The 56,245-nt window shown below is 58.4% G+C and carries 55 protein-coding genes, 1 tRNA gene and 1 other RNA gene (1 of these 57 cut by a window edge); 28 read left to right on the top strand and 29 right to left on the bottom strand.

Translation table 11 applies throughout. The features are described from left to right. The 5 genes from PHI30_RS04345 to PHI30_RS04325 form a co-directional block, all read left to right on the top strand. Positions 1-775, top strand: the 3' portion of a protein-coding gene (locus PHI30_RS04345; protein ID WP_300024378.1) for a DUF1015 domain-containing protein. Its footprint begins 506 nt before the window's first position; 775 of the gene's 1,281 nt are visible here — the last part of the coding sequence; the start codon falls outside the window, past its left edge; its stop codon occupies positions 773-775. A gap of 142 nt (positions 776-917) precedes the next feature. Then, complete coding sequence (locus PHI30_RS04340) at positions 918-1,073, top strand: hypothetical protein (protein WP_300024376.1); 156 nt, start codon at positions 918-920, stop codon at positions 1,071-1,073. A 110-nt stretch (positions 1,074-1,183) separates the two neighbouring features. Continuing rightward, positions 1,184-2,044: a 4-(cytidine 5'-diphospho)-2-C-methyl-D-erythritol kinase gene (gene ispE / locus PHI30_RS04335; RefSeq protein WP_300024373.1), complete on the top strand. Its 861-nt coding sequence runs from the start codon at positions 1,184-1,186 to the stop codon at positions 2,042-2,044. An 83-nt stretch (positions 2,045-2,127) separates the two neighbouring features. Then, entirely contained in the window at positions 2,128-2,763 is a 636-nt protein-coding gene (spoIIR, locus tag PHI30_RS04330; protein ID WP_300024370.1) for a stage II sporulation protein R, read from the top strand. Positions 2,764-2,778: 15 nt separating this feature from the next. Beyond that, entirely contained in the window at positions 2,779-3,246 is a 468-nt protein-coding gene (locus PHI30_RS04325) for a VOC family protein (RefSeq protein WP_300024430.1), read from the top strand. 133 nt (positions 3,247-3,379) lie between these two features. Here the strand turns inward: PHI30_RS04325 and PHI30_RS04320 are convergent, their stop codons facing one another. The 4 genes from PHI30_RS04320 to PHI30_RS04305 form a co-directional block, all read right to left on the bottom strand. Next, a complete protein-coding gene (locus PHI30_RS04320) occupies positions 3,380-4,750 on the bottom strand; it encodes an MATE family efflux transporter (protein WP_300024367.1) in 1,371 nt (456 codons plus the stop codon). Between the two features lie 168 nt (positions 4,751-4,918). After that, a complete protein-coding gene (locus PHI30_RS04315) occupies positions 4,919-5,764 on the bottom strand; it encodes a MetQ/NlpA family ABC transporter substrate-binding protein (RefSeq protein WP_300024364.1) in 846 nt (281 codons plus the stop codon). Between the two features lie 29 nt (positions 5,765-5,793). Continuing rightward, positions 5,794-6,477 carry a methionine ABC transporter permease gene (locus tag PHI30_RS04310; protein ID WP_300024361.1) on the bottom strand — a complete coding sequence of 228 codons (684 nt, stop codon included), beginning with the start codon at positions 6,475-6,477 and terminating at the stop codon, positions 5,794-5,796. Continuing rightward, a complete protein-coding gene (locus tag PHI30_RS04305) occupies positions 6,470-7,474 on the bottom strand; it encodes a methionine ABC transporter ATP-binding protein (protein WP_300024428.1) in 1,005 nt (334 codons plus the stop codon). Before PHI30_RS04305 ends, PHI30_RS04310 begins: the two co-directional genes overlap by 8 nt. A 590-nt stretch (positions 7,475-8,064) precedes the next feature. Here PHI30_RS04305 and PHI30_RS04300 point away from each other — a divergent pair. Beyond that, positions 8,065-8,883, top strand: coding sequence for a DUF368 domain-containing protein (locus tag PHI30_RS04300; RefSeq protein ID WP_300024358.1), 819 nt, complete (start codon positions 8,065-8,067; stop codon positions 8,881-8,883). A 36-nt stretch (positions 8,884-8,919) separates the two neighbouring features. Here the strand turns inward: PHI30_RS04300 and PHI30_RS04295 are convergent, their stop codons facing one another. The 7 genes from PHI30_RS04295 to PHI30_RS04265 all read right to left on the bottom strand — a co-directional run bounded on the left by PHI30_RS04295 (position 8,920) and on the right by PHI30_RS04265 (position 16,370). Then, a complete protein-coding gene (locus PHI30_RS04295) occupies positions 8,920-10,206 on the bottom strand; it encodes a methionine gamma-lyase family protein (RefSeq protein ID WP_300024355.1) in 1,287 nt (428 codons plus the stop codon). Between the two features lie 128 nt (positions 10,207-10,334). Then, entirely contained in the window at positions 10,335-11,237 is a 903-nt protein-coding gene (locus PHI30_RS04290; RefSeq protein ID WP_300024352.1) for an SH3 domain-containing C40 family peptidase, read from the bottom strand. A gap of 42 nt (positions 11,238-11,279) precedes the next feature. Further along, positions 11,280-11,588 (bottom strand): hypothetical protein, encoded by a 309-nt coding sequence (locus PHI30_RS04285; RefSeq protein ID WP_300024349.1) that lies wholly within the window; start codon positions 11,586-11,588, stop codon positions 11,280-11,282. Between the two features lie 217 nt (positions 11,589-11,805). Next, positions 11,806-12,051, bottom strand: coding sequence for an IreB family regulatory phosphoprotein (locus PHI30_RS04280; protein ID WP_300024346.1), 246 nt, complete (start codon positions 12,049-12,051; stop codon positions 11,806-11,808). Between the two features lie 147 nt (positions 12,052-12,198). Beyond that, positions 12,199-14,892 (bottom strand): phenylalanine--tRNA ligase subunit beta, encoded by a 2,694-nt coding sequence (gene pheT, locus PHI30_RS04275; RefSeq protein ID WP_300024343.1) that lies wholly within the window; start codon positions 14,890-14,892, stop codon positions 12,199-12,201. Between the two features lie 16 nt (positions 14,893-14,908). Continuing rightward, the gene (gene pheS, locus PHI30_RS04270) at positions 14,909-15,934 is read right to left on the bottom strand and encodes a phenylalanine--tRNA ligase subunit alpha (RefSeq protein WP_300024340.1); all 1,026 of its coding nucleotides are present in this window, start codon (positions 15,932-15,934) and stop codon (positions 14,909-14,911) included. A gap of 13 nt (positions 15,935-15,947) precedes the next feature. Continuing rightward, on the bottom strand, positions 15,948-16,370 hold the full coding sequence (locus PHI30_RS04265) for a hypothetical protein (RefSeq protein WP_300024338.1): 423 nt from the start codon (positions 16,368-16,370) through the stop codon (positions 15,948-15,950). Positions 16,371-16,868: 498 nt separating this feature from the next. Between PHI30_RS04265 and PHI30_RS04260 the strand changes: the two genes are divergently transcribed. After that, positions 16,869-17,240 carry a metal-dependent transcriptional regulator gene (locus tag PHI30_RS04260; protein WP_300024335.1) on the top strand — a complete coding sequence of 124 codons (372 nt, stop codon included), beginning with the start codon at positions 16,869-16,871 and terminating at the stop codon, positions 17,238-17,240. 121 nt (positions 17,241-17,361) lie between these two features. Next, a tRNA-Arg gene (locus tag PHI30_RS04255) sits at positions 17,362-17,438 on the top strand. A gap of 74 nt (positions 17,439-17,512) precedes the next feature. On the opposite strand, the gene PHI30_RS04250 is transcribed toward PHI30_RS04255, so the two are convergent. Further along, complete coding sequence (locus tag PHI30_RS04250; protein WP_300024332.1) at positions 17,513-17,668, bottom strand: hypothetical protein; 156 nt, start codon at positions 17,666-17,668, stop codon at positions 17,513-17,515. Positions 17,669-17,672: 4 nt separating this feature from the next. Between PHI30_RS04250 and PHI30_RS04245 the strand changes: the two genes are divergently transcribed. The 3 genes from PHI30_RS04245 to PHI30_RS04235 all read left to right on the top strand — a co-directional run bounded on the left by PHI30_RS04245 (position 17,673) and on the right by PHI30_RS04235 (position 20,423). Continuing rightward, positions 17,673-18,359: a hypothetical protein gene (locus PHI30_RS04245; RefSeq protein WP_300024329.1), complete on the top strand. Its 687-nt coding sequence runs from the start codon at positions 17,673-17,675 to the stop codon at positions 18,357-18,359. Between the two features lie 200 nt (positions 18,360-18,559). Then, a complete protein-coding gene (locus PHI30_RS04240) occupies positions 18,560-19,090 on the top strand; it encodes a sigma-70 family RNA polymerase sigma factor (protein WP_300024326.1) in 531 nt (176 codons plus the stop codon). Further along, on the top strand, positions 19,083-20,423 hold the full coding sequence (locus PHI30_RS04235) for a DUF4367 domain-containing protein (protein ID WP_300024323.1): 1,341 nt from the start codon (positions 19,083-19,085) through the stop codon (positions 20,421-20,423). The genes PHI30_RS04240 and PHI30_RS04235 overlap by 8 nt, the downstream gene beginning before the upstream one ends. Positions 20,424-20,746: 323 nt before the next feature. Here PHI30_RS04235 and PHI30_RS04230 read toward each other — a convergent pair whose 3' ends face one another. From PHI30_RS04230 to PHI30_RS04215, 4 genes are all read right to left on the bottom strand, one after another. Next, positions 20,747-20,917, bottom strand: a complete 171-nt coding sequence (locus PHI30_RS04230) for a hypothetical protein (protein ID WP_300024320.1) — start codon at positions 20,915-20,917, stop codon at positions 20,747-20,749. A 112-nt stretch (positions 20,918-21,029) separates the two neighbouring features. Continuing rightward, positions 21,030-21,185 carry a hypothetical protein gene (locus PHI30_RS04225; protein ID WP_300024318.1) on the bottom strand — a complete coding sequence of 52 codons (156 nt, stop codon included), beginning with the start codon at positions 21,183-21,185 and terminating at the stop codon, positions 21,030-21,032. Positions 21,186-21,276: 91 nt separating this feature from the next. Then, positions 21,277-21,429 (bottom strand): hypothetical protein, encoded by a 153-nt coding sequence (locus tag PHI30_RS04220; protein ID WP_300024316.1) that lies wholly within the window; start codon positions 21,427-21,429, stop codon positions 21,277-21,279. A gap of 156 nt (positions 21,430-21,585) precedes the next feature. Then, complete coding sequence (locus PHI30_RS04215) at positions 21,586-21,951, bottom strand: hypothetical protein (RefSeq protein ID WP_300024314.1); 366 nt, start codon at positions 21,949-21,951, stop codon at positions 21,586-21,588. Positions 21,952-22,184: 233 nt separating this feature from the next. Here PHI30_RS04215 and PHI30_RS04210 point away from each other — a divergent pair, with 233 nt between their 5' ends. Both PHI30_RS04210 and PHI30_RS04205 read left to right on the top strand, forming a co-directional pair. Then, complete coding sequence (locus tag PHI30_RS04210; RefSeq protein WP_300024311.1) at positions 22,185-22,526, top strand: PadR family transcriptional regulator; 342 nt, start codon at positions 22,185-22,187, stop codon at positions 22,524-22,526. Beyond that, positions 22,519-23,913 (top strand): permease prefix domain 1-containing protein, encoded by a 1,395-nt coding sequence (locus PHI30_RS04205; RefSeq protein ID WP_300024308.1) that lies wholly within the window; start codon positions 22,519-22,521, stop codon positions 23,911-23,913. The genes PHI30_RS04210 and PHI30_RS04205 overlap by 8 nt, the downstream gene beginning before the upstream one ends. A gap of 201 nt (positions 23,914-24,114) precedes the next feature. Here PHI30_RS04205 and PHI30_RS04200 read toward each other — a convergent pair whose 3' ends face one another. Then, a complete protein-coding gene (locus PHI30_RS04200; protein ID WP_300024305.1) occupies positions 24,115-24,288 on the bottom strand; it encodes a hypothetical protein in 174 nt (57 codons plus the stop codon). Beyond that, the gene (locus tag PHI30_RS04195) at positions 24,285-24,542 is read right to left on the bottom strand and encodes a zinc-ribbon domain-containing protein (RefSeq protein WP_300024303.1); all 258 of its coding nucleotides are present in this window, start codon (positions 24,540-24,542) and stop codon (positions 24,285-24,287) included. The genes PHI30_RS04200 and PHI30_RS04195 overlap by 4 nt, the downstream gene beginning before the upstream one ends. Positions 24,543-24,647: 105 nt before the next feature. On the opposite strand from PHI30_RS04195, the gene PHI30_RS04190 reads away from it, so the two are divergent. Further along, positions 24,648-25,466: a MerR family transcriptional regulator gene (locus tag PHI30_RS04190; protein WP_300024300.1), complete on the top strand. Its 819-nt coding sequence runs from the start codon at positions 24,648-24,650 to the stop codon at positions 25,464-25,466. Between the two features lie 64 nt (positions 25,467-25,530). Here PHI30_RS04190 and PHI30_RS04185 read toward each other — a convergent pair whose 3' ends face one another. Continuing rightward, the gene (locus PHI30_RS04185; protein WP_300024298.1) at positions 25,531-25,944 is read right to left on the bottom strand and encodes a DMT family transporter; all 414 of its coding nucleotides are present in this window, start codon (positions 25,942-25,944) and stop codon (positions 25,531-25,533) included. Between the two features lie 335 nt (positions 25,945-26,279). Here PHI30_RS04185 and PHI30_RS04180 point away from each other — a divergent pair, with 335 nt between their 5' ends. After that, positions 26,280-29,507 carry a PAS domain-containing hybrid sensor histidine kinase/response regulator gene (locus PHI30_RS04180; protein ID WP_300024296.1) on the top strand — a complete coding sequence of 1,076 codons (3,228 nt, stop codon included), beginning with the start codon at positions 26,280-26,282 and terminating at the stop codon, positions 29,505-29,507. Between the two features lie 282 nt (positions 29,508-29,789). Here PHI30_RS04180 and PHI30_RS04175 read toward each other — a convergent pair whose 3' ends face one another. From PHI30_RS04175 to PHI30_RS04165, 3 genes are all read right to left on the bottom strand, one after another. Then, positions 29,790-30,521 (bottom strand): DUF554 domain-containing protein, encoded by a 732-nt coding sequence (locus tag PHI30_RS04175; RefSeq protein WP_300024427.1) that lies wholly within the window; start codon positions 30,519-30,521, stop codon positions 29,790-29,792. Continuing rightward, entirely contained in the window at positions 30,518-31,252 is a 735-nt protein-coding gene (locus tag PHI30_RS04170; protein WP_300024293.1) for a tRNA threonylcarbamoyladenosine dehydratase, read from the bottom strand. The genes PHI30_RS04175 and PHI30_RS04170 overlap by 4 nt, the downstream gene beginning before the upstream one ends. Before the next feature lie 79 nt (positions 31,253-31,331). Further along, complete coding sequence (locus PHI30_RS04165) at positions 31,332-32,894, bottom strand: peptidylprolyl isomerase (protein ID WP_300024291.1); 1,563 nt, start codon at positions 32,892-32,894, stop codon at positions 31,332-31,334. A 442-nt stretch (positions 32,895-33,336) separates the two neighbouring features. On the opposite strand from PHI30_RS04165, the gene PHI30_RS04160 reads away from it, so the two are divergent. Together PHI30_RS04160 and PHI30_RS04155 are read left to right on the top strand one after the other, a co-directional pair. Then, on the top strand, positions 33,337-33,555 hold the full coding sequence (locus PHI30_RS04160) for a hypothetical protein (protein ID WP_300024289.1): 219 nt from the start codon (positions 33,337-33,339) through the stop codon (positions 33,553-33,555). A 131-nt stretch (positions 33,556-33,686) separates the two neighbouring features. Beyond that, positions 33,687-34,010, top strand: coding sequence for an HNH endonuclease (locus PHI30_RS04155; protein WP_300024287.1), 324 nt, complete (start codon positions 33,687-33,689; stop codon positions 34,008-34,010). A gap of 587 nt (positions 34,011-34,597) precedes the next feature. On the opposite strand, the gene ssrS is transcribed toward PHI30_RS04155, so the two are convergent. Together ssrS and PHI30_RS04145 are read right to left on the bottom strand one after the other, a co-directional pair. Next, a non-coding RNA gene (gene ssrS / locus PHI30_RS04150) (6S RNA) lies at positions 34,598-34,797 on the bottom strand. A 24-nt stretch (positions 34,798-34,821) separates the two neighbouring features. Beyond that, complete coding sequence (locus PHI30_RS04145; RefSeq protein ID WP_300024284.1) at positions 34,822-35,118, bottom strand: DUF1292 domain-containing protein; 297 nt, start codon at positions 35,116-35,118, stop codon at positions 34,822-34,824. A gap of 292 nt (positions 35,119-35,410) precedes the next feature. Between PHI30_RS04145 and PHI30_RS04140 the strand changes: the two genes are divergently transcribed. Beyond that, entirely contained in the window at positions 35,411-38,035 is a 2,625-nt protein-coding gene (locus tag PHI30_RS04140) for a transglycosylase domain-containing protein (protein ID WP_300024281.1), read from the top strand. A 152-nt stretch (positions 38,036-38,187) separates the two neighbouring features. On the opposite strand, the gene PHI30_RS04135 is transcribed toward PHI30_RS04140, so the two are convergent. Together PHI30_RS04135 and PHI30_RS04130 are read right to left on the bottom strand one after the other, a co-directional pair. Further along, the gene (locus PHI30_RS04135) at positions 38,188-39,117 is read right to left on the bottom strand and encodes a ketopantoate reductase family protein (protein ID WP_300024278.1); all 930 of its coding nucleotides are present in this window, start codon (positions 39,115-39,117) and stop codon (positions 38,188-38,190) included. Positions 39,118-39,166: 49 nt separating this feature from the next. Beyond that, the gene (locus PHI30_RS04130; protein WP_300024276.1) at positions 39,167-40,048 is read right to left on the bottom strand and encodes a hypothetical protein; all 882 of its coding nucleotides are present in this window, start codon (positions 40,046-40,048) and stop codon (positions 39,167-39,169) included. A gap of 294 nt (positions 40,049-40,342) precedes the next feature. On the opposite strand from PHI30_RS04130, the gene PHI30_RS04125 reads away from it, so the two are divergent. Genes PHI30_RS04125 through PHI30_RS04115 form a run of 3 tightly spaced genes read left to right on the top strand, consistent with a single transcriptional unit; the run spans position 40,343 to position 43,821 of the window. After that, positions 40,343-42,160 (top strand): FtsW/RodA/SpoVE family cell cycle protein, encoded by a 1,818-nt coding sequence (locus tag PHI30_RS04125; protein WP_300024273.1) that lies wholly within the window; start codon positions 40,343-40,345, stop codon positions 42,158-42,160. Then, positions 42,147-43,514: a penicillin-binding transpeptidase domain-containing protein gene (locus tag PHI30_RS04120; protein WP_300024270.1), complete on the top strand. Its 1,368-nt coding sequence runs from the start codon at positions 42,147-42,149 to the stop codon at positions 43,512-43,514. The genes PHI30_RS04125 and PHI30_RS04120 overlap by 14 nt, the downstream gene beginning before the upstream one ends. 13 nt (positions 43,515-43,527) lie before the next feature. Beyond that, positions 43,528-43,821: a hypothetical protein gene (locus PHI30_RS04115; RefSeq protein ID WP_300024267.1), complete on the top strand. Its 294-nt coding sequence runs from the start codon at positions 43,528-43,530 to the stop codon at positions 43,819-43,821. 84 nt (positions 43,822-43,905) lie between these two features. Here PHI30_RS04115 and PHI30_RS04110 read toward each other — a convergent pair whose 3' ends face one another. Next, entirely contained in the window at positions 43,906-44,520 is a 615-nt protein-coding gene (locus PHI30_RS04110) for a DUF1643 domain-containing protein (RefSeq protein ID WP_300024264.1), read from the bottom strand. Between the two features lie 119 nt (positions 44,521-44,639). On the opposite strand from PHI30_RS04110, the gene PHI30_RS04105 reads away from it, so the two are divergent. The 7 genes from PHI30_RS04105 to PHI30_RS04075 all read left to right on the top strand — a co-directional run bounded on the left by PHI30_RS04105 (position 44,640) and on the right by PHI30_RS04075 (position 54,972). Further along, positions 44,640-47,951, top strand: coding sequence for a PD-(D/E)XK nuclease family protein (locus PHI30_RS04105; RefSeq protein WP_300024262.1), 3,312 nt, complete (start codon positions 44,640-44,642; stop codon positions 47,949-47,951). A 1-nt stretch (position 47,952) separates the two neighbouring features. Next, positions 47,953-51,513 carry a helicase-exonuclease AddAB subunit AddA gene (gene addA / locus PHI30_RS04100; protein ID WP_300024259.1) on the top strand — a complete coding sequence of 1,187 codons (3,561 nt, stop codon included), beginning with the start codon at positions 47,953-47,955 and terminating at the stop codon, positions 51,511-51,513. Between the two features lie 123 nt (positions 51,514-51,636). Then, positions 51,637-51,840, top strand: coding sequence for a 50S ribosomal protein L31 (gene rpmE, locus PHI30_RS04095; RefSeq protein WP_300024256.1), 204 nt, complete (start codon positions 51,637-51,639; stop codon positions 51,838-51,840). A gap of 118 nt (positions 51,841-51,958) precedes the next feature. Beyond that, positions 51,959-52,468, top strand: a complete 510-nt coding sequence (locus tag PHI30_RS04090) for a flavin reductase (protein WP_300024253.1) — start codon at positions 51,959-51,961, stop codon at positions 52,466-52,468. A 9-nt stretch (positions 52,469-52,477) separates the two neighbouring features. Then, entirely contained in the window at positions 52,478-53,749 is a 1,272-nt protein-coding gene (gene hflX, locus PHI30_RS04085) for a GTPase HflX (protein WP_300024250.1), read from the top strand. Positions 53,750-53,813: 64 nt separating this feature from the next. Continuing rightward, positions 53,814-54,365: a GNAT family N-acetyltransferase gene (locus PHI30_RS04080; RefSeq protein ID WP_300024247.1), complete on the top strand. Its 552-nt coding sequence runs from the start codon at positions 53,814-53,816 to the stop codon at positions 54,363-54,365. Continuing rightward, a complete protein-coding gene (locus tag PHI30_RS04075) occupies positions 54,340-54,972 on the top strand; it encodes a YigZ family protein (RefSeq protein ID WP_300024244.1) in 633 nt (210 codons plus the stop codon). Before PHI30_RS04080 ends, PHI30_RS04075 begins: the two co-directional genes overlap by 26 nt. Positions 54,973-55,016: 44 nt before the next feature. Here the strand turns inward: PHI30_RS04075 and PHI30_RS04070 are convergent, their stop codons facing one another. Together PHI30_RS04070 and PHI30_RS04065 are read right to left on the bottom strand one after the other, a co-directional pair. Further along, on the bottom strand, positions 55,017-55,235 hold the full coding sequence (locus PHI30_RS04070; RefSeq protein ID WP_300024241.1) for a heavy-metal-associated domain-containing protein: 219 nt from the start codon (positions 55,233-55,235) through the stop codon (positions 55,017-55,019). Positions 55,236-55,291: 56 nt separating this feature from the next. Next, positions 55,292-56,245, bottom strand: a 954-nt coding sequence (locus PHI30_RS04065; protein ID WP_300024239.1) for a DUF4397 domain-containing protein, incomplete at its 5' end; no start/stop codon positions are given.

Genomic DNA, 56,245 nt, shown 5'->3' with positions numbered 1-56,245 from the left:
GGTCATCGAGCCGCTTTCAGACCGCCGCAGCGACATGGAGCGGCTGTACGACTTTGATCTCCAGCAGGGCGGCGGACACCTGACGGGCTGGAAATTGACGGAGGCGCAAATGGACGCGGTGGCGTCCGCGCTTGGCGCGCTACGGAGCGCGGACGCCATGGAGAGCAAGTACGGCATGCAGGATGCCGCGCCGCTCCTCTTCGCCGTGGGTGACGGCAATCACTCCCTGGCCACGGCGAAGAGAAGCTATGAGGATTTGAAAAAGGGCACGCCGGAGAGCGAATGGGCCGCGCTGCCCGCCCGGTATGCGCTGGTGGAGGTGGTGAACAACCACGATGACGCCCTGCGCTTTGAACCGATCCACCGCGTGCTCTTCCATGTGGAGCCGGAGCGAGTGCTAAAGGCGTTTCGGGCCTTTTACCCGGATGCCCACGAGGGTATCGGCGAGGGGCATACCATCGCTTACGTCTATGCCGGTCACACCGGCTGCCTGACCGTGCCGCAGCCTCGCGTCCAGCTGGCGGTGGGGACGCTGCAAGCGTTCCTGGACGACTATCTGAAAACCAATCCGGGAGAGGTGGATTACATCCACGGGGACGATGTGGTGGACAAGCTGGGGGCCGCGCCCGGCAATCTGGGCTTCCGCCTGCCTGCCATGGAAAAAGAACAGCTCTTCAAGACCGTCATGGCAGACGGCGTTCTGCCCCGCAAGACCTTTTCCATGGGTCACGCGCAGGATAAGCGATATTATGTGGAGGCCCGAAAAATTAAATAAACGCCTGAAAGCCCCAGCTGAAAAAAAATTCAGTTGGGGTCTTTCCATTTCCAAAAGAATGTGGTATGATTTAACTAAAGAAAAAGGAGAGATGCAAACGGATATTAGCAAAAGTGAACAATGGCGGAGAAGGGAGCAGAGAATGATAGAATTTTTCCAGAACATTCTGTATATGAGCGGGAGCCTGCTGTTTTTTGGATTGCTGCTCCTGCCGATTTTGTTCCTGCTGTCCATCAGCGTTGCTTATATCGTAATGGAGACGATCTGGCGCTTTCGCAGAGGGCACGGGTCGTTTTGAGGAGCACTGAATGGTCCGGGACTGTGGAAATCCACGGTCCCGGCTTTTTTTTTGCCGAAGATTGTGGTAAAATCAGTTCCATCAAGCAGAAAAGCGGCGGGAGGTACGATATGGAGCGGATGGCCCCTTGCAAGGTGAATCTGGCGCTGGATATTCTGGGCCGACGGGCGGACGGCTACCACGAGCTGCGCATGGTGATGCAGACGGTTTCCCTGTGCGACACCGTGCGAATGACGGAGGCGGCAGACGGCTTTCGATTTTCTACCAGCGGAGACTTCGTGCCCGCGGGGCGGAAAACGCTGGAGCAGCGGGCGGCGGAGGCGTTTTTTGCGTGGATCGGACAGCCGATGCCCGGCCTTTGCGTGGCGCTGGAGAAGCGGACGCCCGCCTATGCGGGACTGGGCGGCGGCAGCGCGGATGTGGCCGCGCTGCTGCACATGCTGCGGGATACTTACGCGCCAAGGCTCTCGGGGGAGGCGCTGGAGCGCATCGGTTTTTCCGTCGGCAGCGACATGCCGTTTTGCGTGCGGGGCGGCACGGCGCTGGCAGAGGGCAGGGGAGAGCGTTTGACGGACCTGCCTGCGCTGCCTGCGTGCTGGTTTGTCCTCTGCAAGCCCGATTTCGGAATCCCCACGCCCGCCCTGTTTGCCCTGGCGGATGAGCAGGCGCATAGGGGCTGTCCGGATATTGCCGGAATGACGGCGGCGCTGGAAGAAGAGAATCTTGAGGGCGTTGCAAAGCGCCTTTGCAATGTGTTTGAGGAGGTGCTGCCGCCGGAGTACCGGGAGGTATTTACCATTCGGGACCGTCTCCGGGAGCTGGGGGCGCTGAATGCCGCCATGAGCGGCTCCGGTCCCACGGTATTTGGTGTTTTTAAGACCGAAGATGCAGCGAGCATGGCGGCGGCGGCGCTGCGGGAGACCTACTCCCAGACGTTTGTCGCCCAGCCGGTCCAACGAATGACGCCATAAAGAAAAATTTCCCATGGGAGTATAGAATTTCCGATTCCTGTCCATGATGGTCACAACGACCTACATAGAAAGGAACGGAAATCATGAAAACAGCAACAAAAGTCTCTAAAAAACTGCATATTGTGGAGATCGTGCTCCTGATCGCTCTGGCAGTGTTTTTGACCTCCGGCGCTCTGGCGCTGCGGACGCAAAGCCAGTTGGCGGATAAGGTGGTGCGGCTCCATGTTTTGGCGAACTCCGATTCGGAGGAGGATCAGGCCTTGAAGCTGCGGGTCCGGGATAAAATTCTGGAGCGGGCCACGGACCTGCTGGAGCGCTCGAAGGACCGGGGCGAGGCGGAGGGTCTGCTGCGGGGGGACCTTCTGGAGATGGAGCGCATCGCGGCGGAGGAGATCGCGGCGGCCGGGTATGATTACCCGGTCACGGCGGAGCTGACGGACACGGAGTTCCCCACCAAGGAGTATGACGGCTTCACGCTGCCCGCCGGGGAATATCTGGCTCTGCGCATCGTTATCGGCGCTGGCGGTGGTCATAACTGGTGGTGCGTGGTGTTCCCGCCGCTTTGCACCAGCGCTGCGGCCGACGTGCCCGCATCCGCGCTGGCGGCAGGGCTTTCCGAGGAAGAGGTGGGACTGATTACGGAGGAGAATCAAGGCTACGCCCTGAAATTCAAGACGGTGGAGCTTTGGGAGAAACTGAGACAAAACTGGAAGGACTGAGGTGGGCACGTGGAAATGGGAACGCCGCTGCTGGCGGTACGAGATCTGAAGCGGTCTCTGGATTTTTATATGCAGGTATTGGGACTGGAGGTCGTGAGCGATTTCGGCGCCAACGTGGTGCTTACCGGGGGACTCTCCCTGCAAACGTTGGAGAGCTGGGCGTCCTTTCTGGGGAAGAACCCATCGGACATCCGCTTTGGCGGGGCCGACGCGGAGCTGTACTTTACCAGCGAGGAGTATGACAGCGTGCTCAAGGCGCTGGACGGCAGAGCCGATCTGGAGCTGGTGCGACCGCCCATGGAGCACCGCTGGGGGCAGCGGGCGGTGCGGCTGTACGACCCCGATCATCATGTCATAGAGGTGGCGGAACCACTCTCGCAGGTGTGCCGCCGCTTTCGGGACGGCGGATTGAACGAGGAGGGCATTGCCCGGCGGATGGATGTGAGCGTGGAATTTGTCCGGGAACAACTGAAAAAGAAGTGAGACGCCGCCATGGTTTGCGGCATTGCCACATAAAAAAGCAGTTTGCGCATCAAACGCAAACTGCTTTTCTATATGCTTGAAGCGGAAGAGACAGGAAAGCCCCCTGGTAAAGCTCCGCTGACTGCGGCTGCCGCTACGCCGAGAGGCGGCGCTTCACCTGCCGGATGGCCCAGAAATAGCAGAGGATGTGCACCAAAAACGTGAGCGTCCACGAGGCGGGGTAGGACCAGTAAACCGTTTGGATGGTGTGGAAGCGGGGAATCTGGAAGATGGTGGCCACCGTCAAAAGACGCAGGCCGCAGGCGCCCACCAAGGTCACCAGCATCGGCAGCACCGAATAGCCGATGCCCCGCAGAGAGCCGACGGTGACGTCCATCAGGCCGCAAAGCCCGTAAGTGGTGCAGACGATGAGCAGGCGGCGCATCCCGGCAGAGACGACCTCCGGGCTGTTGGAGTAGATCCCAAGCAGCTGGGGGCCGAACAGCGTCACAAGGCCGCCGAAGGCGGTTCCAAGCACTGCCGCGCAGAGCAGGGCACGCAGAAGAATCTGGGGGATTCTCCGAATTTGTCCGGCCCCGAGATTTTGGCTGGTGAAGGAGATATTGGCCTGATAAAAGGCGTTTGTGGAGACATAGACGAAATTCTCCAGATTGGCTGCGGCGGCGTTTCCCGCCATGACCGTTTCACCGAAGGAGTTGATGGTGGATTGAATGACGATGTTGGAAAGCGCAAATAAAATGCCTTGCAGCCCTGCCGGAAGGCCCGTTTGCAAAATCTGCTTCAAGCGCGCCGGAAAGATGTGAAGCTGCCGTAGATCCAAATGGACCGCGCCAGGCTCTCGCATCATGCAAAGAAGAATCAGCGCGGCGGAAATGCATTGGGAGATCACCGTGGCCAGCGCAACGCCGGCAACGTCCATCTTCCAGACAATGACAAAAAACAGGTTCAGCACCACATTCACAACGCCCGCGCCGAAAAGGAAGTAGAGCGGCCGCCGCGTGTCGCCCACGGCCCGCAGCAGCGCCGCGCCGAAGTTGTAGAGCATCATGGCGGGCATGCCCAAAAAGTAAATGCGCAGGTACAAAACCGCCAGATTCAAAACCTGCGGCGGGGCCTGCATCCAAACGAGAATGGTTTTTGCGCCGCACACGCCCAGAACCGCCAGAAAAATGCCGCTGAGGAGACTGAGCAGGATGGAGGTGTGGATGGTCTGGCGCAGATTTTCCTTTTCGTCGGCGCCGTAAAACCGGGCGGCTAAAATGTTGGCGCCCACGGAGAGACCGATGAAGAGGTTGGTCAGAAGCCCGATGATCGACGTGTTGGAGCCAACGGCAGCGAGCGAAGTGTCCCCCGCAAACCGGCCCACCACAACGATATCCGCCGCGTTGAAGAGCAGCTGCAAAATACTGGAGCAGATCAAGGGGACGGTAAATTGCAGCAGCTTTGGTAAAATGCGCCCATTGCACATATCAATTTCATAAGTGGTTTCCCGGGGGTTCGGCATGACAGTAAGCCCTCCATCGGACCTGAATTTGTCCGCTTGGCGGGCAGCGTTCCCATTTTAACACGCTCTTTGCGGAAAAGGAACCCAATACGACAAATATTTTACAGGAACGCCATGATAAAAAGGCCCGGAGAAGCATTCGCTTCTCCGGGTCGCTTTTTATGAGATTTAGAACAGGGGCACCACGGCGCCGCCGTAGGTCTCGTTGATGTAATCCCGGACAGCGTCGGACTGCAGGGCCTTCACCAATGCCTGAATGGCGGGGTCGTTCTCCCGGCCTTCCTTCACGCACAGCACGTTGGGATAGGGCGTGCCGTCGGCGGATTCGATGGCAAGAGCATCCTTCGTCGGGTTAAAACCGGCCTGCAGCGCATAGTTGGAGTTGATCACGGAGAGGTCCACTTCCGTAATGGTGTTGGGCAGCATGGCGGCTTCCAGCTCCTTGAAGGAGAGGTTCTTGGGATTCTCGGTGATATCGTTGGGGGTGGCGGCAAGGCCTGCGTCGGGATCAAGCTTGATGAGACCCTGCGCCTCCAGCAGCAGCAGTGCGCGGGCTTCGTTGGTGGCGTCGTTGGGGATGGCGATGACGGCGCCGTCGCTCAGGTCCTCCAGCTTCGTGCACTTACCGGCGTAGATGCCCATGGGCTCGTAGTGGATTTTCGCCACGGAGACGATGTGGGTGCCGTTTTCCGCGTTGAAGTTCTCCATGTAGGGAATGTGCTGAAAATAGTTGGCGTCCTCTTCGCCCTCTTCCACGGCGGTGTTGGGCACCACGTAGTCGCCGTACTCATGGACCTGCAGGTCGATGCCCTGCTCTGCCAGAATATCCTTGACCTGATTGAGGATCTCGGCGTGAGGAGTGGGGGAGGCAGCCACGTTCAGCGTGACGGTTTCCGCGGGCGTCTCACTGGGCGTCTCGGCGGGTGTTTCGGCCTCTTCTTTTTTGCCGCCGCATGCGGCGAGGGACAGGCACAGCGCCAAAGCCAGTGCCAAAGTCAGCAGTTTTTTATTCATGTTTCTTTTCCTCCAATATTCGTGGTATTTTATTTCAAACGCTTGTCGATCCGCGTCGACACTCGACTGAAAATGGATTGAATGATCTGCACCAAAGCGATCAGGAAAATGACGGTCACCAGCATCATGGAATCGACCCGGCGCTGGTAGCCGTAACGAATGGCCAGGTCGCCCAGCCCGCCCGCGCCAATGGCACCGGCGATGGCGGTATAGGCCAGAATGGTGATGATGGAAATGGAGCCGCCCAGAATCAGGGAGGGCTTCGCCTCCGGCAGGTAGACCTTCCAGACGATCTGGAGCGTGGACGCGCCCATGGACTGCGCCGCTTCCACGACGCCTGCGTCCACCTCCGCCAGAGAGGTTTCCACCATCCGGGCGATGAACGGCGCGGCGGAGATCACCAGTGGCGGGATTGCGCCCAGAACGCCGATCTTCGTGCCCACGATCAGCTTGGTGAAGTCCATGATGGCCACCATCAAAATGATGAAGGGGAGAGAGCGCCCGACGTTGATGATCCAGCCCAGCACCCGGTAGAGCAGGGCGCAGGGGCGGATGCCGTGGGGCTGCGTCAGAATCAGCGCAACGCCCAGCGGAAGGCCCAGCACATAGGCGAACACCGTGGCGACCAACGTCATGATCAGGGTGTCGCGGGTACCGGCTGCCAAAAGGGCGCCGTATTGGCTCCAGAAGCCTGCGGTAAAAATCTCAAGCATGGTATTCCACCTCCTCTGCGGCAACGTCCGGTTGGGAACGGATATAACTGAGGGCCTTGGCGGCGTCGTTTGGATCGTCCGGCAGGCCCAGCAGCATGGTCCCGAAGGCCTTGCCGTCGATGTTGCGGGTGTCGGCTCCCAAAATGTTTACCTTCACACCGCACTCAATGGCAAGAGAGGCGATAAGCGGCTGATAGGCCGAGCCGCCGTTGAACGCCACCCGCACAGCGTGGGTGGCCGCGCCATACTGCTGCACGCTGGCCCCGCCGGGATAGACAAGACGCCGGGCCGCGTCGGTGCTGGGGTGGGAGAAGATGTCCTCCACGGTGCCCTGCTCCGCCACCACGCCGCCATCCAGAATGGCGACCCGGGAGCAAATTTCTTCAATGACGCTCATTTGGTGGGTGATGACCACCACGGTGACGCCAAGCTTCCGGTTCAGGTCCTTTAAAAGCTCCAGAATGGAAGCGGTGGTGGTGGGGTCCAAAGCGGAGGTGGCCTCGTCGCAAAGAAGCACCTTGGGGTCTGTTGCCAGCGCCCGGGCGATGGCAACGCGCTGCTTTTGCCCGCCGGAGAGCTGGGCGGGGTAGGCGTCCGCCTTGTCGCCAAGGCCCACCAGCTCCATCAACTCCGCCGCCCGCCGCCTGGCTTTGTCAGCGGGCACACCGCAAAGCTCCATGGGAAAGCACACGTTTTTCAAACAGGTGCGCTGCATCAGCAGGTTGAAGCTTTGGAAGATCATGGTGATGTTACGCCGGGCCAGACGAAGTTCCTTCTCAGAGAGGGCGGTCATGTCCTGCCCGTCCACGATCACCTTTCCGGCGGTGGGGCGCTCCAGCAGGTTCATGCAGCGCACGAGGGTGCTTTTTCCGGCGCCGGAGAGTCCGATGATGCCGAAGATCTCGCCCTGCCGGATATCCAGATTGATTTCCTCCAGTGCGTGGACGGCGCCGTCGCCGCTGCCGAAGGTTTTATTCAGATGCTGAATTTGAATGATGTGTTCATTCACGATATCAAAACTCCTTTTCGGATTTTGGGGAATACAAAAGAAAACAAAAAAGCCCTTGAAGCAAATCGCTTCAAGGACGAGTGCAAGTCTGCACCGTGGTACCACCTTGGTTCGCACATCCCCTCGCGGAGACGGCCTTTGAGAGTGCCAACACACTCCTGCGCTGTGACGTGCGCATCACGTCGTGACCTATGCAAAAACAGTCGGCCACGCAACTCCGAGACCATGTTCCCCAGACCCTTCCGTACCCCTTTCCACCAATCGGGGCTCTCTTTGCCGTATCTGTCTGCGTACTCTTCTCTTCATCGTCTTTTTAATCATTCAATTTTATGATCTGGTTTGCAGTTTACACGGAATTGCGGTTTTTGTCAACTGGAAAAATAATTATATAGAGAAAAAAGCAACGGAAAAAATTGTGCAAAAAATACAAAAACAGTAAAAAAACCATAAAATGTGGCGCGCTTTTTGGGGAAACGTGTGGTATTGGATTGCAAGCGCCGGGCAAAACTGCTATCATATGTGAAAGAAAACAAGAAGGGGACGTGTGGATGAGAAGGCCGCAAAATCAAGATTTTCTGATGCGCTGGCTGCGCGATCTGCTCTGCGGCGTTCTGATCGGTGCGGGCGCCATTTTGCCGGGGGTTTCCGGCGGGGTACTGGCCGTGGTGTTTGACATTTACCGTCCTTTTATGGAGGTGCTGACCCATCCCCGGAGCGCCGTTCCTAAATATTGGATCTGGTTTTTTCCCATTGCGCTGGGTTGGTGCGTCGGCTTTCTCGGCTTTGCCAAGGGAATTGCGGCGTGCCTTGACCAGTCCGCCACGGTGACGATCTGGCTTTTCATCGGATTAATCGTGGGCACGGTGCCCTCCCTTTTTCGGGAGGCCGGCAGGGAGGGGCGGTCGGCAGCCTCCTGGCTGAGCTTTTTTTTGTGTGCGCTGGTGATGTTTGCCTCCCTCTTTTACGTGAGCCGCATTGTGCACGCGCAGGTGGAGCCGAATTTCTGGTGGTATAATTTCTGCGGGGCACTGTGGGGAATGAGCGTTGTTATCCCGGGAATGACCTCCTCCTCCGTCATGATGGCGCTGGGGCTGTATCAGCCCATGCTGGAGGGACTGGCCAGATTGGACCTTGTGGTGCTTGCGGCATGTATTCCGGGCATGGTGCTGGCGGTGGCGCTGCTGGCGCGATTCATGTCGTGGTTTTTGCGCCGCCACTACGCCGTGGCGTTTCACGGGATTCTTGGAATCGTACTCGCTTCCACGCTGGTCATCGTGCCGCTGTCCTATACCGGCGGGGGAGAAATTTTGCTCTCCGCGCTTTGCTGCGGCTGTGGGTTTGCTCTGGCGTTTTTTCTGGCACGACTGGATCGGCGTATCGGAGAAAACCGGGCATAAAAAAGACGGGAGCGCTTGCGCTCCCGTCTTTTTTATTTACGCGCTCAGCGTCACTTCGCCCGCTTCAACCAGCTTTTGCAGGCTCATCAAAATGCCCAGCTTTGCGTGATACCAAGTAAGTCCTCCCTGAAAGTAGACCGCATAGGGCGGGCGGATGGGGCCGTCAGCGGAAAGCTCGATGGAGCTGCCCTGAATGAAGGCGCCCGCCGCCATGATGACTTCCGAGTCGTAGCCCGGCATGGCCCAAGGCTCCGGCGTCACGTAGCTGTCCACGGGAGCGGCGGCTTGAATCCCCTTGCAAAAGGCCATCATGGCCTCCCGGCTGCCAAGAGTCACCGCCTGAATGATGTCGTGCCGCTCCTCCGCAGCGCCCGGAACGCAGGAAAAGCCCAGACCTTCATAGACATTTGCGGCAAAGACGGCCCCCTTCAGCGCGCCGGACACCACGGTGGGGGAGAGGAACAGTCCCTGATAAAAGGCGGGCATCAGCCCGAGGTTTGCGCCCACCTCCTGCCCGAGACCGGGGGCCGAGAGCCGGTAGGCGCACCGCTCCACGCATTCCCGGGTGCCGCAGATATAGCCGCCGATGGGAGCAAGCCCGCCGCCGGGGTTTTTAATGAGACTGCCGACCACCATGTCCGCGCCCAGGTCGGAGGGCTCCAGCCGCTCCACAAACTCTCCGTAACAGTTGTCCACCATGATCTTGACGTCCGGCTTCACGGACTTGCAGAAAGCGATCAGCTCTCCGATCTGCGCCACGGAAAAGGAGGGGCGGGTGGCGTAGCCCTTGGAGCGCTGGATGGTGATGAGCTTGGTGCGATGGTTGATGGCAGAGCGGATGGCGTCGTAATCGAAGGAGCCATCGCTCCGCAGGTCCGCCTGCGCATACGTCACGCCGTATTCCCGCAAAGAGCATTTGCTCTCCCGGATTCCGATGACCTCTTCCAGCGTGTCGTAGGGCGCGCCCACGGGGGAGAGCAGCTCGTCCCCCGGCAGGAGATTGGCGGAGAGCGCCACGGTCAGGGCGTGGGTGCCGCAGGTGATTTGGGGGCGGACCAGGGCGGCCTCGGTGTGGAACACGTCGGCATAGACCCGCTCCAGATTGTCCCGGCCCTCGTCGTCATAGCCGTACCCGGTGGTGGCGGCGAAGTGCGTGGCGTTTACCCGGTTTTTCTGCATGGCGGCAAGGACCTTGCCCTGATTGTATTCCGCTGTGGCGTCAATGGCGTCAAACCGGCTGCGCAGCTGGCGCAGGACGCTTTCGCCATATGCATAGACGGCGGGTGAGACGCCCAATTGCTGGTACATCGCTTCAATTTCCATGGTATTTCCTCGTTTTCGGTAGTTTTACACTAATTTTTTATTATAGCAGTCCGTAAAGCGGTTGACAAGCCTATCATAAAAAAGGGCCGGTGCAGTTCAGTGCACCGGCCCTTTTATGTAAAAACAGATTACACGTGGATCCCGCCAACAAAATAGGTGTTGTAGTATCCGCTGGTCAAATCGCTGATGATCACGCCGTTGCTCCGGGAAGAGGAGGAATGGATGAACTGCCCGTCGCCAACGTAAATTCCGGCGTGGGAGCAGGCCTTTCCGAGAGAGCGGCTGGGGTCACAGAAAAACACCAGATCGCCGGGCTGAAGGGCCGCGATGCTCCAAACCTGCGTGCCGACGCCGCTTTGCCATTGACCGGTGGCGGTATGGGGCAGGGAATAGCCGAACTGCTGATAGATGTACATAGTAAAACCGGAGCAGTCGAACCCGCTGGGAGAGGCACCGCCGTACAGATACCGGGTGCCAAGATGCTGCCGGGCGGAATCGACGATGCTGCTGCCGGAGGAGGAAGCATCACTGCTGACCAGCTCCAGAAAATCGCTGCGGATATAGCCCTCGGTGCCGTACTGGCAGGTGACGGCGTACCAGCCGTCCGTAAAGGCGTTCACGGTGACGGTGGCGCCGGCGTCCAAAGAAGCCACGGAGGCGCTCTCTGTGGAGGCGCTGGAACGGACGTTCACACCGTCGGAATTGACTTGTCCGTAAGATTCGAAGATGTTGTCCTGGTCGATGACCAAATAGTCGGAGGAGACGAAGCCGCTATTTCCGGCGTAGCGAATCTCGTACCAACCAGCGACGGAGTCATCCAGCACGGCAACAGCGACGCTCTTGTCCAGTGTGGTGACGACGGGGGAGGAAGTGGAGGCTACTGCGCGAATCCGAAGGGAGGAGCCGGTGGTAGCGCCTACGGCGATCGCCTGCGTCTCATCGGCGGCCAAGGCGGAAAGAGCCAGCAGCATGGTTGTCAGGGCGGAAAGGAAAAGGAACTTTGCTGCCTTTCCTGCGAAGTGATTCATCATGATACGCTTCCTTTCGTCTGATCTTTTGTAGAGGAAAGAGAATTACTTCTCTTTTCCGGCCAAAGCCCGGTCCAGCCAGATGGAGGCGACGTCCATTGCGGCGTAAAGGCTGTCCTTTTCGCTCTTCTTCAAAATGCGGTCCCGGGATTTCAGGGTGGGATCGGTCAGCTGCAGCTGAACGGAAACCTTTGTGGCAACGTCCAGATCCTGATCCTTTTTGCTGTCCAGAATCTGCACCATAATGATATATTTTTCAGCCATCGTTCCGTAGTAGACCAGATTGTCTACCCGACGGAGGGGGTGGCCCTTATAAATCAGGCCCTCTGTGTTTGCGCAATTGCTTTCTGCCATGAAAACACTCCTTTGAAAAAATTGTAACCAAATTGTAACAGATTTTATCCGCTTTGTCAATGAAAGGGAAAAGGGATTTTGACTGAAATATTCGACGCGATTCGGTACATCTCACAAAAAAGAAAAAAATCCCGCAGAATCAAGCAAATTTGCAACGGCAAACGGCTTGCATTCTGCGGGACAGGGTTCTGGAAAAAGAATCAAACTGTAACTTTTGTTACTGGCCGAGATACTTGCGGACCAGCACCTGAAGAAGCTCATCCCGGTCGATCTTGCGGATCAGGGTCCGGGCGTTATTGTGGTTCGTGATATAAGTGGGGTCCTCGGAGAGAATATACCCAACAATCTGGTTGATGGGGTTGTAACCCTTTTCCTCCAATGCCTGATAGACGGTGGAGAGAATCTGGTGGATCTCAGCGTCTTTTTCCACTGCAATATTGAATTTTCGAGTAAAATCGTCCATACAGACACCACCCTTCACGCTTCGGACGTTTTCGAATATGGGATTAGTATACTCGCTTTTCGAAAAAGTGTAAAGCATTTCTCTGTGAAAATCCAGAAAGATTTTTACTGCGGGGAAGAACCGTCCAAAACCCTCAAAAAGACACCCTCAGCGCAAAACGGCGTTTTGCTCGCTGGAGAGCAGCTCCAAAATGCCATTGACGTCCTCGTCGGCCTCCTGCGCGGTGAGGCTGCGGTCGTCGGCGCGAAGCGTCAGGGAGAAGGCGACGCTCTTTTTGTCCGCTGCGACGCCGGGACCGGTGTAAATATCAAAGAGGGCGACGTCCTTCAAAAGGCCCTTGGCGCCCCGGCGGATGCAATCCTCCAAATCCCCGACGGGGATGGTCCTCTCGCAGACCACGGCAATGTCCCGGGTGACGGCGGGGAACTTGGGCAGCGGCTGGTAGACCGGCTTTTTGCCCATGGCGGCATACATGGCCTCGAAGGAAAGCTCGGCGGCGTACAGCTCGCAGTCCACGCCGTAGTGGTCCGCCACGTGGGGATGGACCTGACCCAGCACGCCCAGCAGCGTCTCGCCGCAGTACACACTGGCGCAGCGGCCCGGATGGTAGGAGGGGTTTTTCCGCTGCGCCACATAGCGCACGCCGGAAATCCGAAGGCCCTCCAGCACGTCCTCCACGGCGCCCTTGAGGGAGAAGAAATCTTCGTCCGGCCCGTATGCGCCCAGGGACAAAACCTTGGGCTCGTCTGCGGTGCCGGAGCCGTCGTTTCTGGCAAAATAGGTCCGGCCCAGCTCATAGAGCCGCGCGGACGGGTTGCGGAAATGATGGTTGCGGGAGAGAATTTCCAGCATGGAGGGCAGCGTGGTGGTGCGCATGATGGAGGTGTCCTCGCCCAGCGGATTGAGAATTTTCATGGAAGTGCGCAGGGGGGAGTCGGCGGGCAGATCGATCTTGTCGTAGTAGGTGGGGCTGATGAAGGAATAGGTGATGATCTCGTCGAATCCGGCGGTGCGGCACAAAGCGCCCACACTGTTTTCCACCTTCTGCACGGCGGAGTAGCCCCGGCGCTGGTTGAGGCCGGAGGAGAGCGTATCGGGAATCTTGTTATACCCGTAGAACCGGGCCACCTCCTCGGCAATGTCGGAGTTGTGCTCCACGTCGCTGCGCCAGGAGGGGACGGAGATGACGTCGCCCTCCAGCGCAAAGCCCAGAGAGAGGAGGATGCGGCGCATCTCACTTTCCGGAACGTCGGTGCCCAACAGGGCGTTGACCTTCTCCGGCTCCAGCTTCACGGTGACGGGAGCGCTGTCCCTGGCGATGACGTCCATCACGCCGTCCACCACTTCGCCCGCGCCCAGCAGCTCCACCAGCTCGCAGGCCCGCTGCACCGCTTTCATGGTGTTCATGGGGTCCAGACCCTTTTCGTACCGGGCGGAGGCCTCCGTGCGCATGTTCAGGGCGGTAGCGGTGCGCCGGACGGAAGCGCCGTTGAAGTTGGCGGATTCAAAGAGCACCATAGCCGTATCGCCGATGATCTCGCTGTTGGCGCCGCCCATGACGCCCGCCACGCACACGGGTTTTTCTTCGTCACAGATGCACAGCATGGAGGTCGTCAGCGCCCGGGTGTTGCCGTCCAGCGTCTGGATCGTCTCGTCCTCCCGGGCGGTGCGAACCACGATCTTTCCGCCGTCCACGCAGGAAAAGTCAAACGCGTGCATGGGCTGACCGTATTCCAGCATGACGTAGTTGGTGATGTCCACGATGTTGTTGATGGGGCGGACGCCGGAATTGCGCAGCCGCTCCCGCATCCAGGCGGGGGAGGGGGCGATTTTCACGTTCCGCACCAGCCGCGCGGTATACCGGGGGCAAAGGTCCCCGTCCTCGATTTCAATGTCCACGTGGTCCGCGATGGAGCCGCCGCAGCCGTGGATCTCCGGCGTGTGGAGACGCAAGGGCGCGCCGAAGGTGGCGCTGGCCTCCCGGGCAAGGCCGATAACGCTCAGGCAGTCCGGGCGGTTGGGGGTGATCTCAAATTCCACCACGTGGTCGTCCGCGCCGATGACCGCGGCAATGTCGTCGCCGGGCTTGCAGTCCTCCTGCAAAAGGAAGATGCCGTCGGGGATGCAGTGGGGGAACTCCGCTTGCTGGGCGTGGAGATCAGCAAGGGTGCACAGCTGCTCCGTGGCGGTGTTGAGCGCCACCATGTCGCCGCTGTGGACGTTGGAGCAGGGGGTGGTGAGGGTGAGGTGCTGCTCGCCGCTGTCGCACTCCACGGTGTAGCGGCCGTATCCGGCGCTTTCCACGGAGAGCACTTTGGCGGCAACAACCTTGCCGAAAATCTTGCAGCCGGGGGCCACGTCCGCCGGAATGGAGGGCTTTTCCTTGTCCAGCGGCTTATAGTCGTTCAGCAGAGCGGCAGGGGTGATGACGGCGTACGGGTAGTCGTGCTCCGCCGTGAGATTCAGTTCTTTCAAGGAGCACAGCATCCCACACGAGACTACGCCCCGCAGCTTGCCCTTTTCAATTTTTACGCCGCCGGGCAGCAGGGACTTGTGCCGGGCCACGGGGACCAGGTCCCCCACGTGGATGTTCCACGCGCCGGTGACGATCTGGGTAGGCTCTGCTTCGCCCACGTCCAGCTGGCAGACCCACATATGGTCGGAGTCGGGGTGGCGCTCCATCTTGGCGATGCGGCCCACCACCACGTTTTTCAGGGAGTCGTTCAAAACCTCGGTGATTTCCACCTTGGAGCCGGAAAGCGTCATGGACTCCGCGAAGTCGCGGTCGCTCACGGAGCCGATCTCTACAAATTCATGCAGCCATTTTCTGGATAATTTCATTGTGTTTCTCCTCCTCTCAGAACTGTTCCAGGAACCGGATGTCGTTTTCAAAGATCAGCCGCAGGTCGCTGATTTTGAACTGGCCCATGGCCAGACGCTCCAGTCCGAAGCCAAAGGCGAAGCCGGAATACACATCCGGGTCCACGCCGCAGTTGCGCAGCACCTTCGGGTGCACCATGCCCGCGCCCAGCACCTCGATCCAGCCCTCGCCCTTGCAGGTGGGGCAGCCCACGCCGCCGCACTTGTGACACTGAATGTCCATTTCGCAGCTGGGCTCGGTGAAGGGGAAGTGGTGGGGCCGGAAACGGGTGACGGTGCCGAGACCGTAAATTTCCCGAATGACGGCGTTCAGCGTGCCCTTCAAATCCGCCATGGTGATGCCCTTGTCCACCACAAGGCCTTCGATCTGGTGGAACATGGGGGAGTGGGTGGCGTCCACCTCGTCCTTGCGGTATACCCGGCCGGGGGAGATCATGCGGATGGGCACGCCGTAAGTCTCCATGGCCCGAATCTGCATGGGAGAGGTCTGGGTGCGCAGCAGCGTTTTGGACTCGCTGTCCAGATAGAAGGTATCGGACCACTCTCTTGCGGGGTGGTCGGCAGGCGTGTTCAGCTTGGTGAAGTTATAGGCCTCCTGCTCGATTTCAGGCCCGTCCATGATCTCAAAGCCCATGTTGATGAAAATTTCCTTGATCTCATCCAGCACGGTGTACATGGGGTGCTTGTGGCCCACATGCAGCACCTTTCCGGGGATGCTTACGTCCAGCGTTTCCGCCTCCAGCTTTTCCGTGAGAGCCTTCCCGGCCAAAACGGCGGACTGGGCCTCAATGGCGGATTCCACTTCGGCGCGGACTTCGTTGGCCAGCTGACCCATGACGGGCCGCTCCTCCGGGGTAAGCTTTCCCATCTGCTTGAGAAGGGAGGTGAGTTCGCCCTTCTTGCCCAGATATTGGACGCGGACGGTTTCCAGGTCGGCGGTGCTCTGGGTGCCGGTCACGGCGCTCAGCGCCTGCTGGCGAATCGCTTGCAGTTGTTCTTTCATAATGCATACTCCTTTATATGGATGTAGTTGATGATTTCAAATTACGCCACCGCAGGGAATAGGATAAAATCTTGGTGCCGGAATAGGCGGTCTCGTCCTCGCAGAAGCCGTCGCAGAAAAAGATTGCGGCGTCCCGGACGCGAAGGGTGGCCGTCATCAGGGCGGAGCAGTCGTTGTTCCCGCCGGGACGCAGATCCAGCCCCTTCACGCCTTCAAATACCAGCTCCAGCGGCGGGCACCATTGGCTGTGAAATTCCATGCTTACCTGACGGACAGTGTTGCACACCGTTAGGCTGCGGTCCGCATTCAACCGGGAGCCGCTGACATAGTGCAGCTCCGCCAGCACGGAATCGTGAAAATCCTCCGCTTGCTCCAGAAGGGCTTCCGCCTCCGCCTGGGTGGTGACATAGTGCCATCCCGGCAGGCGGGAGTCCACGCGCCGGTTTGCAAAACCACACAGCGCTCAAAGATGCCGGTATTAAAAAGACCGTACAGCTCCCCTTGAAAGCACTCTCCCTGCGCGGGGTCATAAAAGCGGACCCGCATGACGCACCTCCTCCGGACAAAATAAAAGACCCTCCGCCCCAAATTGGGACGAAAGGCCTGCCTTCCGCGGTACCACCCAAATTCGCGCGGACTGCCGCGCGCACTTGCACCCCGGTAACGGAGGGGCGTCCGCCGTGTCTCCACGGCAGCTCCCGGGCGAACCAAACCGGGCGTCCGCGATCCGGCTTACAGCCGATGACCAGATCTCTCTTGGCGGCGTTTCACAGTTATTTTCCCGTTCATTGCTGATAACAGCTTATACTTATATCATAAAAATCGCCAAAAAGCAAGAGAAAAATCTTGCGTATCAACTGGAAAAGCCTTGCAATCGGGCAATAAACTTGTTAACATGAAATCATAGCACTGCGGCAACAAAGGGGGAATCGTTTTGGTGATTCATGAGTCTGCGGAAGATTATCTGGAATCCATCTTGATTTTGCAGGAACGATGCGGCTCCGTGCGTTCCATTGATATTGTGAATGAGCTGGGGTATTCAAAGCCCAGCGTCAGCATTGCCATGAAAAAGCTGCGGGAGAGCGGGTATATTTCCATGGCGACAGACGGAACGATTACGCTGAACAACAGCGGCATGGAGGTCGCCACCCGGATCTACGGCCGGCATAAGACGCTGACAAGACTGTTTACCATGCTTGGCGTCGGGGCTGAAACGGCGGCGGAAGATGCCTGCAAGGTGGAGCACGATGTCAGCGATGAAACCTTTGTAAAGATCCGGAAATTTGTGGAGCAGAATGAATGCTGATACGGTTGCAGGGTGTGCGCGCACCCTGCAATTTTTTAAAAAATTCTAAAGAAAGACTTTACAGAAACTAAAAAGACTGCTATACTACACAAGACATGTGAGAGATATGTCTTGTGTAGATGCGCCCGTAGCTCAGTTGGATAGAGCGTTAGACTCCGACTCTAAAGGCCACTGGTTCGAATCCAGCCGGGCGTACCAGCATGAAACCCCTGAGGCTCTAAGCCTCAGGGGTTTTGCTTTTTGCTCAGGTACACACCGAAGTACACACTGCCTTATTTTGAGCCGTTTTTGTTCAGAATTTTATCAAAAGCCAGCGCCGAATAATCCGCTGCTTTTTTCATGTCTCCCGTCAGCTGGTGCCCGTAGGTTCCCTCAGTGTCCATGTCCTTTGAATGGCCTACGACCATCTTTTTCAGGCCCTCGGGCATTTCCTTGTTAACGCTGACATATGCTCCTGCGGTAGGTCCGATCCACGCGATCAATGTAAACGAGGCACAGATCAACGGGGAGTTTGAGCGTGGTGAATCTCGTATCATTTGTAGCAATGACATGATGGTGGTCGGACCTGATGGTAAGCGAAACAAACTGAAAGATCATGTGTTTACAGCGGTTGATGAATCCCCGGACGATATCGGACTCACCATCTTCTCGCCCGCGTTCCGGGAGCAGTCCTTCTTGGCCCGTAAAACGGCGTATCTCCGGAACTGCGAGACGCTGATCGGCATGAAGCGCGGTATCCTATCTGAGGTAGAAGCGGCGGAACGAACAGCGAAGGTGATCACCTCCAGTGAGGGCGACTACAACCTGACGATTACCGACCTGCAGGAAATGTGGGAGACCGCTGCCAGGGAGGCTGTCCGCGTGTGCGATATCCTCGGCCAGATGTACAAGCAGTTTGCGGACAGTGTCCTCGTCAGCAATGAGCTTTTCTCTCTTTTTCACTGTATAAGGATAGGTACGCTAGTTCAGGTTTTTACTCAAAAACAAAAAACATTTTTTGCTTTTGAGACAAAAAGGACAGCAAGCTTGTATTCCTTATGTAGACGGAAAAGAGACTTATTTGATGGATGGAGGAACAACTATGAGGCAGGAAATCTGGCAGGTCTGGATTTTAGATAATAAAAAGATCGCTTCTTTTCATTCAGTCGAAGGATTTCATGATCAAATCTTTTGCTATCACGATCACCTCTTGTGTTTTTTACAGGAACTGTCGGAGCGAGGCTATCGCCCCCAATAAGTAAAACTCCTTTCGTTATGAAGGGAACTTTTTCCGGAATTATGGTACAGTAAAGAAATACGAAGAGACAGAGGTGGTACCCATGCTTCCCATGTTACTTGCAATGCTGGAGGACGAGGAAGACCAACGCAAATTTTTGAAATTACATAGTGCATACGAAAAGAAGCTCTATCGGATTGCCCTGCAAATTCTGCGTTCCCAGACGCTGGCGGAGGACGCCGTGCAGCAGAGCTGGCTGCAAATCATCCAGCATTTTGAGGAAATTAAAAAAATTCCGTGGGACGGCATCGAGGGGTATGTGGTCGTGGTGGCGAAAAACGTCTCGCTGACGATGCTGAAGAAGGAGCGCCGCACCGACCCGCTTCCGGAGGACTGGGACGCACCCGCACCGGAAGCACCTCCCCTGGACGAGACGACGCGGCTCATTGCGCTGATTCGCTCCATGCCGAAAAAATACCGTGAGGTGCTGGAACTGCGGTTTGCGCTGGAGTACAGCTATCAGGAGATTGTCCGGCGCACCCGCATGAATCCTTCCACCGTGTCCACGCTGATCTCCAGAGGGCGGCAGCTTCTCATCAAAAAACTGAATCAGGAGGGCTACTGCCATGAATGAAGCGGTATTTGACGCAAAGCTCAAAGACGCTCTGCTGCGTGCGGCCATCGTGGATTTTGCGGAAGCACTCTCCGCCCCTGAGGAAGAGCCGGAATGGACGCTGTCCTATCGCAGAAGTCGGAGAAAGATGCTGTCAGGCCCCGACCAATGGTATAAAAATAAACGGAAGCCGGTCTGGAAGAAGATGCTGCAAAGCGTTGCATGTCTGCTGCTGGCGGTGTCCCTGACGCTTGGCACTCTGATGGCGGCAAGTCCCACGGTACGGGCGGCAGTTCTGAATTGGCTGCGGGAGTTTATCGAGTATGCTGTGATTTATCGAGGCGTGGAAGCACCGCGACCAATTCCTCCTGAAATATTAGACAGCGGGGAGGGCAAAAGCACAGAAACGTCTACGGTAGAGGCGCCTTCCTCGTTTGCTGAAATAATTCAGTCTGCTCAAGAAGATGCTTCCACCGTAAATTCGTCGCAAGGTGTCGACACAACGGTTCGCGTCTACCTCGGAGAAGATGAAAACGCCTACGTTGACATACCTGTACAAAGTAATCCGGACTGCTTTGACACTGCACCGGCATGGGCTCCAACCTGGGTGCCGGACGGCTGGGGAATCAAGAAAATACAGTCAACCGGCGATGACAATGGCGCTTGCGATTGGCTTTATCAAAGCGGTTCCGGAATGCTGACATATACTTGTTCACAGGCATCAAAATCCACTCGCATAATTGCGGGACTTACAGAAAATGACTGCCAACGTGTCTCTGTCAGCGGTGCCGGTGCGGATTATTATGAGAACGGCGGATACACCTATCTCTTGTGGGAGAGCAATGATTGCTTCTATTCATTGGAAAGCGGTCCTTATATCAGCCCCAGCAAAGAAGCTTTGATTAAAATGGCGGAGAGCGTACAAAAGTTGGACGTGATATCAAAATACGTTTTAAACTGGACGCCGGTAGGGAGCCGCTCCGTTGAACGGCACGACGTACCGGGAGCAACATGGGAAGAGTTTGTGGATGGAGATAACTGGTATTTCTGCTTTACGTACGCCTCCAATGATGCAGGAAGCTTGTACACACAGGGAATCAATACAAAAAAAGTATGCATTGATGGCTGTACGGGAACTTATTGGGAGGCGAAAAAGGAGCGTGACGCCACTTATGGCGGAACGGAAACCGTTACTTTCGACGATGGCAGTACAGAAATTTGCCATGTGGTCAGCGGCGGTCAGATAGCCACAATAATATGGACAAACAGCGATGGTGTGTCATTCAGCATCCGAGGAGCGTTTGACGAGGAAACTCTACTCCACATGGCGGAGAGCGTGATCAAGACCACATAAGGAAAACCTGAGGAGAACGGTCGTTCTCACAGGGTACGGCAAGAGCCATTAGAGAGCCTGCCGGCTTATAATGTAGAGATGATTTAAAAAATTAAAAGTTTTGAGACAAAACCGCATCCCGCCTGATTTGCTTAGTAGAACAGGTGGGAAGCGGTTTTGCTTTTACCAAATCAGAAAAGATGTTACTGGCCTGAGAGAAACTCTACTGCGATTTGGAAGGTGTGCCGGAGCTCGTAAAGTGAAATAGGGGGGATGCTGTTGGCCCCGCAGAACCTTTTTAAACAACGGTTCATTTAAAAAGCCGCCCTGATCGGGCGGCGAAATTAGAAGATATAGTCTGCTTCATCAGCCATTTTTTTGAGAGCGTCCAACGAGCTTGGCGCTCCCTGCGCAAGTATTTGCGCCTTTATAAAATCCGGAAGATCGTTAAAAAAGGCGGCTGCCTCAGGCGTTGGGCCAATGTTTGCGTATTGGTCTGTATACGTTAATCCCATACTATCACCTCCACAGTATGGTTTGAAATAAATGATCAAAAATACGTGGATAAAAAAGGAGGAGGGGCATGACCGCTCCAAACGGGGCGCCGGGAAAAGAAGTCCGCCACAATTAAGTGGCGGACTCTCCGTCGTCGATGATCTGTTGAAGAACTGCGATGAGATCATATAAATTGTTGATTTGAACGTCGCGGGATAGAATTTCGTTTTTCAGGTCAATGGACAGGGACTCGAATCGGGATTCCAATTTGGGATTTACATACGACATACGACCACCTCGAGGATAGCGTGCGCAGATTCCCGGCAACTATTCAGAGGGGCGAGCGGAAAAGAAAACCGCCCCGTTAAGGGGCGGCGGGTCACAGGTCCTCCAGATCGGCGGCAGGGATATTATTTTCGAGATTATCCCGGGCAAGATCGTTGTCAATTGCCGGATAAACCTTTGAGATGGGCTTCTCATCTTCTTTGTGGGGCTTTTTGCGCGGGCTTTCGATCTCAATACGGTTATTCATGAAAAATCACCTCCGGGATAGCTTGCGCATCGCCACGCAGATTATGTAGAAATTTGAAAGAAAAAACATAACGAATGAGGGAGTGCCTCTCTGCCGCCGCAAGCCGGAGGAGCGGGACGGTAAAAGAAAACCGCCCCCATGGGGGGGCGGCAGAAATCACCTGCGGTGGGGCGGCCTGTTTCCCGGATGATCGTGGGGCGGTCTGTTTCCCGGATGGTCGTGGGGCGGACGGGGAAAAAACGGCGGTCGGAAAACGGGCGGGAACACCACAGGCGGGGAAATGACCGGCGGAGAGGGACGCACGGGCGGGAAATTCTCCCATGGACCGGCCGCAATGCGCAGCGCGTAGATTTGCGGCGGAATGCTGCGCGTCATCACGCCGTTGTACCAGATGCGCACGAAATCGCCGGGGCGGAATCGGACGGCGTCCGGTGTAATGACAAGGACTTGCTGCCGGGTGTCGAGATCCAGTACAAGCAGACGCTCCCACTGTACTTCTATTACGATGGCCTGCATGATCATGCTTGGCACCTCCTAACGTCTATAATACAGGATATGCCAAAAGAAGGAAACTGCCCCACCGAAGTGGGGCGGGGATTCGGTTTTGCGGCGTATCTTTTTTATCTTCAACTGCCATACAGGCCAATACTGCAAGAAGGAGGTTCGCATGCGGCAGAGGATTATTTGGATTTGGCATTGACACGGTTGTCGTTAAGGATTAATATATAGGCATCCTATATATAGGGGGCCTATCTATGAGCATTGACAAGAGTCTCATAACCGGCAGTATCGGAATGCTGCTTTTAAAGCTGCTGGAGGAAAAGGACATGTACGGCTATCAGATGATCGAGCAGCTGCGCCGCCGGTCCGACCACACCTTCGACCTCAAGGCCGGGACACTGTATCCGCTGCTTCATGCGCTGGAGGAGAAGGGCTTTATCACATCGTGGGTGGAGGAAACGGACAGCAATCGCCCCAGAAAGTACTATCACCTGAGCGCATCGGGGAAAGAGCAGCTTCTGGCAAAGAAGGAAGAATGGGAAGCATATACCGGCGCGGTTAATCGCGTACTCCGAGGGGGTGCCTTTTTTGCCTGACAATATTTCGGCGTATATTGAAACGGCGTGTCAGCAGATTCGTTGGAAACGTGCGCAGCCTGCGCTGATGGCGGAGCTGCGCACCCATCTGCTGGACCAGAAAGATGCGTACGCAGCGGATGGAATGGACGACGACGCGGCGGAAACGGAGGCCTTGCGCCAGATGGGGGACCCGGTGACGGTGGGGTCGGAGCTGGACCGGGTGCATCGCCCGAAGCCCCAGCGGGGGCTGCTGCTTCTGACGGGCGGAATCGCCGTCCTTGGCGCTTCTTTGCGGGTATGGCTGACAGCCGGTTGGGGGAGCGAGCAACTATCTCCGGTCAGTACGGCGGTGGCGCTGCTTGTCGGATTCGCCGCGCTGAGTGCGTGCTATTTGCTGGACTTTTCCGCGCTGGGAGCCTATGCAAAGCAGATTTATGCCGGGGCAATTGGGCTGACCGTCGTTCTCTGCGCGGTCTCCCCGGTCATAAACCATGTGTCTTACTACGCCCGCTATGCGGGAAGCCTGTTTCCCACGGTCTATGCGTGCTGGCTGTATTCGTGCAGAATGCGGGGCTGGCGCGGAATGCTTTGGGCGGTTTTGGGGTTTGTGCCGTTGGCAATGTTGGAGATGTATATCCCGTATATGACGGGGCTCCTCCTGCTTATGGCGGTGGGGTTCGTGCTGCTGAGTGTGGCCGCGGGACAGGACTGGTTTGGAATCGGCAGGGGGAAGTCCGTTGGAGCGGTTGCCGCGCTGGGCGGGATCGCCCTTGGCTTTTTTGCATATCTATTTGCGCGGGGCTGGGGAAGATCCCGTATCGCACTGCTGCTTCATCCGGAACAGGACCCGCTTGGCGGGGGCTACTGGGCGTCGGTAATCCGCGCCGCTTTGCATGGCGCGGCGCTTCTGGGCGAGGGAAGTATGAAAGATGCTCCGTTTGCATCGGACGGCCTTGCCTTTTATCAGTTGGTTCCGGAATCGCAAAGCGACTGCTTTTTAACGACTATCATTCATGGAATGGGTTGGCTGCCCTTTGCGGCTGTGATGATTTGCTTTGCGCTGGTGATGGTTTGGATGGTTCGCAAGTGCATGGAACAGAAAAATCAGTTGGGAAAGATGATTGCGCTGTCCGTCGTATGGAGTCTTGGCATACAGGCGGTTTTGAGCATACTGCTCAATCTGGGGTTTGTGTTGACCTCTGTACACTTTCCGCTGCTGATCGGAAACCTGCACTTGGTTTTGGATTTGGCCTTAATCGGTTTGGCGCTTTCTGTATTCCGTGGGGAACAGCTGCCGATGATGAACGGAAAAAAGCCGATAAGCTTTGCCGGCAGGCAAACGCCGCTCGTTTCCTGGCAGGACGGCAATCTGGTCATTGCGCTGGGAAGGAAGCCCCATAGCTGAAGGAAATTTTCAAGGCCGTATGGCCACCGCAAAAAAACGTGAGCCTCCCCGTCAAGGGGAGGCTCACGTTTTTTTTGATTGCCGGGTTCCTTCCTGCGCAAGAGGAAAGCCGGAGCTTTCATGATGCTGCCGCGTTATCGCAGCGCCAGATCCCATTGCAGGCGGAGAAACATACCCAAAATTCTTTTCTTACAGACGTTCTTACCGCTTCATGCTGCCGGTTTGCTTGGGCTGCTCCCGGCGCAGCAGCAGGGTAAGCTGCGACTGCTCTGCCGCCGTGGCGCGGCGCAGACAGTCCCGCTCACAGGCGGGGCAGCACTCCACCGGTCCGGTGCGGGTAAAGATGAAGCCGCACTGCCCGCAGGCATAGGTCATGAATTCCTCACCTCCAGCTTTCGGTTGCGCCGCTGCGCCAGGCGCAGGGCATTGCACACGGGACAGCCGGTGGCCCCGGCGGCGCGGCTGTGCACTTGCGTCTGCCACGAATGCCCCTGCTCGCAACGCCACCACACCGGTTTGCCGCTGGCGTGACCCACGGTCTCCGGCGTAAGGGGCAGATTCTTTTCCGCGTCCCACTGCGTCAAAAGGGATTGCTTTCCACTGGCCTCGCAGTAGCTTTTCAAGCTCAAGCACGTCACCGTCCTTGTGTTTGGTTTTTCCTTTTGGTATAATCAGCTTACACCGTCCATCGATGGACGAGTCAAGCGTTTTTTGGGGAAAAAGAGGGAATTTTGATGAAAAACAGAGAATCAAGTCTGTTTCAAATTGGCGAGGTGGCCAAATTTGTGGGCGTCACCCGCAAAATGCTCTTAAACTTCGAGGCACAGGGCCTGCTGACTCCTGCCTATCAGGACGAAGAGAGCGGCTACCGTTACTACTCCGCCGATAATATCACGCAGGTGCGGGCCATCCGGGCGCTGCAAAGTCTGGGGCTGACACTGCGGGAGGTGCGGGAATACTACTACGATACCGCCAATATTGACGCGCAGCTCAAGCGGCTCACCGATCTGCGCGCCACGCTGGACCGCAACATCCAGCTTTTGCAGATTCGCGCCGCCAGGCCCGGCCAGCTGCCCATCCGCTGGGCAACGCTGCCGCGGCGGGTGTGCTTTGCCCGCCGCTATGTGTGTGGGGATGTGGCGGAGGCCGCGGTGCGCCTGCGGGAGACGTACATCGCCGCCGCCCACTCCGGCTATCGGCTCTCCAGCGGCGAGCGGATGTTCACCCAGCGCATGGGACAAAGCCCCACGGCGCTGGACCTTTTGTGCTGCATTCCCATGGAGGAGGGCTTTGACGGCGAGGAGCGCATGGAGTTTCCGGAGACGCAGGTGGTGTGCGTCTATTACCGCGGACCGTATGAGGGCATTGCCGACGCCTGCGGGGTGTTGGCGCGCTATGTGAAGGAAAACGGCATCCGCACCGAGGGAGGTTTCCAGTCCGTCTATCTGGAGGGACCGGCCAACCGGGGCACAAACGCCGCAGACTACATCACGCAAATTGCCCTGCCGGTGGCAGACCGGCGGCAGGGGGCATACGGAGTCTTTGAAAGCTGAAAAAGCATGGCCGGAGAACTTTCTCCGGCCGTGCCTGCTGCTGCGCAAGGGCGGCGGCGCGGCTTCACCGGATGATCAGATTCGCTCCAAGCAGAAAAAACAGTACGCCGAATACCTGATAGACATTGATGCCGGAGCCGTGATACACGGCGTCGATCACCAGTCCCGTCAGAATTTGGGCGGCGAGGATGAGCGTCAGGGCACGGGACACGCCCAGAACGGGAATTGCCTTGGAGGAAAGATAGATGATCAGCGCTCCCAATATCCCACCGATCAGCCAGACGGGGCTAAGAGAAAAAATTTTGGGATAGCGCGTGTAGGAGCCTCGCAGGAAACTGACCGCCAGCATGAAGGCCGCACCCGTTGCCAGAGAGTGGAGTGTGGCAATGCTGGGCGTGATTTGTTTGCCCAGCTGGGAGTTGATCGCGGATTCCGCCGCGGTAAAAATCCCTGCCAGCAATGCGAATACGATTGCCATGCGCCCACCCCCCTTCACGGCATTCTATTGGAAACTGCCGGAATTCAGACTAGCAGGGAGCGGGCGGAGGCACGTTTGCGTTTCTGGCGGTATTCTTGGATTTTCCGCAGATTCATTCCATACGCGGCGAAAAACTTTACCGGATTGTACAATTATAACAAACTCTGCCGTTGTAATTTCTGGTAATCAGTGATAAAATTATAAAATACAAAAATTTTCCAAAAACAGTATTTCCGTCCCGGCAGCATCTCAAAAGCGATGAGACTGGGGCATGGAAGGGTACACCGCTTTTTGGACGCCACGCTCAAAGAGAAACAGCATAGGAGGGACTGTCTGTGACAACCTGGAAGGTAGCTGAGGACGCTTTGCGTGCCCTGCTCCATGCCTATTATGAAGAACGCGACGTTGAAAAGACCTTGGCGTGCGTCACGGAAACAATTGAATGGATCGGCGCGGACCAGTCTTGCGCCGCCAGCGGCCATCAGGCGCTGCGCGCCCTGCTGGAGCGGGATTGCAGGCAGTGTCCGGAGAGAGTTTCCCTTGAAATTGAACACTTCCACCGCCATGACCGGGGCCCGGACCTCGCCCTGTTTGCGATACAGGGCAAGCAGTTCGTCCCGGGGGATTCGTCGCCAGCACTGCCCATTTGCGCATCCGCCTGCTGCGTGAGGACGGACGGCGGCTGGCTTGTGTGCGACGTAGATCTCTCCGTGCCCAGCGCGGAGGCGGAGCGGGCCGTTTTAACGAGGGAGCTAAGCCGGGTGCAATCTCAGCAGCAGATTTTACTCAACAGCATTCCCGGCGGAGTGGCGGTCTATCGGCTGAAAAAAGACGGCAGAGTGGAAACGGAGTATGTTTCCGCCGGCCTTGCGGAAATGTGCGGATACTCTGCGGAGGAGTTTCTTGCCTATCTGCGCCATGACGCTAGGGTCAATCTGGTGGCGGAGAATGTGGATAAGGTGATGCAGGCGGTGGCGGAGGGGCTTGAAAACCATGCGCCGATTTCCGTGTCCTATGGCATTTATACTAAAAGCAGGAAAAAACTGCATATTCGCCTGCACGCAAATATTGCCTCCGACGCCAAAATCGGCGGGGAGGATCTTGCCGTGCTGTATGCGGTGCATACCAAAATATCCTCGGAGGAAAAGCAGATCAAGCTGGAGCAGGAGCGCTACCACGCGATTTTGAACGATCTGGATGTGGCGTATTTTGAGTGGGTGCCGGAGCACGGGTTCTATGCCTCCGAAAAATACAAACGCTATGCCATCAGTCAGAGCGACTTCTGCACCATTTTGCACAACACCGGTCCAAAGGATACCGTCCATCCGGAGGATCTTCCGATTTTGGAGCATTTCTTTCAGATGGCGGAACAGCACCTGCCCCGGGCGGCGGCCACGCTTCGGCTGAAGATGACGGACGGGTCTTACCGCTGGACGGAGATGATGGGCTTTTTCAGCTATGGGAACCGTGGAGAGCGCACCAAAACCGTGGCTGTTTTGCGGGACGTGAATCAGGAGTGGGTGGAGCAGCAGGAGCGGCTGAAGCTTCTGGAAAAGAACGCGGAGTATCTGCAAAAGTCCCTGGAAACGCAGCGGCATTTGCAGGAGGTCCAAACCTCCATGGAGGCCGCCATCAACAGCGCCAATGTGATGTATTTTGAATACTACCCGGAAAAAAACATGGCGCTGCAATTTAATGGGCGAGAGTGCTTCCGTGCCCCCCAGGTCATGCCGGATTATCCGGACAGCTGGTTCCGTCTGGGCGCCACGCATCCTGAGGATGTCCCCATTTTGAAAAAGGCATTTGCGGATGCCGGCGGGGGATGCGACCGGGTGAGCTGCGAGGCGAGAAACTACATTGGCGGCGATTGCCACTGGTTTTTGTATGGATTTACGGCAATCTACGGTGAAAATGGGAAGCGCATCAAAATTGCCTGCACCGCCATGGATGTCACGCCCCAGCGGCAGGCGGAGGAGGTCTTGAAAAAAGAGCGGGCGTCCCTTGCTGATACGCTGAATAACATTTCTGCCGGCGTTCTGGTGTTTGAATTGAAGGGCGGCGACATCAGTCTCATCATCGCCAATTCCGCCGTGTGCAGAATGATGGGGATTGACCGCGACAAGGCCATCGGCGTTAGAAACGAGGACGTTATGCAGCTGGTCTTTCCGGAGGATCGGCCCATTGTCAGGAAAGCCGTGGAGACCTTGCAAATGGCGGGCAGCAAGGCATTGTATGAGTATCGCACCCTCAACCGGAGGACGGGGCAAACGCTTTGGCTTTCCGCAAGCGCCTGCAGCGTTGCGCAGACTGACGGTTCCATTCTCGCGTATATCAGCTACACGGATATCACCGAAGAGAAGAAAATGCACGAACTGAATACCGCGCTGGAAGTGGAGCGAAAAGCCAATCAGGCAAAGTCCAGCTTTCTCGCCAACATGAGCCACGAAATCCGCACCCCGATGAACGCAATCATCGGTATGACAAAGCTGGCGTCTGACGAGGTGCGGGACAATCCCACGGCGTGGGGCTACCTAAAGCAGATCACCGAGTCCAGTCAGTATCTGCTGGGCGTCATCAACGATATTCTTGAAATGAGCCGGATCGACAGCGGAAAAATCATCCTGAACAAAGAATGGAGCCTGCCGGGCACTGTTCTCGCGCCGGTAGTGGACATGATTGCGCCGCTGATGCGGGAGAAAAACATCTCTTTCCTGTATGATGAAAAAATAATCCGGATAGCCCACTTTGAGTGCTATCTGGACGTGCAGAAAACCCAGCAGATGCTGATGAATATTCTGAATAACGCCTGCAAGTTTACCGGCGCGGGCGGTCAGGTCTGCATGACCATCCGCAATACCTGGGCGGATGTGGATTCCGCCACGGTGACGGAGGAAGTTGTGATTCAGGACACCGGCTGCGGAATGAGCGAGGAGTTTTTAAAGCGCATTTTTACGCCCTTTGAACAGGAACGAAACCAATATAGCAGCGCCGTGCAGGGAACGGGACTGGGGCTGGCGCTGTCCCGGAGCATCGCCCGGCAAATGGGCGGCGATATCACGGTTTCCAGCGAGCTTGGAAAGGGGTCTGTCTTTACCATCCGTCTCCCGTTTCAATTCCGCCGCATCTCTCTGTATCGGGGAAATTCCGAAAAACCCAAGGCGGCGGGGGAGGGGAAGCGTCTGACCGGCAGGCATATCCTTCTGGCAGAGGACCATCCGCTGAATGCGACCATCGCCACAAAGCTTCTGGAAAAGCAGGGGATGATTGTCACACTGGCAGAGGATGGGCAAAAGGCGGTGGAGCTGTTTGGCGCCAATCCGCCGGAGACCTTTGCCGCAATTCTCATGGATGTCCGAATGCCGAACATGGACGGCTTGACGGCTGCAAAGACCATCCGGTCCATGCTGCGCCCGGACGCACAGCGGATTCCGATTATCGCCATGACCGCCAATGCCTTTGACGAGGATCGCAGGCGGTCGCTGGAGGCCGGTTTGAACGCGCACCTTTCCAAACCCATCGAGCCGGAGAAAATGTTCGCCACGCTATCCGAGCTGATCCACTGACAAAAAGGAAGAGACGACGAAAGTCGTCTCTTTCATGAGACTGTCGAAAAAGCCAATAGGCTTTTTCGACAAAAGGTTTCGCTGCGCTCTGCGCCTCATATGTCCGCTTTCGGCGGACAATTCGACGCTCGTTTCGCGCAAAGTGTTTTCGTCCACGTACAGGCCGCGGTCGAAAACGGATTTTCATTTTTTTGCCGCCCCGGCGGCAAACTCTGTGAGACTTTTTTGAAAAGCCAAAGGAAGAGACAACGAAAGTCGTCTCTTCCTTTTATTTAAAGGTGTTCACATCACAAGACTCAGCAATATGGGCAGAAAAATGGCGGGCACCAGATTCATCACCTTGATTTTTGTAACGCCCAGCATATTCAGCGACAGGGCGACGATGAGCAACGAGCCCACGCAGGTCATCTCCGCGATAACGGCGTCCCCCAGATAGGGCTGGAGAAAGGACGCCAGCAGGGCGATGGAGCCTTGATACAAAAAGACGGCGATGGCGGAAAAGGCCACGCCAAGGCCCAGAGAGGCGCCAAAGACAATGGAGCTGATGCCGTCCAGCAGGGATTTGGCGAACAGGGTGGAGTGATCGCCGGTAAGTCCATCTTGCAAGGCCCCCACAATGGCCATGGCGCCCACGCAGAAGAGGAGACTTGCCGTCACGAAGCCTTCGGAAATAGAGGCTTGTCCGCCGCCTGTTAAGAGGTGTTCCGTTTTTTTCTGTACCCAATCGCCAAGAGAGCGCATCCGGGTGTCCAAATCCAGCAGCTCGCCCACCAGTGCGCCCAGCACCATGGATAAAATGGCAAGCAGGGAGTTGCTGCCCTTTAAGCATCCGCTGATGCCAAGGTACATCACGCACAGGGCAACGCCCTGCATGATGATGGTTTGCAGCCGCTGTCCCAAAGCGGTGCTGCCGGCGGGAAGGATGGCGGAAAACCGCTGGGCAAGCCGGGTGAGCAGCATCCCGGCCATGGCGCCTGCCAAAATGGCCAGCGCGTTGACGATGGTTCCTGTCAGCATGATGCTTTACGTCCTTTCCCAATGAGATCGCGAACCACCGCGCTGCCCAGCAGCAGTCCGGCAGTGGCGGGGACCCATGGATTGCTGGCCGGGACGCTGCGCCTGCCAGGTGGCGGCGCTTCCAGCTGGGCGGAGGAAACCGGTTCTTCCGGACTGAATACCACCCGCTGGTGAACGATGCCGCGGCTGCGCAGCTCCTTTCGCATGACGCGGGCCAGCGGGCACCCGTAAGTTTCGGAAATGTCCGCAAGGCGAAGAAGAGAGGGGTCCAGCTTGTTGCCGGTGCCCAGCGCCATAATAAGAGGAATTCCAAGCCGCCGGGCGGTTTCCGCCAGATCCAGCTTGCAGCTGACAAGATCGATGGCGTCCACGATATAGTCGTATTGGCAGCCAGCGGGGAAGAAGCGCTCCCGGTGGTCGGCATCATAGGTGGCCTGCAAGGGGTGGAGCACCGCGTCGGCGTTGATGTCCCGTATGCGCCCGGCAACCGCCTGCGCCTTCGGCTGCCCGACAGTGGAGCACAATGCCTCCAGCTGGCGATTGAGATTGGAGACGGAGACGGTATCCTGATCCACTAAAGTCAGTTCTCCCACGCCGGAGCGGGCCAGACACTCGGCAACATAGCTGCCCACACCGCCCAGTCCGAAAAGGAGAACGTGAGATGCCGCAAGACGCCGCTGCGCCTCCGGCCCCCACAGCATTTCATTGCGTAAAAAGCGCTCGTCCATAAAGGTGCCTCCATGATCCGTAAAAGAAGGCCGGCTTTGACAATCAAAGCCGGCCTTTCTTGGTGTATATGCCGGGAAATCAGCCGACAAACTTCATGCCGAAGCTATGCTGCTCTGCGGTGTATTTTTTAGAAAATTCCTGAATCCAGTTGGCAAAATCGTCATTTTTCAGCGTGGAAGCAGCCTGAGACTGCCAACGGGGCATGTCCGTCCCCACAAAGTACATCACGTGGGCGCCGTAAGTGGTTTCCACAATGCCGGTGTCGCCACTCTTCCGGGCGGTGTCGAAGCACCAGTCGTTAAACGTGTCGACCATCTGGTTTTGATAGACCTCTTTGTACAGACCGCCATCATACTTGGAGCCGTCGCTGGAGGTCTCCGTGGCCAGAGTGGCGAAAGAATCCTCGGTGGCTTCGCCGGACTGCCACTGGGAGAGCAGCTCCTCGGCCTTTGCCTTGGCGTCTGCCTTGAGCTGAGCCTGCTCTTCTTCATAGCCTTCGTCGCCTTCAGACTTGGTGGCCGTACCCAGAGGGCAGAGGATGTGACGGATGTCGACGGTGTTGTACTCCTCCCGGTAACGGTTGTGGAACACGGTTACAACGTAGTTGCTGCCGCTTTCCAAAACTGCGCTGTCCCCGGCTTTCCGGGCACTGTCAAACAGCCACTCGGTCACGGTGTCGCCCATGTAGGCACCGCCCTCTTTGAGGGTATAGGTGGCGTTGTCATTGCCGTCAGCCAGCGTGCTCAGGCTCTTGCCGGACTTGTAGGCAGAAAGCATTTCGTCCGCCGCGGTCTTGGCGGCTGCCTTGGCGGCAGCGGTTTCTTCCTCGGTAGGCTCCACGGTCTTGCCGTCGGCGTCCGTGGTGCCTGTGGCGGCACCGTTGACGGTGATGACCTCGTAAGAGGCCAGGTCGTAGGAGTTGGGGTCCTTGGCGTAGACCTCGTTCAGCTGTGCGTCGGTGTAGGAGAGCGTATCTTGGTAGGCACCGGAATAGGCGCCGTACTGAAGCATCCGAAGGAGTTGGGCGTCATAGACCTTTTCCGTCATGACAGCGCCAAGCTTGGATTGCAGATACTTGTTCACGGAAAGACCGCTGGCCTTGGCGGCCGCCTGCAAAGAGGCCACGGAATCTTCATACTGGGACTGGATGCTGTCCGGGTAGACATAGCCTTCTTCCTTGGCGGAGTCCAGCGCGGCCTGAAGAAGAGCCATCTGCTTCAGGGCCTGATCCAGAAAATAGTCGTGCCAGGTGAGCCCGGCGTCAATTCCCATCATGGAGGCGGTGGATTCATCAATCTTCTGGCTCTTGAGGGAGGCGTTGGTATTCAGGCCCAGATAGCTGATGAGATAGGAGTTGTTGTTGAGGAAGGTTTGATAGACGTTCTGATAGAAGAAGGTCACCTCGGCGGTGTTGTACTTCTCGTCACCAATGGTAACGGCGGTAGCGGTTCTGGGGATGATGTTGGAACGCCAGACGATAGCGGCGATGGCAACAACCAAGAAAGCGACGCCAATGACACCGTAGAGAAGGTTGCTGCGCTTTTCCGACTTGCGCTGCTGCGCCTCACGGGCGGTCTTGGGGTCTGCCCAACCGGCGCCGGACAGATTCTGAGGGTTTTGGTTTTCGTTAGATGCGCTCATTTGTGTTCAGTCCTCTCAAATAATCAGATGCGGGAAAGTGCCATGGTCTGCCGACCAAATTTTACGCACTCGCTTATTATACTGGATGCAGGCCCTTTGTGCAAGCAGAAAATCTAAACCCATAATAAACGGGAAACCTGAAAGAAACCTGAAAGATGCTGCGGCGGAAAAAAGAAAGAGCAGGGGAAGCTTCCCCTGCCTTACCTCAAGTACCCCCGCGATGGCCGTGTAGACCCCGTTATAACCTGCACCTTTACGCTATATGTGGTATACGCCTGCGGCGTAGGCTACTACGGGTGGTGCCCGGGATGGGCAAGACACGGGTCCTACTCACAAGAAGCTTGTGACTTCTCTAGGTAAAACACAGTAAACTTGTGAGCTGTGGAAAATCCTGTGGAAAACTCTTGGGGTTTCCAGTACAATGATGAGAGGGGGTGAAACCGTGGACCGTAAGAGACAGGCGCGATGGGACGCGCATAACCTGCGCACCGTCGCCACCAAGTTACCGCTGTGGGAACAGCTGGCATTCAGGAGAGCTTGCAGCGCGGCGGGGGTAAGCCCGTATGCCCTGCTGCAACGGCTCATCCGGGAGTGGATGCCGCAAACAGACACCAAGCAGGATATCGTAGCGCTGGTGGAAAAGCTCTGCGCGGAAGGCTAAACCGCTGCCCCTCCGAACGCTTCCATTGTACCACACGGTCAAGGGGCCTGCGGCCCGCTGCGGCGGCTTCGCCCTTGACTTCGTGCGGCGCAACGAAAGCGCCCAGAGGGGCAGAAAGGAAGGCGTTGAAGATGATTGGAGCGAACATCAGCAAGGAGACAAGGAAGGCCGTGTACAAGCGGGACGGGTACCGCTGTGCCCTGTGCGACGATACCCACGGACTGCAAATCCACCATGCGGTGCTCCGGTCCCAAGGGGGGACGGATTTCCCCCACAACCTCATTTGCCTGTGCTGGAAGTGTCACGCCGTGGCCCATGGGACGCAGATGCCGGGATACCCCATGGAGCCTGCGGACGTGTGCCAAGCGTGCGTAGAATACCTCGCGGACTACTACGCAGACGAGGGGAAGCTCTGGAATCCGTGGGAGGAAGCCATGGAGGTGTTGGTGGAATAGGGCTGCGGCCCTTTTCCCATGGCTCCGCTTCGCTCCGCCGACTGCGGCTCCCGCCGCGCAGCAAACGGGATGGAACAGCGACGCCGGAAGAGGTTGGTCTACCGCCGCTGCTGCGACGATGAAAGAAGCGATGGGCCGGGACCCGCCGCCGCGAGGGCGGCACCCGTTCCATTCATTTTGCCGCGTTGCCGCGTCAAAAAGAAAAAGGTGTGCCCGCATTTTGGCCCGTTCCGGTCCAAAATTTTTATCGCAATCGCCCCGGTGGGGCGGTTGCTGCGGGCCCGAAACGGCGGTTGCGGGCAGCCCCCCACGGGAAATACCACATGGCCCCGTCCACGTCAAGGGGCCTGCGGCCCGCTGCGGCGGCTTCGCCCTTGACATGGGCGCGTCCATGCGGAGTGGTGCTCCGCGCCCCGTGGGTCCCCCCAGCCCGCCAAGGCGCCGCCGTTTCTCCCGCCACAGGGCCGCAGGAAAGGCCGCCCTGTGGGCGGCCTTTTGGGGAAGTATGTGCGTCCCTGTGGCGTCGCTGCGGCGGGTGTCGCTGCGGCGGGACGGCAAAAAGCCCCTGCCTTGCGGCAGGGGCGCGGGGTACCCCCGCGAAGGCCGTGTAGACCCCGTTATAACCTGCACCTTTACGGACAGGTGGGTTGCCTACACCCCGCTTCATCGCTTCCAACTTCCAACCGCAAACAGCAGTCGGGAGGCCTGCGAACCACGGACTGATCCGGCGTCCCGTATAACGAAATGTGGGTTAAAAAAAGATCTATCACGCACCCCGCAGGGTATAATGTTATACGAAAGAATAGTGGACTTACTCGTCTTCCTCCTCGTCGCTGAAAAGCGACTCTATGAAAAGGTCGTATACTGCGTCCAACTCTTCGTCGGAATCCAGAGTGGAGAGCAGATCCTCACCGTCCTCGTGGATGACCTTCAAAATCACCAGACCGGTATCTTCATCGTCGCTGTCCTCTTCGTCCTCCGTCTCGGCGGGGAAAAAGGCCTGATACATTTGCCCGTTGTACTCCAGGGCGTCTACAAACTCCAGAACGATCTCGTTGCCGTCCTCGTCGGTGACGGTAATAAAGGTGGGGCCGAAATCTTCGCTCATGAAAGGGTCCTCCTTCCTGATGTGTGGCATCATTGTACCCGAAATTCAGAGCGATTGCAAGAGAAAAAGAGGTGGAAAAGACGCAAAGAGCGTCGTCTGGATGGGAAGTATCCTACCCCGAAAAAAGAATTTCATGTAAAAGCGGAACTTTTTTTCGGGTAAATACGACTTTTTCAGTGTTGACAGAGGATGGTATAATAGTAAGTATTATGGCGTACTTTGAGTTTCTGTAAGTGCGGACAAGCACCTGCGGAAGTCTGGCCAAATCTTTGAAAGAGGAGGTGCCACCGTATTGGATCACGAAAAAGACCGCAGACCGACGGAGCAGGCATCCCAACATCGAAAAACCAGAAAGCACTCCGGGGGGATTGCCGGACAGATCCTTTTTGTCATCGGGACGCTGCTGCTCATCGGCGCGTGCACCGCTGCAATGATTACCGGCATTTTCCTGAAATACGTGAACACCACGCTCACTCCCACCCTGCAGGTCCGGGCGGAGGAGTATACGATGAAGCTGAGCTCCGTCATTTACTATCAGGACAAGACCTCCGGAGAGTGGATGGAATATCAGAACATCTACGGCGTGGAAAACCGCATCTGGGCGGACTTTGCCCAGATGCCGGACGCGTTGTGGCAGGCCGCCGTATCCATTGAGGACCAGCGGTTTTTTGACCACCACGGCGTGGACTGGAAGCGGACGGCTGGCGCAACGGTGAAGATGCTCACCGGCGCGCAGGAGATGTACGGTGGCTCCACCATCACCCAACAGCTTCTCAAGAACATGACCGGCGACAACAAGGGCACCATCAACCGCAAGGTGCGGGAAATTTTCCGGGCCATGGAATTTGAGAAGAATTACACCAAAACGGAAATTTTGGAGCTGTATCTCAACACCATCGCGCTGGGCAAGGGGTGCTACGGCGTGCAGACGGCGGCGGAATACTATTTTGGCAAGGACGTCTCGGAGCTCTCCACCGCGGAGTGCGCCAGCCTGATCGCCATTACCAACAATCCGTCGCTGTACGGGCCGATGTCCACGGTGGTGGTGACCAATCCGGAGACCGGCGCAAAAAAGACCGCCCGGGAACTGAATAAAAAGCGGCAGGAGGACATCCTCTGGAAGATGAAGGAACAGGGCTACATCAAAACAGAGGAGGAGTATCAGGCTGCCGTCAATGAGGAGCTGCACTTTACGGACGGCTCCACCTCTGCGGAGGACCTGGCCGCAGCGGCTGCGGCAGAGGCCAGCGGCGGGGAAAATCGGGTGAATTCCTGGTTCGTGGAGCAGGTATTTAAGGATGTGACCAACGATCTGGCGGATACCATGAACATCTCCGCCGACGCTGCACGGACGCTGCTTTATAACGGCGGCTATCACATCTACACGACGCTGGACCCGGAGATCCAGGAGATTGCGGAAGCTGTTTATGAGGACCGCAGCAACCTGGACGTCACCTCCCGCAAGGGCCAGCAGCTCCAGTCCGGCATTACCATCGTTGATCCCACCAACGGAAATGTGGTGGCAATGGTGGGCAAGGTTGGTCCCAAAGAGGGTAATCTCGTGTGGAACTACGCGGTGGGCCGGCGGCAGGTTGGTTCTTCCATCAAGCCGCTGACGGTCTACGCCCCGGCACTGGACGCGGGCGCGGTGACGCCGGCTTCCACGTTCGACAACTATCCGGTCCGGCTGCTCAACGGCAATCCGTGGCCGAAGAACTCTCCCAATAAGTTTACCGGCTGGACCATGCTGGGGGACGGCGTTCGCAACTCCATCAACACCATCGCCGTGCAGGTGCTGGAAAAGCTGGGGGTCACGGAGTCCTTTGCCTTCGCCACGGAGAAGCTGAACCTTTCTCTGACGGCCAACGACATGAACCTCTCCTCACTGGGACTTGGCGGCCTCACCTATGGCCTCAATACCATGGAGATGGCGGCGGCCTATGCTTCCTTTGCAAATGAAGGCGTTTACAATTCTCCCAAAATGTATGTGGAGGTCAAGGACGCCAACGGGAACACCGTTTTGAAAAACGACGGGGACAGCCATGCCGCCATGAAGGAGACCACGGCGTATCTGATGAACCAGATGCTCCAAAGCGTTGTTACCAGCGGCACCGGTGCGTCCGCCAAATTTGGCGGAATGACCATCGCCGGTAAGACGGGTACCACCAGCGACAACTACGACCGTTACTTCGTGGGCTACACGCCCTATTATGCCGCCGCGGTTTGGACCGGTTACGACAATAATGAGAAAATCAGTTACAGCGGAAACCCCGCCATTACCATGTGGAAAAAGGTCATGCAGAAAATCCACGAAAACCTTCCGGACAAATCCTTCTCCAAGCCCGCCAGCGGTCTGGAATCGGTGAAGGTATGCCGTGACAGCGGCCTGCTCTGCTCCGACGCCTGCCATGCGGATGTGCGGGGAGATCGGGCGATTGCGGTGACTGTGGCGTCGGGGACCGCCCCGACAGAGACGTGCACCATGCACGCCTTCCGGGACTATTGCACGGAAGGAAAATGCCTTGCCAGCCCCTTCTGTCCGGCGGAGTCTGTGGTGCAAAAAGGCTTTTTGGACTACACCCGTGAGAACTACGGACCCAATATTGTGGCGGAGGATAACGCCTACCTGATTCCTGTCGTGGAAAAGGTGCTGGAAGAGAGCGGCTGTACCGTCCATACCACCGGCACGGTGGTGGACCTGGAGAATCCGGGCGGCGAGAGCGGGACGCCCGAGTTGGACCCCAGCGACCCCAACTATCAGCCGCCTGCACCGCCCGCTGAAGGCGGCGGGACCTCCGGCGGCGGAGGAACTCCCACCACGCCCACGGAACCCCAGGAACCAACAGAGGGCGGCGGGGCCTCCGGCTGGCAAAGCGGAGACTGGTGGAACGACCTCTGGCAAAGCCCCGGCGCATAAAGCGCTTGCAGGGCTGCTGCAAAGAAAAAAGAAGCACTCCCGGTGGGAGTGCTTCTTTTTTATATCTGCGGCGCTTTTGGAAAGTCGTTTGACACGTATGCGGCATCCCACGCGCGTCCGAGGCAAATCGGCGGGTGCGGGCTTTTTGGAACTCAGTAGGAACGTTCCAGCTCCTGCACCTGCTGATAGAGCCACTCGTTCACCGGCACTGGAATGTGATGCTTTGCGGCGATGCGCCGCACCGTGCCGGAAAACAGCTCCACCTCACTCTTGCGATGGGCCTTGCCATCCTGGCGCATGGAGGGTTCGTTAGTGGGGGTGACGCCGTCGATCACGGCGGTCCATTCTTCCACATCACCCTCCGAGAGGGAAATCCCCTCGGCGTTGGCAATGGTGACAACCTCCCGCATGGCGGCGATCATGGTGTCCCGGGCGGGACCGGGGGACTGCAAGACGCTGTAATTGCACTGGTAAACGGTGGCAGCCTGATTGCAGCCCACGTTGCACAAAAGCTTGCTCCACATCTTCAGCCGAATGTCCTCGGGCAGGAGATAGCGAAAGCCGATGGAGTCGAAAAAGGCGGTGAGGCGGCGCAGATGGGTCGTGTCCTGCCCGGCGGGAACGCCAAGGTCCATTTCGCCGGCAGGGGGGACCACAGGGAACATGGTCACATGGTTGCCCTCCTTCTGGGCGGCTACCTTGCCCACCACGCACCAGACCACCTTGTCCGCGCCGAAGGCGTCGATCAGCATTTCCTCGCTGGAAATGCCGTTGAGAATGGAGATGAGGGTGGTGTCAGGTCCCACCAGATGGCGGCAGGTCTCAATGGCATCCGCAAGACCGGTGTACTTGACGGTGAACATCAGAAAATCCACCGGTGCGGTCACGGCGGTGGCGTCGGTGTAGTTCAAATCACAGCGTTCGCCGTTGTACCAGACGCCTTCTTCGCGGTATCGCCGGGTCCGGGCGCTGTCCGCCAGCACCAGGACGCGTTCCTTGCCCAGTGCTTTTGTCAGGAGCGCTGCATACATGGTGCCAAGGGCGCCCAGCCCCACGATGCCCACGGTTTTGATGTCGTTCATAAGGTTCCTCCGTAAAAAAAGCGGCGGAAGCTCCGCCGCTTTGATGAATTTAAGCCTTTGTGGTCAGCCATTTGAGATCGTAGGGCTCGTAGACGACTTTTTCGTAAGCGTCCACATCCAGCACCGTGCCGTCCCAATCCGAGTGGATGTCGCCATTTTGCTTGATAAGAATATCGTAGAGAATGTCATAGGTGACGCCGTTTTCTGTCTCCACAATGGTGGAGTAGGGCAGGGTTTTGTGGTAGGTCAGCTCCATACCCTGATAGTCAAAGTGGAAGCCGCAGCGCATCCGGCAGCCGTCCAGCCCGGTGTAGCGGGCGATTTGCTTCAGGTCCCGCAGAATCTTGTCCCCGTCCTCATCGTAGAGGTTTTCGGGGGTGGTGGCGGTATAGTCGAAGCGGAACTGAATGGACGCGCCGGGGATTTTGTGGAACCGGTCCAGATAGGGGACCAGCTGGTCTGCGGGGTAATTCTGATACAGCACGCAATTTACCCGGAAGGGCACCGGCAGACGGCAAAGCAAATCGTCGTTGGACTCCACAACATACTTTTGCATATGGCGGGAGACGTTGATGCAGGTGATCTTGTGCTTGTTCCGCTCGGCAAAGGACAAAATGTCGGCCTCCGACTGATGCTCGGATACCGGAAGCGTGGTGTTGATATAGACCTTGTGGGTGGTGGGAATCGCATCAAGCATGGTCTGGAGCGCGTCCAGATCAGACAGCGGCTCGCCACCGGTGAAAACGAAATCGCAGGCGGGAGTAATGGCATCCATCCGGCGGATGCTTTGGCAAATCTTATCTGCGGAAAAACCAGTCAGGTCCGCATATTCACCTTTATTGATGCAGAAGGGGCAATGGTTTTTACAGTCGTAGGGAACGAAAACCGTTACCGTTGCACCGCCTTCCCGCGTCTTATAGGGATGTTTCATGTTGTCGATCGGCCTTTCGTTAAGTGGATGGGGCAGCTGCGTAAAAGGACGCAGATGCCGCTACATAATCATGCACAGTAAAATATTCTAATGGATTTTTAGCAGAAGGTCAAGAGAAAATACCAAAGTGGAGCCGCTATTTTTCTGTATTGGCGTAAAAAAATGGAAATACCATGGTTTTTGTCGCCTCCGCCTGTCGAAAAAGCGGGGGAGCAAGTCTGTACACGGGTAAAAAAAAGTGGTATACTGAATGCCATTCTATTGCATGACCATGCTGAAAGGGGGCAAACCGCCATGGAAGCATTGATGGCGCCGCTGCAAGCCTTGCTGGATCGTATTTCCGCCCTGCTGACGGCCTATCCGCTGATCGGAGAGTGGTATATGGCATTCGTCCGCTTTCTCTTTCCGGTGCTGGCGGTTTTGATCCTGTTCCGGGCGGTGCGGTCGCTGCTGCGGATTCCGCACACGCCGGAGATTTGGGGGCAGCTGAGCCTGCCCAACGGCACGCCCCTCCAGCTGACCCACTGGGAAAACATCATCGGCCGGGGAAAGAACGCCGACGTCTATTTGAACTATCCCAGCATTTCCCGCCAGCACGCGGCGCTGTGCAGGGGAGAGAATGAAAACTGGACGCTCTATGATCTGGGCTCCAAGGGCGGCACCGCCGTGAACGGAGAGCCGGTTGCCACGTCGGTTCCCGTGAAGCTGGGGGATACCATTGCGCTGGGCGGCGTGCCGCTGGTGTTTCTGCCCCAGACCGTGGCGGAGCGGGAGGAGCTGGAGGAAAAGCGGCGCTCGGAGCGTCCTGCATCGATCTGGCCGTCCTTTTTGTGGCTGACGCTGTTTCAGGTGCTGACCTGTTTGCAGCTGATCGTGTCCATGGGGGAAAGGTCCACGGCGGCGGTGCCGCTGGCGTTTTTCAGCTTGAGCGCGGTCATGTGGGCTTACTATGCGGTGCTGCGGTGCAGCCGCTGCGTGGGCTTTGAGCTGGAGACCATCGCCTTCTTCCTCTCCACGCTCTCCCTTTCGGTGACGGCTTCCAGTGCGCCGGAAAGCCTTTTTAAACAGCTGCTTGCCATTTTTCTGGGTTTGATCCTCTTTTTGGTGTTGGGGCTGTTTCTGCGGGATTTGAGCCGGGTGCAGAAAAACCGCTGGCTCATGGCGGCCGGGGCCATCGGCCTTTTGGGGATCACGCTGGTCCTGGGCCACGCCAAGTATGGCGCCGTGAACTGGATCTCTCTGGGCGGACTTTCCTTTCAGCCCTCTGAAATTGCCAAGATCTGCTATATTTTTGCCGGCTCCGCCACGCTGGAGCGGCTGTTCCACCGGCGAAACCTGACGCTGTTCATCGTGCTGACCGGCGTTTGCATCGGCCTTTTGGGCCTCATGAGCGATTTCGGCACGGCGGCCATCTTTTTCGTGACGTTTCTTGTCATCGCCTATCTTCGCTCCGGCGATTGGGCGACGCTCTCCCTCATCTGCGGCGCGGCGGTGTTTGGCGCGGGCATCATTTTAAAGTTCAAGCCTTACATCCTCAATCGCTTCGCCTCTTGGGGCCATGCGTGGGAGGCCGCGTCCACCACCGGCTATCAGCAGACGCGGACCATGTCTGCGGCGGCCTCCGGCGGCCTTTTGGGCATGGGGAGCGGCAACGGCTGGCTCCATAAGATCGCCGCGGCGGACACCGATCTGGTGTTCGGGATGCTGTGCGAGGAATGGGGATTGCTCATTGCGCTGCTGGCGGCGGCGTCCATCATCGTGCTGGCCTTCTTCGCTGCCCGGGCTGTCCGGGTGGGACGCTCCAGTTTTTATACCATCGCCGCCTGCGCGGCGGGGTCCTTACTGGTGTTCCAGACCTGCTTAAACGTGTTTGGCTCCGTGGACCTGCTGCCTCTCACCGGCGTCACCTTCCCCTTCGTCTCCAACGGCGGCTCCGCCATGATGTCCGCGTGGGGTCTGCTGGCCTTTCTGAAGGCCACCGACACTCGGGAAAACGCCAGCTTTGCCATTCGGCGGCGAGGGCAAAAGCGTTTGACGGAGGAGGCCCGGAAGCGAGTGGATACGGTGGGAGACCCCTTTGGAACCGGGGAGGCGGCAAATGAAAAGAATTGAGCAAAGAGCGGTGGTCTGCCGCATTCTGGCGCTGGTGCTGGCGGTGGGGCTTGGCGTCTTTCTCGGCAAGTATTTGCTCCACGGAGGCAGCTGGGCGTCCTCGGCTTTCAACCGCCACCTGTATAACTCCGCCGGGCAGCTGGCGGTTGGCACGGTGCTGGACCGGGACGGAGACGTCCTCTCCACCGTCAAGGACGGCAAACGGACCTATTACGACAATGAGACAGTGCGCAAGGCCACGCTCCATGCCGTGGGTGATTTGCAGGGCAGCATCGGCACCGGCGCCTTGAATGCCTTTGCCGATAAGCTCACGGGGTACAATCTGCTCAACGGCGCCTTCGGCGCCGATCAGGGCGCGGAGCTGTATCTCACCGTGGACGCCCGGTATCACTACGAGGCCTATCGGGCCTTAAATGGCCATGCGGGCACTGTGGCGGTGTACAACTATAAAACCGGAGAGATTTTGTGCATGGTGTCCGCCCCCAGCTACGATCCGCTGAACGTGCCGGGAGATATTGAGACCAACGAGCGCTATAAGGGCGCGTATCTGAACCGCTTTCTCTCCTCCACCTTCACCCCCGGCTCCGTCTATAAAACGGTGACGCTGGCAGCGGCGCTGGAGAAAATTCCGGATTTGGAGGAGCGCACCTGGGAATGCACCGGCAGCGTCCAGATCGGGGAGGAGACCATCGTCTGCTCCGGTGTCCACGGTGAGCAGCACATTGGGGACGCGCTGGCGAACTCCTGCAACGTGGCGTTTGCCGAAATTGCCCAGGAGCTGGGCGCGGACACGCTGAAGGCCTACACGGAAAAGGCGGGGCTTACCCGGAGCTACTCCGTCAGCGGACTGCCCACGGCGAAGGGCACCTTTTCTTGGGATGGCATCACCGACGGAGAGCTGGGCTGGGCCGGTGTGGGCCAGTACAAGGATCAGGTGAATCCCTGCGCGCTGCTGTGCTATATGGGGGCCATCGCAAACGGCGGCAAGGCGGCGGAGCCGTACCTCATTGAAAAAAGCGTCAGCGCGCTGGGCATCCCGTCGCTTCCCCATATCACGCGCAAGACGGAGACGCTGATCTCCGGAGCTACCGCGAAAAAAATGGCGGACATGATGGCCGAAACCGTGAAAAAAACCTACGGAAGCGACCGCTTTCCCAATATGGACCTGTGCGCCAAGTCCGGAACCGCCGAGGTGGGGGATGGAAAGACGCCCCACGCCTGGTTTGCGGGCTTTTTGCGCAATGAGGATGCGCCCTACGCCTTCGTGGTGATGGTGGAAAACGGCGGCGGCGGAAGCTCCGTGGCGGGTACCGTGGCAGGCCGGGTGCTGGGCGCCATCGTGAACGGATACTAAAAGGAGAACGTGTATGAAAAAGGGATTTTGGCTGCGCACCATGGGGCAGATGCGGCTGGGGGCGGTGGTTTCCGGCGTCGGATTTTTGCTGTATCTTGCGGCGTCTGCGCTGGCATGGGATACGGCGGCGGGCATCCTCGCCATCGCCTTCGGCCTTCTGGCGGTCTATGTGTTTTGCTCCATGCTCTCGCTCTCGGGGGATTCCTCCAAGCCGGTCACATACAGCCTTTTGTGGGGGCAGGGGGCGCTGACCATTTTGCTGGTCGCCTGCGCCGTTTTGACGGTGAAGCTCTGGCTGGGATACTAGAAAATACCGCCTGCACGCAAAAAGCCCGGCTGTAAGCCGGGCTTTTCCTATTGATGGATGTGGAAGCTGGTTCTTCCAGTTCCTTTATTTTTTCGCGGAAAGATAAGCCCCAATGTCAAACTCCAACAGCTGGGTGTCCCGCCTGAGGTACAGGGGGTGGTGGGGATTCCCAGATTTCAGCAGGGGACCTGCTGTAAACCATTTTGCATTTACAGACTCTCCGTCTGCGGCGAAGTCCCGCATACAATCCGTCAGATAGCTTCGCTTTTCGATAATGTTGCCCCAAGCCGCCCAGACGGCGGGCTGGGCTGAGAGGGAGAGCAGATACCGGAAGGCCTTCCGATTTTCATCGTGGAGCGCGGCGTTGCACACTGTCTCCATGTCATCCGGACGGGTGGCCCGCTGAGCGTAGACGTTGAACATGAGAAAGCTGTCGTAGCCGTTGGCGCGGGCGATCCGCTCCACAGACTGCAAGGTGGGGTCCAGCGCATCCGGGGCGGCGGTGGAGGGGTTGATGCCGATGCAGATGAGGGGATGCGTTCCCCGGGTGCCCAGAATGTACCGGTATTCCGAATAAGTGTTTGGCACGTAGAGCCAGCGGTCTGCGTCGTAAGCGGGACAGGGGCGAAGAGCGGTCTCCAGCGCGGGGGAGAAAGGCTCCAGCGCAAGTGTTGCGGTGGTTCCCTGGGGAATGTGCATGGTACGGTCCTCCAAAGTTTTTTTACAGGATAACACAGCCGGTCTCAAAAGGCAACGGGGCTGTTCACGGCGGGGGAAATGTGGTATCATAACCGAAAACGGACGGCGGAGGGACGCGTATGCTGACGGTCTTGATGGGACGGGCCAAAACGGGAAAATCGGACACGGTGCTGCGGCAAATCGCCGCGCTGGGAGATCGGGGCCAGCAGATATTGCTGGTGCCGGAGCACGCCTCCCACCAGGCGGAGGTGGATCTTTGCAGGGCCTGCGGCCCGACAGTCAGCCGCCATGCGGAGGTGCTGAGCTTTCGCCGCCTGTGCGACCGGGTGCTCACGCTCACCGGAGGCATCTCACAGGTGGCGCTGGACGCGGGCGGAAAGCTGCTGACACTGCAAAAAGCGCTGGGGGAAGTGGCGCCGGAGCTGAGCGTGTATCGCCGCCCCTCTCAGAAATCCGCCTTTTTGCAGCAGCTGCTGGACCTTTTTGATGAGCTGCGCTGTTACGAGGTCACACCGGAAATTCTCTACGAGAAGGCGGAAGAGATCGAAGGGTCGACCCACGAAAAGCTCCGGGACCTCAGCCTTTTGTACGGGGCCTACGAAGCCCGCTTAAAGCGGCCCGGGTTGGACGCCCGGGACCGGATGACCCGCCTGTGCGACCATCTGGAGGACTCCGGCTACGTGGTGGGCAAGGACGTTTTCATTGATGGGTTTACGTATTTCAACGCGCAGGAGCGGCGCGTGCTGGAAATTTTACTGCGGCAGGCGAGATCCGTCACGGTGACGCTGCTGGGGGAGGAGGACAGCCGGGAAGAGACTTTCGAGCCCTCCCTCCGCACCCTGGGAAGGCTCCGCCGTTTGGCGGAGCAGGCGGGCTGCGCCGTTGAGACAAAGACGCTGCGGGGGGAGGACCCCTCGGCACTGGGCCATCTGGAGCGGCAGTTCTTCGGGGGAAACGAGCCGTTTTCCGGGCCGTGCAGCAACATCTGCATCCGGGAGGCGGACTCGGTCTTTTCCGAAGTGGAGCAGACCGCCGCGGATATCCGGCGGCTGCTGGCGGGCGGCAAGTACCGCTGTCGGGACATCACCGTGGCGGCCCGGAACATGGGAGACTATGCCGGCGTCATCGAGACGGTGTTTGAGCGCTATGGCATCCCCGCCTACCTCAGCCGCCGCAGCGACATTCTGGAAAAGCCGGTTATCAGCCTGCTTGTGGGCGTCCTCTCCGCCATCGCAAACGGATACGAGTATGACGAGATGTTCCGGTGGCTGAAAACCGGCCTTGCGGGCGTGACGGCGGAGGAATGCGACCTGCTGGAAAACTACGCGCTCAAGTGGGAAATCCACGGCGGCATGTGGCTGCGGGACGTGGATTGGACGGAGAATCCCGACGGCTACGGCGCACCGTGGACGCAGGAGCGGACGGCGCTGCTGGCGCGGGTCAACGGTTTGCGCCAGCGGGTGCGCGGGCCTCTTTTCCGCCTGTCAGACGGGCTGAAATCCGGAAAAACAGCGGGCGAGAAAGTGGATTCACTTTACAGCTTTATGGAAGAGCTGCGCTTGCAGGACACCTTGGAACAGCAGCGCCAGGCGCAGGCACGCTCGGGCAGAGCGCAGGACGCGGAGGAGACGGCCCAGCTGTGGGACATCCTCTGCGGGGTGCTGGACCAGTTCGTGGAGATTTTGGGTGAGGAGCCCATGGGGCTGGACAAATTTTTCCGCCTTTTCCGGCAGGTGCTGACGCAGTACAGCGTGGGCACCATTCCCGTGTCGCTGGATCAGGTCTCCGTCAGCGAGATCACCCGCAATGACCGGCACACGGCCAAGGTGCTCTTTTTGCTGGGGACCAACGACCACGTGCTGCCGGACCCGGGGCAAAGCGGCGGCATTTTGAACGATGACGACCGGGATGCTCTCAGCCAGCGGGGGATCGAACTGGCGCCCACGGGTATGGAGCGCATGAGCATCGAGCTGCAAAATCTCTATGCCGCGCTGGCGCAGCCGGTTTGCGCACTGACCGTCAGCTATCCGGTCAGCGACGTTTCCGGGGCAGAGCTGCGGCCCGCCTTTGTGGTGGACCGGCTGCGGACGCTGTTTCCGGCACTGAAAGTCGAAAAAGAGGGAAATGACAAGGAATATCGCTTAACAGCGGTTTTGCCTGCGCTGGAGATGGCGGGGCAGACGGAAAAGGGGGATTTGCGGCGCTTTTTCAGCAAGCGTCCGGAATTTCAGGATGCCCTCGCCCGGATGGAACAGGCGGCGTCGCTGAGGCGCGGCGCACTCTCCCGGGCGGCGGTGCGGACGCTGTACGGCGAGCGCATCTCCATGTCCGCCTCCCGGCTGGAGCGGCTGCGCAGCTGCCACTTCGCCTACTTCATGGAATACGGTCTGCGGGCCAAGCCCCGTGCGCCGGCGGCCTTTGACGCGCCCCAGATCGGGACCTTTCTGCACTACCTGTTGGAAAACGTCACCCGGGAGGTGCTCAGCCGAGGCGGCTTTGCGGCGGTGGAGGAGGATGCGCTCCACGCGCTGGTGCGGAAGTATATTGAGCAATACGCCCAACTGGAGCTGCACAACTTTCAGGACCGGAACGCCCGCTTCCGCTATCTCTTCGCCCGCTTGCGGAACACGGCCTACGCCGTGGTGGATCAGGTGGCGGAGGAGCTGCGCTGCTCGGACTTCATCCCACTGGAATTCGAGCTGTCCTTCGGGGACCACGGCGCGCTTCCGGGGGTGGTGATCTCGGAGCCGGACGGGGAGCTGCGCATTGGCGGCAAGGTGGACCGGGTGGACGGCTGGGTGAAGGACGAGAAGCTGTATCTCCGGGTGGTGGACTATAAGTCCGGGCGGAAGGCCTTCGATCTCTCAGCGGTGAAGATGGGACTGGATATCCAGATGCTGCTCTACCTCTTCACCCTGCAAAAAGAGGGCGGGGCCTATTTCCAGAGGGACGTGGAACCGGCGGGCGTTTTGTATCTGCCTGCCCGGGACGAAATTTTGACGGCGGAGCGAAACATTTCCCCGGAAAGGCTGGAAAGCGAACGGGAGAAGCAGCTGCGCCGCAGCGGATTGCTGCTTGCGGAGCCTGCGGTGCTGGAGGCCATGGAGCACGAGTCCCTGCGAAAGCCCCACTACCTGCCGCTTCGGGTAAACCGGGATGGCGATCTTTCCGGCAGCATTGCCTCGGCGGCGCAGCTGGGGAAGCTGGGGCGGTATGTGGACGAACTGTTGCATGAGATTTCCCGGGAGGTCCGCCAGGGCAACATCGACGCGGACCCCTGCTGCCACAGTTCGGACGATAGCTTCTGCCAGTACTGCGACTGGGCGGATGCCTGCCATTTTCAGGATGGCCGGGACGGGGACCATCTGCATTACATTCTGCCGGTGAAGGCGGAGGATTTTTGGGCCATGCTGGAAAAGGAGGGCGATTGACATGGAAAAACCCACATTGACCCCCCAACAGCGGGAAGTGGTGGAAAACCGGGGCGGCAGCCTGCTGGTATCCGCCGCCGCAGGGTCCGGCAAGACAAAGGTGCTGGTGGAGCGGCTGTTCCGCTTTGTGACGGAAGAACACTGCAACGTGGACGATTTCCTCATCATCACCTACACCAAGGCGGCTGCCGCCGAGCTGCGGGGCAAGATCGCCGCGGAACTTTCCCGCCGGATGGGCGAGACGCCGGGGGACCAGCATCTCAAGCGTCAGCTGCTGCGGGTGTATCAGGCGGACATCAAGACGGTGGACGCCTTCTGCACCGCGCTGTTGCGGGAAAACACCCACCTTCTGGCTCGGGAGGAGGACCGCTGCGCCCTGACGCCGGACTTCAAGGTGCTGGACGACAGCGAGGCTCGCTTGGTCCGCGTCCGGGTGCTGGGACGGGCGCTGGAGTCGTTTTACGACGCGCTGGACGCCCTCCGGGAGCAGCTGGCGGACACCCTTGGCGCCGGAAGGGACGACAGCGCACTGGAGGAGCTGGTGCTGGAAGTGTACGAAAAGCTCCAGAGCCACGCCTACCCGGACCGCTGGCTGGCGGAAAGCCGGAGCGCGTGGAGCGGTCTGGACGGTTCCTTTGAGGATACGCCCTACGCTGCGGAGCTGCTGCGATCCATCCGCCGAAAGGCGGACTACTGGGCGGCGCTTTTGGAAAAGACCGCCGAAGGGATGGCGGAGGACGCCGCGCTTGCGGCAGGGTATGGAGAAAAATTTCAAATTGCGGCGGGCGGGTTTCAAACCCTCTCCCAAAGCGGGGACTGGGAGACGGCCCGCCGGTGCGGGCAGATGGTGGACTTCCCCCGCTTGAATACGCCCCGGGGCAGGAAGGACGACCCGTGCGTCGCGGCGGCGAAGCAGGTGTGGGAAGCCTGCAAGGCGGAGAAAAAGAAGCTGGACCGCCTGCTGGACGTCAGCGGGGAGGAGGCCATGGAGGACCTGCGGGCGGTGGCTCCGGCCATGGAGGCGCTGCTGGAATTGACAGTGACGTTTTCCGAGAGCTACCGCGTGGAAAAGCTGCGGATGAACGCGCTGGATTTTTCCGATCAGGAGCATCTGGCGCTGCGGCTGCTGGTGGCGGAGGATGGCGCGCCCACAGAGCTGGGCGAGCAGGTGGCCGCCCGATATCAGGAAATTCTGGTGGACGAGTATCAGGATACCAACGAGGTACAAAACGCCATCTTCCGGGCGGTTTCCAAGCGGGAGCAAAATCTATTCACCGTGGGCGACGTGAAGCAGAGCATCTACCGTTTCCGGCTGGCGGACCCCACCATCTTTCTGGGGAAATACAACCGCTTCAAATCCTGGGAGGAGGTACAGCCGGGGGAGGAGCGGAAAATCCTGCTCTCCAAAAACTTCCGCTCCCGGCAGGAGGTTTTGGACGCCGCCAACTTTATCTTCACCAATATCCTCTCCCCGGAAATGGGGGAGATGACCTACGGGGAGGAAGAGGCGCTGCACTTTGGCGCGGCCTACTATCCCCCGCGAGATGACTGCGCCACGGAATTCCACCTGATCGCCGCGCGGCAAAAGAGCGCGGAAAACGATCAGCCCGTCAAAAAGCTGACGGCGGAAGCCCGGTTTGTGGCAAAGCGCATCCGGCAGCTGCTGGACGAGGGCTATGGCGTCACCGACGGCGACGGGCAGCTGCGGCCCTGTCGGCCGGAGGACGTGGTGATTTTGATGCGTTCCCCCGGCAGCCGGACGGCGGCTTACGCCCAGGCGCTGGCGGAGCGGGACATCCCCTGCTCCTTTGAAGAAAGCGGCGATTTCTTCCACACCATGGAGATTTCCGTGATGCTGGCGCTGCTGGAGCTGCTGGACAATCCCCGGCAGGATGTGCCGCTGATCAGCGTGCTGCGCTCGCCTCTGTTCGGCTTCTCGCCGGATCGGCTGGCGGAGATTCGCGCCAAGGCCCCCGGCGGGGACTATTTTGACGCGGTAAGCGCCGACGGGGGAGCGGACTGCGCCGCCTTTTTGGAGACGCTGTCCGCTTTGCGCGCATCGGCACGGGACATGAATGTCCACCGTCTGGTGTGGCACCTCTACAACACGCTGAACGTGCTGGGTATTTTCGGCGCTATGGACGCCGGAGCGGAGCGGCGGGAAAATCTGATCGCCTTCAGCCGTCACGCCGAAAAATTTGAAAGTGGCGGCTACCGGGGGCTTTTCGCCTTCGTGACGCAGCTGCGCCGTCTGCTGGATGCCGATCAGGCACCGTCTACCAAGGCTGCGGCGGCGGTGAACGGCGTTCGGCTGATGAGTATTCACAAGTCCAAGGGACTGGAGTTTCCCATTGTGATTCTGGCGGATTTGGACCATGCCTTTTCCCGGCAGGATTTTGACACGCCGGTGCTGGTCCATCCGGAGATGGGGCTTGGCCCCCGCCGGGTGGATTTGGAGCGAAAAATCCAGTATCCCACGCTGGCGCGGCTGGCAATCGAGGAAAAACTGCGCCGGGAAAACCTTTCGGAGGAACAGCGCATTTTGTACGTGGCGATGACGCGCCCCAAGGAAAAGCTGATTTTGGTGGATGCCATGTACCACGCGGAGGGCCGGCTGCAAAAGCTGGCTGCGGTGGCGGCGTGCCCCGTGGAGCCGGAAACGGTGGCGGCGGGAAAGACGTTTGGGGACTGGCTGCTGCTGCCCCTGCTCTGTCGCCCGGAGGCCCTGCCGCTGCGAACGCTGGCAGACCTGCCGGTTGAAACGGCGCAGACGTTGGATACCAGCGCGTGGCAAGTGTTTACCCATGACAGCGAGGACTATCGTGAGCGACCCGCCTGCGCGAAAATTCTGTCTCCGGAAGCGGAGGGAGAGGTCTCCTTCGATGAAGAACTCCTCTCCTTCGTCTACCCCTATCAACGGGAGACGCTGCTTCCCGCCAAGGTGACCGCCACCCAGCTCAAGGGCCGGACGCTGGACGAGGAAATTGCGGAAAATGCCGCCCGCACACCCTATGTCCGCCCGCTGTCCCAGCCGAAATTCCGGCAGGAGCACTACGGTCTCACCCCGGCGGAGCGGGGCACGGCGACCCATCTGGTGCTGCAATACCTGGACTTTGACGAGGGCAACGTGGCCGGTCAGGTAGAGCGTCTGCAAGCGCGGGACCTGCTTACGCCCCGGCAGGCCTCGGCAGTGGATGTGGGGGCGCTGGAGCGTTTTCTCGCCTCGCCTCTGGCGGAGGAGATCCGCCGGGGGAGCCATCTTCTGCGGGAGTATCGGTTTACGCTGTTGATGGACGACCGGCTCTACGACCCGGAAGCGGCGGGGGAGGACGCCATCTTGCTCCAAGGCGTGGTGGATTGCTGCTTTGAAACGCCGGAGGGCGTGACGGTGGTGGATTTCAAGACCGATCAGGTGCGCACGGAGGAGGAGGTCGCCCGGAGAGCCGCGCATTACCGCGCCCAGCTGGAGGCCTATTCCATGGCGCTGGAGCGGGTTTTGGAGCGGCCGGTGAAGCGGCGGGCGCTGTATTTTCTCGCTGCCGGCGCGTGTGTGGACGTATAACTTGTTTTTACCAAAAAAAACTTGGAAATCTCAGAAAAACGCTTGCATTTTAAAAATACGTGTGTTACACTAGCATAGCCTTTGTGAAAGGTAGCCTTGCTAAGAAAGAGGTGAACGAGAGCAATGAAAGAAGGAATCCATCCCAATTATCAGCAGACTACGATTACTTGCGCCTGCGGTAATGTGATTGAGACAGGTTCTACCAAGAAAGAAATCAAGGTGGAAGTCTGCTCTAAGTGTCACCCCTTCTTCACAGGTAAGCAGAAGCTGGTGGATACCGGCGGACGCGTTGCCAGATTCAACAAGAAGTTCGGTTTGGACAAATAAGTCTGACACGATCACAAAAAGGTCTGCCGATTGGCAGGCCTTTTTTTGTTTACATTTTTCACCAAACCGCATATACTAAGCAGTATCGAGGCTCATTTTTGGAAAGGGGCGTTTTGCCATGAGAATGCATTCCGCGGACCCGAAAACCCTGACGCCGGAAATCTTTCAGCTGTTTAAAACCCAAAACGCGCTGCTGACTGCCGGGGACCGGGAGGGCTGCAACACCATGACGATTGGCTGGTGTCAGCTGGGAACGCTGTGGAATCTGCCGGTGTGCACGGTCTACGTGCGGCCGGAGCGCTATACCTATCAATTTATGGAGTCCAAGGACTACTTCACCGTGTCCGTGCTGCCCGCTTCGGAAAAGGAGACCCTGCGCATTTGCGGTACGCAGAGCGGACGGGATACAGATAAGATCAAAACCTGCGGACTGACCGTCTGCTACGGTGCCGGAGACGCGCCCTTTATTGAGGAATCGGAGCTGGTGCTGGTGTGCAAAAAGCTGTACGTGCAGGACCTCGCGCCGGAATGCGTGAAGGACGAGCGCATCTTCCGCTCTTACGGCGCCATGGGCGGCTGGCGTCGCGGCTATACCGGTGAAGTTTTGGAAGCCTATATAATAAAATAAGGAGAATCTATGCAGGAAACAGAAGAAGTACGTGACAAAGTGGTGCTGGTGGGGCTAAACTCCCCGGTGCTGAAAGAAGGAGAAAACGCCGACGAGGGCACCATGGAGGAGCTTTCCTCTCTGGTGGAGACCGCCGGCGGCGCGACAGTGGGGATCGTGCTGCAAAACCGCCCCTCGCCGGACCCCCGCAGCTTTATCGGGGAGGGCAAGGTGGAGGAGGTCCGGACGTTTTGCGAAAACAACGGGGCCACCATGGTCATTTTCGATAACGATCTCTCCCCGTCTCAGCTGCGGGTTTTGACGCAGACGCTGGGTGTGCAGGTGCTGGACCGCTGCGGACTGATCCTGGACATTTTTGCCCAGAGAGCCAAGACCAAGGAGGGCCGCCTTCAGGTGGAGCTGGCGCAGTACCAGTATCTGCTGCCCCGCCTGACGGGAATGTGGACCCATCTGGAACGGCAGGCAGGCACCAGCGGAAAAGGCCCCATCGGCTCCAAGGGTCCCGGCGAGACCCAGCTGGAAACGGACCGCCGCCACATCCACCGCAAGATCGACAAGCTGCGCGCCGATTTGGAGGATGTGCGCCGGGTGCGGGGCACCCAGCGCCAGCAGCGGCGGAAGAACGAGGTCCCGGTGGTTGCCATCGTGGGCTATACCAACGCCGGAAAATCCACGCTGCTCAACCGGCTGACGGATGCGGGAATCCCCGCCAACAACCGTCTCTTCGACACGCTGGACACCACCAGCCGTCTCCTGACGGTCAGCGACACACTGGAGGTGGTGGTATCCGATACCGTTGGCTTTATCCGCAAGCTCCCCCACCAGCTGGTGGAGGCATTCAAGGCCACGCTGGAGGAGCTGGAGTACGCCGATTTGCTGCTGCACGTCATCGACGTGTCCAGCCCCGACTGGGAGCAGCAATCGCAGGTGGTGGAATCGCTCATTACGGAGCTGGGGGCCAGCGAGCTGCCCCGCATCGACGTGTTCAACAAATCCGATCTGGTGGACGCGGGGGAGATCATGCCCCACGGGGAGGATATCTGCTCCATTTCCGCCGCCACCGGCGAGGGCGTGGACGCCCTGCTGCAAATGATCGACCGGCGGCTGGACAAGGGAACCCGGCGGGTGAGCATTCACCTCCCCTATGAGCAGGGCGGCCTTTTGGACATGCTGTACCGGGAGGCGAAGGTAGAAAACGTGGAGTATGGGGAGACCATCGACGTAACGGCGGTGTGCAATCCCCGGGTTCTGGGTCAGGTGGAGCCGTTTATCCAGCCGTGAAGCGCAGGACCTGCGTGCGCAACTGAAAAAGGGAAACCCCATTGCGAAGAAAAGAGGCTCCCATATGATTTTAGAAACACCGCGCCTTTTGCTGCGCCCCTTCCGGGACGGGGATGCGCCGGACGTATACGCTTACGCCCGCGATCCCCGGGTGGGTCCCATTGCGCTCTGGCCCAGCCATGCGACCGTGGCCGAAAGCCTTGCGGTCATCCGTACGGTTTTCGCTTCTCCCGGCGTATTTGCCATGGTGGAGAAAACCACGGGCCGGGTGGTGGGTTCCGTTGGCTTCGTTGGAAATCACCCCGCCGGGGAATACCCGGACTGCCCCGACGACGAGATCGGCTATGCGCTCAGCCCTGCCTATTGGGGGCGGGGACTAACGGGCGAGGCGGTGAGTGCTGTACTGCGGTATGGCTTTACAGTGCTTTGCTTGCAGCGCATCTGGTGCGGCCACTATGCCGGAAATTGGCGCTTTCGCCGCTGTATGGAAAAGTGCGGGTTTCGCTATCAGTTTGCCCGGACGGACTGGGTGGCAACCATGGGAGAATACCGGCAAAGCTATTTCTATCTGCTGACGAAGGAGGCATGGCGTGAGGGCGTATCGGGTACCCTTTGAGGACGGAGAGAGCGAGTTCGTGGAAAAGCGCTCCCGCTTCATCAGCTGTCTCTGGCGGGTGGAAAATGAGGCGGAAGCCCGCCAGCGCATTGAAGAGACGAAAAAGAAATACTACGACGCCCGCCACCACTGCTGGTGCTATCTTTTAAAGGAGGGCGGCGCGGTCCGCTACTCCGACGACGGAGAGCCCCAGGGCACTGCCGGTCAGCCGATGCTGAACGTGTTTCAGCGGGAGGAGATCGTGAATGTGTGCTGCGTGGTGACCCGCTATTTTGGCGGGATCTTGCTGGGGGCCGGGGGCTTGACACGGGCTTACGCCCGGGGGGCCAAGGAAGTGCTGGACCTTGTGGGCGTTGCCCGGATGAGCCTTTGGACCTTGTGGGACATCCCCTGTACTTATCCGCTTTTCGAGCGGCTGAAGCTGGAGATATCCGCCTGCGGCGGCGCGGTGCGCGCGGTGGAATACGGCGCGGAGATCACCGTCCGGGCAGCGTTTCCAGAGGGCGGGGAGAAAGAATTTTCCCGCCGCCTGACGGAGCTGTCCGCCGGGGGACTTTCGATGTGCTCGGCGGGGGAGGAGTTTCTCCCGGGGCCGCGGGAGCGCTGAATCGAAAAGAAGCGGTGCGCCGAATTTTCGGCGCACCGCTTCCTTTATTCTCCGGAACGCAGCTGAAAGCCAAGCTCCTGAATTTTTTGCCGAATCTGCTCCTGCCGGACGCCGGTGGAGTCGTAATCCACCGCCAGACATCCGCTGTTGCCCACGCTGACACTCGTCACGCCGGGCAGTGCGTCCAGTTCCCGCTTTAAAAGCGCGGTATCATGCCGTCCCGCGGCATCCTCCAGAGAAAAATAGGTGCTGAGATGTGCCAATGTCCTCACCCCTTCCTCGCCAGTATTTCCGCCGAAGAAGGTTTTATCCATACCGTTTAGCGATCTCCCGAGACAATTGCCTGCACGGCGTTGACCGCGGTGCCGCTGCTGAGCAAAAAGACGGAGTAATTGACGCCGCTGAACGCGTTGAGGTACAAAGAGGCCACAGTCTCCATGGGGGGCGCCATGCCGATAAACGCGCTATCCAGCGTTTCGATGTCCATCCATGCGGGCATGGAGGTCAGATTGGTCTCGGCAAAATAGAACTGATATTGGCCCGGACGCAACCGCTTGAAGCTGGTGGTTTCCTTATAGCGCACGTCGGTGTAGACCACCCGGCCGTCTCCCAGCAAAACATCCAGCGGGGTGCTGTTGAGGGCCAGATTGCTGACGCGGAAATTGGCAAAGCCGCCGGTGGGCGGGCAGCAATTGTCCTGAATCTGCAAAAGGTCCAGACCGCTTGGCGTGTTGATGATCGCAACGGTGGTGAGTGTGCCTGCCTGGAAGGGTAACGTTTTCTGAATGTAAATATAGCCGTCCGTGCCGGTGACGGTAATCGTCTGGTAACCGCTGTTTACCCGCCCATAGGCGGAAAGCGCGGCGTAGCTGAGCCAATTTACGGCGCGGAAGTTATTGACAAGGACGCGGAAGGTCTGATAGCCAAAGGCCGCGTTCAGAAAACGGATCTGCGCGGAGCGGGGCCAAAAGGGGATGATGGCTCCGCCGCCGTAGACGGGACCGCCCTGACCGGGACCGGGCAGGGGAATGACGGGGATGCCGCCGCCTCCGTAGACGGGACCGCCCTCACCGGGATTGGGCAGAGGAATGACAGGGGTGCCGCTGCCGCCTTCGTAGACGGGACCGCCCTCGCCGGGATTGGGCAGGGGAATGACGGGAGTGCCGCTGCCGTTGCCGCCGACGGGACCGCCCTCGCCGGGATTGGGCAGGGGAATGACGGGAGTGCCACTGCCGTTGCCGCCGACGGGACCGCCCTCGCCGGGATTGGGCAG

Origin of the sequence: Oscillibacter sp. (genome assembly GCF_028693505.1) — a bacterium.
Lineage (GTDB): Bacteria > Bacillota > Clostridia > Oscillospirales > Oscillospiraceae > Oscillibacter.
This window is presented reverse-complemented; position numbering and strand designations above follow the sequence as displayed.

Excerpts from the sequence above, each read along its gene's own strand:
- PHI30_RS04340 (WP_300024376.1), top strand. The coding sequence starts at position 918 with ATGATAGAATTTTTCCAGAACATTCTGTATATGAGCGGGAGCCTGCTG.
- ispE (WP_300024373.1), top strand. The coding sequence starts at position 1,184 with ATGGAGCGGATGGCCCCTTGCAAGGTGAATCTGGCGCTGGATATTCTG.
- spoIIR (WP_300024370.1), top strand. The coding sequence starts at position 2,128 with ATGAAAACAGCAACAAAAGTCTCTAAAAAACTGCATATTGTGGAGATC.
- PHI30_RS04325 (WP_300024430.1), top strand. The coding sequence starts at position 2,779 with ATGGGAACGCCGCTGCTGGCGGTACGAGATCTGAAGCGGTCTCTGGAT.
- PHI30_RS04320 (WP_300024367.1), bottom strand. The coding sequence starts at position 4,750 with ATGCCGAACCCCCGGGAAACCACTTATGAAATTGATATGTGCAATGGG.
- PHI30_RS04315 (WP_300024364.1), bottom strand. The coding sequence starts at position 5,764 with ATGAATAAAAAACTGCTGACTTTGGCACTGGCTTTGGCGCTGTGCCTG.
- PHI30_RS04310 (WP_300024361.1), bottom strand. The coding sequence starts at position 6,477 with ATGCTTGAGATTTTTACCGCAGGCTTCTGGAGCCAATACGGCGCCCTT.
- PHI30_RS04300 (WP_300024358.1), top strand. The coding sequence starts at position 8,065 with ATGCGCTGGCTGCGCGATCTGCTCTGCGGCGTTCTGATCGGTGCGGGC.
- PHI30_RS04295 (WP_300024355.1), bottom strand. The coding sequence starts at position 10,206 with ATGGAAATTGAAGCGATGTACCAGCAATTGGGCGTCTCACCCGCCGTC.
- PHI30_RS04290 (WP_300024352.1), bottom strand. The coding sequence starts at position 11,237 with ATGATGAATCACTTCGCAGGAAAGGCAGCAAAGTTCCTTTTCCTTTCC.
- PHI30_RS04285 (WP_300024349.1), bottom strand. The coding sequence starts at position 11,588 with ATGGCAGAAAGCAATTGCGCAAACACAGAGGGCCTGATTTATAAGGGC.
- PHI30_RS04280 (WP_300024346.1), bottom strand. The coding sequence starts at position 12,051 with ATGGACGATTTTACTCGAAAATTCAATATTGCAGTGGAAAAAGACGCT.
- pheT (WP_300024343.1), bottom strand. The coding sequence starts at position 14,892 with ATGAAATTATCCAGAAAATGGCTGCATGAATTTGTAGAGATCGGCTCC.
- pheS (WP_300024340.1), bottom strand. The coding sequence starts at position 15,934 with ATGAAAGAACAACTGCAAGCGATTCGCCAGCAGGCGCTGAGCGCCGTG.
- PHI30_RS04250 (WP_300024332.1), bottom strand. The coding sequence starts at position 17,668 with ATGCCCGAGGGCCTGAAAAAGATGGTCGTAGGCCATTCAAAGGACATG.
- PHI30_RS04240 (WP_300024326.1), top strand. The coding sequence starts at position 18,560 with ATGCTTCCCATGTTACTTGCAATGCTGGAGGACGAGGAAGACCAACGC.
- PHI30_RS04235 (WP_300024323.1), top strand. The coding sequence starts at position 19,083 with ATGAATGAAGCGGTATTTGACGCAAAGCTCAAAGACGCTCTGCTGCGT.
- PHI30_RS04230 (WP_300024320.1), bottom strand. The coding sequence starts at position 20,917 with ATGGGATTAACGTATACAGACCAATACGCAAACATTGGCCCAACGCCT.
- PHI30_RS04225 (WP_300024318.1), bottom strand. The coding sequence starts at position 21,185 with ATGTCGTATGTAAATCCCAAATTGGAATCCCGATTCGAGTCCCTGTCC.
- PHI30_RS04220 (WP_300024316.1), bottom strand. The coding sequence starts at position 21,429 with ATGAATAACCGTATTGAGATCGAAAGCCCGCGCAAAAAGCCCCACAAA.
- PHI30_RS04215 (WP_300024314.1), bottom strand. The coding sequence starts at position 21,951 with ATGATCATGCAGGCCATCGTAATAGAAGTACAGTGGGAGCGTCTGCTT.
- PHI30_RS04210 (WP_300024311.1), top strand. The coding sequence starts at position 22,185 with ATGAGCATTGACAAGAGTCTCATAACCGGCAGTATCGGAATGCTGCTT.
- PHI30_RS04200 (WP_300024305.1), bottom strand. The coding sequence starts at position 24,288 with ATGACCTATGCCTGCGGGCAGTGCGGCTTCATCTTTACCCGCACCGGA.
- PHI30_RS04190 (WP_300024300.1), top strand. The coding sequence starts at position 24,648 with ATGAAAAACAGAGAATCAAGTCTGTTTCAAATTGGCGAGGTGGCCAAA.
- PHI30_RS04185 (WP_300024298.1), bottom strand. The coding sequence starts at position 25,944 with ATGGCAATCGTATTCGCATTGCTGGCAGGGATTTTTACCGCGGCGGAA.
- PHI30_RS04170 (WP_300024293.1), bottom strand. The coding sequence starts at position 31,252 with ATGGACGAGCGCTTTTTACGCAATGAAATGCTGTGGGGGCCGGAGGCG.
- PHI30_RS04165 (WP_300024291.1), bottom strand. The coding sequence starts at position 32,894 with ATGAGCGCATCTAACGAAAACCAAAACCCTCAGAATCTGTCCGGCGCC.
- PHI30_RS04155 (WP_300024287.1), top strand. The coding sequence starts at position 33,687 with ATGATTGGAGCGAACATCAGCAAGGAGACAAGGAAGGCCGTGTACAAG.
- PHI30_RS04145 (WP_300024284.1), bottom strand. The coding sequence starts at position 35,118 with ATGAGCGAAGATTTCGGCCCCACCTTTATTACCGTCACCGACGAGGAC.
- PHI30_RS04135 (WP_300024278.1), bottom strand. The coding sequence starts at position 39,117 with ATGAACGACATCAAAACCGTGGGCATCGTGGGGCTGGGCGCCCTTGGC.
- PHI30_RS04130 (WP_300024276.1), bottom strand. The coding sequence starts at position 40,048 with ATGAAACATCCCTATAAGACGCGGGAAGGCGGTGCAACGGTAACGGTT.
- PHI30_RS04125 (WP_300024273.1), top strand. The coding sequence starts at position 40,343 with ATGGAAGCATTGATGGCGCCGCTGCAAGCCTTGCTGGATCGTATTTCC.
- PHI30_RS04120 (WP_300024270.1), top strand. The coding sequence starts at position 42,147 with ATGAAAAGAATTGAGCAAAGAGCGGTGGTCTGCCGCATTCTGGCGCTG.
- PHI30_RS04115 (WP_300024267.1), top strand. The coding sequence starts at position 43,528 with ATGAAAAAGGGATTTTGGCTGCGCACCATGGGGCAGATGCGGCTGGGG.
- PHI30_RS04110 (WP_300024264.1), bottom strand. The coding sequence starts at position 44,520 with ATGCACATTCCCCAGGGAACCACCGCAACACTTGCGCTGGAGCCTTTC.
- PHI30_RS04105 (WP_300024262.1), top strand. The coding sequence starts at position 44,640 with ATGCTGACGGTCTTGATGGGACGGGCCAAAACGGGAAAATCGGACACG.
- addA (WP_300024259.1), top strand. The coding sequence starts at position 47,953 with ATGGAAAAACCCACATTGACCCCCCAACAGCGGGAAGTGGTGGAAAAC.
- rpmE (WP_300024256.1), top strand. The coding sequence starts at position 51,637 with ATGAAAGAAGGAATCCATCCCAATTATCAGCAGACTACGATTACTTGC.
- PHI30_RS04090 (WP_300024253.1), top strand. The coding sequence starts at position 51,959 with ATGAGAATGCATTCCGCGGACCCGAAAACCCTGACGCCGGAAATCTTT.
- hflX (WP_300024250.1), top strand. The coding sequence starts at position 52,478 with ATGCAGGAAACAGAAGAAGTACGTGACAAAGTGGTGCTGGTGGGGCTA.
- PHI30_RS04080 (WP_300024247.1), top strand. The coding sequence starts at position 53,814 with ATGATTTTAGAAACACCGCGCCTTTTGCTGCGCCCCTTCCGGGACGGG.